We start from the raw sequence: 44,404 nt of genomic DNA on the forward strand, positions 1-44,404 counted from the left end.
TCACCCAGCATAGAGGCGGTTAAAATAGAGCTGATCTTTCCGGTACATTATTCCAAAGCAGTGCTTGAAAAACCATTGCTGCCATTTTTTATGCTTCACATGGTTCTGGAAGGCACCACTGAGTTGCCATCCGAGGCCCTGGATGATTTTTTTGACTTCCACGGATCCGAAGTAGAAGTGATTTCAGGTTATGAAAGACAGGGTCTTAGTTTGCTGACCACCCGGAAACATCTGGAAAAGGTATTGCCGGTATTCCGGTCCCTGTTTACAAGTGCTACATTTCCTGAAAAATCCCTGGCCAGGAAAAAATCACAGAAAAAATTGAGTATAGGTATACAGCGGGAGCAAACTTCCGCCCGCGCCAACCAATTGATCAGAGCCGCACTTGCAGGAAAAAGCCACCCTTTTGGCTACCAGGCCACAGAAAATGACGTGGACGCCATTAGTAGGGAAGATCTGTTGGAATATTACAGTTTCGGATTTTTATCCCGACCTCAACTATTTGTGACGGGAAATTTGCCAGAGGATTCTATCTCCACCATAGCAAAATCGTTTGAGGACCTACCACTTATAGTACCAAAGAATGATTATTTTCCCGTGTCAAGGACTGCCCGGCACAGGGAAGTGGAAAAGAAAGACGGAGCCCTGCAGTCCAGCATCAGAATGGGCAAATGGATGGTACCAATGGCTCATCCGGATTTTCCGGCTCTATCGGTATTCAATACCTTTCTGGGGGGATATTTTGGCAGCCGCCTTATCAAAAACATCAGGGAGGAAAAAGGCTATACATACGGAATAAATAGCTTTCTGAGCAACCTGTACGGATCAAATTATTGGATGGTAGCCGCCGAGGTGAAGGGTGGCCATGGGGCCGAGGTGATAGAGGAGGTTTACCGGGAAATCGAACTTCTAACCCGAAAACCGATACCGGAGGAAGAAATAGAAATTGTCCGCAATTATCTCTCCGGAGCCCTGTTGGCCAATTTCAGCAGTCCTTTTGATTTGATGGGGCATTTTCAGCAGGTGCATTTTCAGGGACTGGATCTCAGCCATTTCTCCAGACAATTGGATTTTATTAAAAATTTCGAAGAAAAGGACTTGAAGGCCACCGCTGGCAAATATTTTGAAGCAGGCGAAATGCAGGAAATAATCGCCGGAATGGTTTAATTTAAGCCAATTGTTTTTCCCTCCACCAGGTATACCAGCCGGAAAGATCCAGCCTGACCTGCTGCCATAGGCGGAACGCAAAGTAGCCCGGTGCTGGTGGCGGTAGCTTGCTGTAAAGGTCCAGAAAATTCCCCGCCACATCAAAGTTTGCCGATGCAAGTGCATGTTTGGCCTCATGGAGTAGCCTGAATTTCAGCGCTTCCAATTCTGTATTGTCAGCTACCATAAGGTAGATTTTTTCGCATACTCTGAAGGTAGAAGGTAAGAGCACAGAATGCTTCGCCTGATACTGTTGTCTGGAAAGCGAACCCGGCAATTCTCTCTTGTACACCCCAATCTCATCGCCGTAAACAAAATGGTATCTTCTTGAAAGTCTGATCAGTATGTCAAAATCTTCATAGGCAAGTTCTTCATCATAACCGCCCTCCTTCAAAAAGGACCTGGTATCCATGACGAGGGTTGCTGTACTGAGTACATAGCGCTGTACTACCGCAGCAAATACGTCTCCCTCAGGAACCTTTCCGGTATAGATATCCGGATAGAAGGCCTTTTGTGATCCGTCAGGAAACAACAAAGTGGCATTGCTGAAATAAACCTTTGCGGAGGAATTTGTCAAACAAGCGACAGCACGGGCAAGGTGATTGGGATGGAGGTAGTCGTCAGCCGCCAGGTCAACGAGATAATCCCCCCGGACAGATGATACGGCGGCATTGAAAGCTTTGCAATAATTGACTGCCCGGTCATAGAAATGGTACTTCAGCGGAAGCTTTTTCCCATTTCTTTCTATCCATTTCTGAATCTGCGTTCTGGAATCATCCCAGCTTCCATTATCGATCACAAAAACCTCCACTTTTTCATAGGTTTGTGCCAGAATACTGTCCAGAGCCTGGGTGATATACCCCGCCTGATTGTAACAGGTACAAATCACACTGACCAGCGGAAAATTTGGAACTTTCATTTTCTATGGTTGCGGAAGACAAAAGGTTATTTGAAATGCCTAAATTAGCAAATATCCAGTATTCCTCAGAATATGAAGCATAAATAGCGGAATGAACGATACCTTTAACACGATTAAATCAGCAGCTACAGGACTACACAGGGAAAAGGGAAGTAGGTTTTTGTCTTTTATATATCCGGTAGAAGACGAAGCTGCGGTGCAGGAAATGCTTCTTCGGCTAAAGAAAACCTATTACGATGCCAGCCACCATTGTTATGCTTACATATTGGGTAAACACATGGATGTATACCGTGCCAATGATGACGGCGAGCCCCACCACAGTGCGGGTGATCCGATTTTGGGACAACTGCGATCCAATGCGCTTACCAACTGCCTGATCGTAGTGGTCCGGTACTTTGGCGGGACCAAACTGGGAAAAGGTGGTCTGGTACAGGCCTACAAGACTGCGGCTGCAGCAGCCATTTCCGCTGGGGAAATAATTACCAGCACCCTGACAAAAGCAATTGTTATTAGCTTTGAATATGAGGCTATGGGAACGGTAATGCCCCTACTCAATCGCGACGAGTTTAAAATCGTTAACCAGGACTTTGCTGAGGGCTGCCGGATTACATTGGAATGCCGGGAAAACCTTTATCCCGACCTGAAAAGTATTTTGGAAGGTATTCCAGCCGTCGTAATACTCACATAGAAAAGATCTCGTCCAGGTAACCTTCGCTGTACAGTTTCAGGAAGATTTCCAGGCAGGCCCAGGCATCTGTGGCCGCATACAATAGCTGCTTTTCTGTCAGCGCCGGTGCTTCCCAGTTGGAAACCTGCTCGGATTTGGAGATCCTTATTCCCAACACCATGGCACTGAGATTCCTCACCCCTACATTGAGAAAACCCACCCGCTTTAGCTCCTCGTTGAGATCAAAAAATGCGTCGGGCGAAAAACCCGGTGAAATCTTTTTCAGTGCCTTGATATCATCGCGCACGGCAGCGCCAACCTTAACAATGCGTGCACTTTCCAAAACGGCTTTTGCTTCCTCCGGAAAACCCATTTCATTCAATCTGATCAGGTATGCGGTTTTTTTGGTAGCGAGCTGCAGCAGCGCCACATCATGACTTACGCCCCTCCTGAACGCCGGGCGGGTTTCGGTATCAAAGCCCACAAACGATTGAGAAAGCAAATCCTTCTCCATGCGCCTAAGCGATTTTTGATCATTGACAAGGACTATTTCGCCGTCAAAAGCGCCCAATTCCATCCCATTAACTTCCTGTTTACTGATTTTCAAAGGTATCATGCCAAAATTTCTTCTTGCTTGATGTTTTCCATTTCTTCCTCCGAATATTTATTGATGCCCCAATTCATATACCCAAACAAAATGGTCATAAAGGGACTGATGATATTGAAAAAACAATATGGAGCATAAGTCAGGGTAGCCACCCCAAGTACCGAGGCCTGCGTAGCACCGCAGGTATTCCATGGGATGAGTACTGACGTCACTGTAGCGCTATCTTCGAGGGTGCGACTGAGATTTTCACCTTTCAGTCCTCTTTTTCTATAAATATCTGAATACATCCGGCCCGGCACAAGAATGGCCAAATACTGATCTGAGGTAGTGACATTAAAGAAAACGCCGGTTCCGGCTGTAGCGGCTATCAATGAACCCACATCATTTACCTTGCTGATTACGGCCTCAGCGATGACTTTAAGCATTCCACTTACCTCCATGATGCCGCCAAATACCATGGCACAAATAATCAGCCATACCGTATAAAGCATCCCCGCCATGCCCCCAGTCACCAATAGTTCATTAACGATCTCATTGGAAGTTACGATTGCCGTATCTCCGAATAGGGAACCCATTACAACTGTAAATGTCTGGAGTGCCACTCCACCTTCTATCCCGGAAGAAAGTTGTCTGATCACCTCTCCCTGAAAAATCACCGCAAAAACAGCCCCAAGCAAGGCACCCGCCAGAAGCGTCGGAATCGCGGGCACTTTTTTCATGATCAGTACCAGCACCAGCACCGGGACGATAAACAGCCATCCGTTGATGTTAAAACTAGCCGCTATCACCCGGGATATCTCCTCCACCTGTCCTATCGTGCCTGCAGGTTTGCCCCAAAATCCGATAATACCAAAGATCACCAGGGTAATAGAAATGGAAGGCACGGTCGTTTTGACCATGTGCCTGATATGCGTAAAAAGGTCAGTTCCGGCCATGGCCGGAGCCAGGTTGGTGGTATCGGAAAGTGGAGACATCTTATCCCCAAAATAGGCTCCGGAGATAATGGCTCCACCGATGATTCCTTCCCCAAAGCCCAGTGCCTTGCCTATTCCCAGTAAGGCTACTCCCACAGTAGCTACCGTAGTCCAACTGCTTCCCGTAGAAACAGAAACGACACCACAAACCACGCAGGCGGCAAACAGAAAGATCGTAGGATTCAATACTTTAAGGCCATAGTATATCATGGCAGGAACGATGCCGCTGATCATCCAGCTACCTGCCAGCGAACCGATCAAAAGCAAAATCAAAATGGAGGACATGGCCGAAGAAATACTTTTTACCATGCCGTCCTGTACGCTATCCCATTTTACGCCCAGCCGGAATACTGCCACCAGGCCGGCAACACCAGAAGCGATCACCAATACCAATTGATTCGAACCTAACAAACCGTCGGTTCCAAAGACATTGATATTAATGGCCAGAAGGACAATCAGGAAAATGATCGGAAACAGAGCTTCCCCTATGGAAGGTTTTCTTGGAGATCTATTCATGCAGAAATCTTGAAGGCAAAGAAAAGTTTAAAGTTAAAAAAAAATATGAATTAACCAGCTTCGTCTCTGTCTTGCATTTATGAGCCCTGCTGATAAAAAAAGTATTCAAATAAAATTAAAAGGGGAAGTAATTTGCATTGTTAGTATTTTTTTTATTAACTTATTACGAATTATCACATTTATTCGGTCCATGAGAAGAATTGATAATCTGTTAACGGAATATGGTATCAGCCACCGGCACCCGACCAACAAAATCATCCATTGGATTTGTGTGCCTGCTATTTTTTTCAGTATAGTTGGCCTGATCTACAGTATCCCTGCCGGCCCCATGCTCGAATTTGATCCCTTTATCGGCGATTTTGCCAATTGGGCCACTCTGGTACTGCTATTGGTTTTCTTTTATTATTATTCGCTGTCTCCCCCATTGGCTCTGGGCATGTTGTTGTTCTCTGCCAGTTGCCTGGCACTGGCCAATCTACTCAGTTTGATTTTGCCATTCCCTTTCTGGATATTCTGCCTGCTTGTTTTTCTGCTGGCATGGGTGCTGCAATTTTACGGGCATAAGATTGAAGGCAAAAAACCCTCTTTTTTCAAAGATCTCCAGTTTTTATTGATTGGGCCTGCCTGGTTGATGCACTTCATTTACAAAAGGTTAGGTCTCGCTTATTAAATTTTGCCGGAACCCCGCCATCCCCCCAAACAGCCTGCAATTTGGGATCCGCTTATTATTTCTATGATTTATTGACTATCTTGTTAACCGTTAAATTGCAAAAAACGACCTAATGAGCCCTTTTATACTCGCAGCAGCTGAAATACCTCTCTTGTCAGATATCGTGGTAATCTTTGGACTGGCCACGCTGGTAATTCTGCTATTCATGCGGCTGAAGTTGCCCACCATAATAGGGTATTTGCTTACCGGCGCCATAGCCGGACCCTACGGGCTTTCCCTGGTGGATGCCTCCACGGCTGTTGAGGTACTCTCAGAGATCGGTGTGATCCTGCTGCTGTTTGTCATCGGCATGGAATTTTCCCTCAAAAGTCTGATGGCTATCAAAAAGGCGGTATTTATTGGAGGTAGCCTACAGGTAGTTTTAACCATAGCAGTAACCACTATTATTACCTATTTTTTTGGGTACAACTGGAACATTGCCGTCTTTTTCGGCTTTCTTTTTGCCCTGAGTAGTACGGCCATAGTGCTCAAACTGCTTCAGGAAAGCGGGCAGATCAATACGCTGTCGGGCCGCACCACTCTGGCCATATTGATTTTTCAGGACATCATCATCGTTCCGCTGGTTTTGTTTACCCCTATGCTGGCAGGAGAATCAGATAATATACTGCTTTCCCTGTTGTACATGGCCCTCAAGGGAGGTTTGGTGATCATCCTGACCATTCTGGGTGCCAAATACCTGATCCCACAGTTGCTGTACAAGGTAGCCAAGTCAAAAAATGAAGAACTTTTTCTCCTAAGTATTATTGTGACTTGCTTTGCGGTCGCATATGTCACCTCTCTGCTCGGCCTTTCTTTGGGTTTGGGTGCCTTTCTGGCGGGACTGATCATCAGCGAATCCGAATACAGCCATCATGCGACAGGCAAAATTTTGCCTTTCAGGGAAATTTTCCTCAGTTTCTTTTTCGTTTCCGTTGGGATGCTCTTCGACATCACGTTTCTGGTAGACCATATCCTGACCATTCTGGCGCTGGTACTGTTGACCTTTGTGATTAAATTTCTTGTCGTTTCCCTTTCCGTTAAAGCCATCGGCAGCAATTTCAAAGAATCCTTTATCGTGGGATTTTCCATCTTCCAGGTGGGTGAATTCTCTCTGCTGCTGGCCAAGGAGGGTTTAAAGTATGAGCTGCTGGACAATATCACTTACCAGTATTTCCTGGCCATTTCCATTCTTACCATGATCATCACTCCATTTGTGCTGAAAAGGCGGGAAGACCTGGCATGCAGGGTGCTCAATATACCCGTACCCAAAAATTTCAAGGCCAGATTTGGTGACAAAATCGACCTACCCAGTGGGGAGATAGAAACTGACCAACTCAGCGATCATCTGGTTATCATCGGGTTTGGCCTCAATGGCCGCAACCTCGCCAAAGCAGCAAAGCGGGCCAACATCCCCTACGTGATCATAGAAATGAATCCCGAAACGGTAAAAGTAGAAGCTGCCAAGGGAGAGCCCATCATGTACGGAGATGCAGCCAATTCTGTCGTACTGGAGCATGTCAATATCCACAAGGCCAGGGTAGTGGTCATCGCCATCTCCAACCATGAATCTACCAAGGGTATCATCATCAATATTCGGGATGCGACTCAGAATGCCTTTATCATCGTACGGACCCGCTATGTAAATGAGATAGAAGCCATGCTGAAATTAGGCGCAGATGAGGTAATCCCGGAGGAATTTGAAACCTCAATAGAGATATTTACCCGGGTGCTCAACAAATACCTGGTGCCTAAGGGAGAAATTGAGGATTTCACCCATGATGTGCGGTTTCACAATTACGAGGTCTTCCGGACATTGACCAGCGACAACGGCAACACCATCACGCTGGATGTTCCTGAAATCAACTTTGCCGGCATAAAGGTAGAAAAAGACCATGGCGCGTTGATAGGAAAAGCCATCAAAGACATCAATCTCAGGGAACAGGTAGGCATCAACATGGTGGCCATCAAACGGGAAGGGAAGACAAAAACCGAAATCACAGGAAATACCAAAATCAAACTCGGAGATATCGTGTATGTGGTGGGCCGCCCTGAAGCCCTGGAAAAGTTTGAAAAGGAAGTCAGTATCTGAAGATTTTCGATTGATATACCTGACAACCCTGAAAAAACCAGCATATCAAAGGGAGGGCGCTGTCCTGATCTTTCCGGAAGGGATTTCTCACTTTTATCGTTGTGATTCCTAGGCTACCATTCGGGCTAAAGCCCAAAAAACCCGTAGAAATCAGCTCTCTACGGGTTGCTCAACGATAGTACTTGCTACTTAAAGGATCAACATGGCATCGCCATAGCTGAAAAATTTGTAATTCTCTTTGATGCCTTCCTGATAAGCTTTCATGATCAGATCATAGCCTCCAAAAGCCGAAGCCGTCATGAGCAAAGTAGATTCAGGCAGGTGAAAATTGGTGATCAGCGCATTGGCAATCTTAAATTCATAAGGAGGAATGATAAACTTATCCGTCCAGCCGCTGCTTGCTTTCAAGCGTCCGTTTGCGGTAACAGACGATTCAATTGTCTTCAGGGAGGTAGTACCTACAGACACCACTTTTTTCTTGTTGTCCAATGCTTTGTTGACCAACTCTACCGTGCTTTGAGGGATGTCGTAATTCTCAGAATCCATTTTATGCTTGGTCAGGTCCTCTACATCTACTTGTCTGAAAGTGCCAAGTCCGATGTGCAGGGTAATGGGACAAACCTCCACACCCTTGATCTCAAGCCTTTTAAGCAGGTGCTGCGTAAAGTGCAAGCCTGCAGTAGGGGCAGCAACAGCCCCCACATGCTGAGCAAATATGGTCTGATATCGTTCCCGGTCAGCATCAACCACATCTCTTTCGATAAATTCCTTTAATAAAGGTGTTTCTCCCAGCGTGTCTATGGTTTTGTAAAATTCCTCATCAGTGCCATCAAACAGAAACCGAATGGTACGGCCACGGGAGGTGGTGTTGTCGATGACTTCAGCTACCAGATCGCTGTCTCCAAAATATAGCTTGTTGCCAACCCGGATTTTCCTGGCAGGATCCACCAACACATCCCACAGCCTGAGGTCCTGATTCAATTCTCTCAAAAGGAAGACCTCAATTTTGGCCCCTGTTTTCTCCTTATTGCCATATAGCCGGGCAGGAAAAACCTTGGTATTATTGGTAACAAATACGTCTCCTTCACCAAAATATTCGATGATATCTTTAAAAACCCGGTGTTCTATTTTACCTGTATCCCTGTGAACCACCATCAATCTGGATTCGTCCCGGTTTTCAGGCGGGTACAGGGAAACAAGCTTTTTGGGAATTTCAAATTTGAAATCTGATAACTTCATATGAATATATTTTGGAAATAAAGCGTAAACGTAATTATCGTAAAAAATGCAAAGATAATAAGAATTTACCCTTATTCTACCTATATTGTCAAATTGTTTTAAATATTCTGACAATTGATGATACTTAGGCTACTTTGGGAGAGTTTTCGGTTTGCTATGCAGGCCCTGAAATCCAATCTCACCCGTACCATTCTTTCGTTACTTGGAGTCACCGTCGGGATATTTGCCATCATTGCAGTATTCACCCTGGTGGATTCACTCGAACGAAACATCAAGGATAGCCTGACTTTTCTGGGGAGTAATGTGATACGGGTAGACAGGTTTCCTTTTTCCTCAGGTCCGCAGGAGTACCCCTGGTGGAGATATTTCCGGCGTCCTCCCGGCACATATTCTGAATTCACCTTTCTGGAAGACCGGCTAAGCTCTGCCGCAGGAGTCACCATTTTCGCCAATACCCGCACTACTGTCAAGGCCGGAAGCAATGCCTATGAAATGGCCAATCTGGATGGTGTGGTGTACAACCACACCAAGGTGTACGATATTCCTATCCAGGAGGGGCGCTTTTTCACAGAAATGGAAATCAAAGCTTCAAGAAATGTGGCCATAATCGGCGTTAAGATCGCCAATGCCTTGTTTCCCGCCCAGCCACCGGTAGGCAAGGAATTTAAGATCAAGGGTCTGAAATTCACGGTGATCGGAGTGCTTGAAGAAGAAGGCGAAGGACTTTTTGACACGCCCTCAAAAGATGAGGCGCTGATGGTCCCATATGGGGCATTTAACAAGCTTTTTTATGTGGGAAAAAATGGCATTGAACCTACAATAGCTGCCAAAGGAAGAGACGATGACCAGGGATTGGTTGCGCTGGAAAATGAGATGACTGGGCTGTTAAGGGCCAAACGAGGACTAAAGCCGACCGAGGAAAATAATTTTGCCCTGAACAAGTCAGAATTTATTCAGGATGCGGTAGGTTCTATCTTCACCGTTATCTCTCTGGCAGGCTGGGTGATTGGCGGCTTCTCGATTCTGATTGGCGGTTTCGGCATCGCCAACATCATGTTTGTGTCCGTAAAGGAACGAACGGGCATCATTGGCATCCAAAAGTCACTCGGGGCAAAAAATTATTTCATCCTTACGCAGTTTTTGTTTGAAGCCACCTTTCTGAGCCTGATTGGAGGCTTTGCCGGATTACTGATTGTTTTTGGCGCGACATTCATTTCCCTGGGCAATCTGGAAATTATCCTGAGTTTCAAAAACATTCTTCTGGGCATCGGCCTGTCTTCCGCCATAGGCATAGCATCAGGGATAATTCCCGCTTCCATGGCTGCGAAGATGGACCCCGTAGAAGCCATCCGAACCACCTGAATCGGCACCCTAGCTGCCGGGGATTTTATTCCAAATCTTTTACTTCTTTTTTAGCCTTTGCTTTACCTTTCTCTTTGCTGTCCTTGATCAAGCCAGCCTGTTCCTTGATTTTCAATTCCAGCTCTTCCATCAGTTCAGGATTGTCCAGAAGCAGGGTTTTGACGGCATCCCTTCCCTGTCCCAGCTTGTTGCCGTCATAGGAAAACCAGGATCCTGCCTTTTTGACAATATCAAACTCTACTCCCAAATCTATGATCTCACCAACCTTGGAAATGCCTTCTCCATACATAATGTCAAACTCCACCACCTTGAAAGGAGGTGAAACCTTGTTTTTGACCACCTTCACCTTGGTCCTGTTTCCGAGGATATTGTCCGCGCCCTCTTTGATCTGGCCGATCCGGCGTATATCCAGCCTTACAGAGGCATAAAACTTGAGGGCATTGCCTCCTGTAGTGGTTTCGGGGTTACCAAACATCACGCCTATCTTTTCCCGAAGCTGATTGACAAAAATACAGGCACAACCGGTTTTGTTGATGGCTCCGGTTAGCTTCCTCAGGGCCTGGGACATCAACCGGGCCTGCAGACCCATTTTAGAATCACCCATTTCCCCTTCCAGCTCCCCTTTGGGCACCAATGCGGCTACGGAATCGATCACAATGATATCGATCGCTCCGGAACGGATCAGGTGTTCCGCTATTTCCAGTGCCTGCTCACCGTTGTCAGGCTGGGAAATCAGCAGGTTTTCGATATCTATGCCTAACTTTTCCGCATAGGATTTGTCAAAAGCGTGCTCTGCATCAATAAAAGCCGCCAAACCTCCTGCTTTTTGGGCTTCTGCGATACAGTGCATGGAAAGCGTGGTTTTTCCGGAGGATTCAGGTCCGTAGATTTCGATAACCCTGCCTCTGGGTACCCCTCCGATCCCGAGGGCCATATCCAGGCCAAGCGATCCCGTGGAAATGGCGGGGACATCCAGCACCACATTATCGCTCAATTTCATTACGGTGCCCTTTCCGTAAGTTTTCTCCAGTTTATCCAGCGTCAGCTGAAGGGCCTTTAGTTTTTCAGTATTTGCACTCATGGTTTCTATTCGAATCTTTCAATTGATAATGTGAAAGTAAACATTCGCCAGTTCATTACCAACTGCGGATAACCATTGTTTTTGTATTTCGTTATACTAATCTCGGATAGTTTACCCCTGTTTGTTGATAGTCAAAATGGTATGGACTTTGATCGTAACCCATTAAAAAAATAAATGAACCTGTACCTACAATCCTTATTTTTAGCTGTACTGATGCTGCTGCAGGCACCCGAAGATAAAATACCGGCAGCGAGGAAAAACCAGGCCTTCACCACCGGAGAAGAGCTCACGTTCAATGTCAGCTACTTTTTTATCAATGCTGCCGAAGCGAAAATGGTAATTTCAGACCAGGTTCACCATATCGATGGCCGGCCGGCCTATAAAATTGATGTTTTCGGACGAACGCTGAGCATATTCAAACTCTTTTACGTCAAAGATAATTGGGGAAGTTATATCGATACGGCACAGATTGTACCCTTCAGATCATACCGACACATTGAGGAAGGCAACTACAGAAAACACGAAGTAATCGACTTTGACCATCAGGAGCAATCTGCAGTAGTAAAATTGTACGACAGGGAAAATAAAAACCTGACCAAGGTAGAGCGTTTTGATGTGCCCAGAAATGTACAGGACATCGTAAGTGGCTACTACCTGCTGAGAACGATGGACCTTCGGGGGTTAAAAAAAGGGGAAGAGATTTCCATCAAAGGTTTTTTTGACAAGAAAAATTATAACCTAAAATTAACATACGAGGGCATGGACGAAGTTTCTACCGAAATCGGCGATTTCAACACCCATATCTTTAGCCCTACCTTGCCCAGTAATAAACTGTTCAGGGGTAAAAAACCAGTCAAAATATGGATCACTGCAGATGAAAACCGTATTCCTGTGAAAATCAAAGCCAGTATGATGGTAGGCTCCATCAACATGGACATCGTCTCTGCAAAAGGCCTGCTTAACAATAACTTGACGCAAAATTAAATATAAGGTAACAGGTACTGGATTTTTACAAAATATTCTTTGGGATCATCCCAAAACTTTTCCGGATGTAAGTCTGATTTTTTTTATTATCCCTACCTTTGGCTGAAAAATTACATTACTGTTGTTTTTACGTTACAAAGCAATGAGTGAGAAACAGAAATTAAAGGTATTGGTAGTAGATGACGAAGAGGACATCATCGAAATACTCAGGTACAATCTGGAGAAAGAAGGCTACGAGGTCAGTACTGCCGATAACGGCGTCAAAGCCGTCAAAAAAGCAATTTCCTTCCAGCCAGATATCATCTTGCTGGACATCATGATGCCCAACCAGGACGGCGTGGAAACATGCCGGCAAATCAGGGAGGTGCCCGAGCTGAAAAACACTTTTATCATTTTTTTGACAGCACGTTCCGAAGAGTACTCCGAGGTGGCAGCCTTCGACGTGGGCGCAGACGATTATATACACAAACCCATCAAGCCCCGGGCATTGATAAGCCGTATTGCAGCGCTTTTTCGCCGGGAAAATAAAAAAGAAACCGACGCTAACCATATCGCTGTCAGAGACCTGATCATCGACAGGAGCAGTTACACGATCAGTAAGGACGGTCAGACCATTATTTTGCCAAAGAAGGAATTCGAATTGCTTTACTTCCTCGCCAAAAATCCCAATATGGTCTTTAGCCGGGATGAATTGTTGAAAAATATTTGGGGAGCGGATGTTTTTGTGCTGGCCAGAACCGTGGATGTGCATATCAGAAAGGTCCGGGAAAAAATTGGCGATGATTATATTTTTACGGTCAAGGGAGTAGGCTATAAATTTAACTTATAAGAAACATGGTCAGTACCTCCAGGGGAATCGCTTTGCTACTGTCTTCATCTATAGCCTTGTTGCTGGTAGCATTTCTATCCCTTATGGACGAAACCGGAGGACTGGTTTTGCTGGTTACCGCAACCCTTTCATTTTCTATCAGCTACCTGCTGATTCATCTCAGCCTGGAATTTCTGGTGTTCAGGGAAATCAGCAACATCTATAATGTGTTGGAAAAAATACAGAAAAAAGATGTTACCATCAAGGCTACCAAAAAAATGAAAGCCTCCCTCCCTCCGCTGAGAAGCCTGCAGGCCAATATCAACGCTTATGCAGCGGCCAAAAACAGGGAGATAGAAACCCTACAAAAAAACGAGACTTTCAGGAAGGAGTTTATCGCAGATATTTCTCATGAATTGAAAACCCCGATCTTTGCCGCGCAGGGCTATATCCATACCCTGCTGGACGGAGCGATGGAAGACCATTCGGTGAGGGACAAATTTCTGAAACGGGCCGCCAAAAGCCTGAACAACCTGGAAAACCTGGTGCAGGACCTGATCACCATCAACCAGATAGAAAGTGGCTTTATCCGCTTTCATCCGATCAATTTTGATCTAAGAGAGTCCATTCTGGAAGTCATCGAACAGTTGGAAGGGAAGGCCCAGAAGCGGGGGATCAAAATAGATTTTCAGTATGATGCGGACAGCTCTTATATCAGCTACGCCGACCGGGATAAAATTTATCGGGTACTTCAAAATCTGGTGTCCAATGCCATCAAATACAACAAGGAAGAAGGGAAAGTAACCATACAATTGAGTCACAATAAAAACCACCTGAGCATTAAGATCAAGGATCAGGGAGCAGGCATCCATCCGGACGATTTGAAACGCATCTTTGAGCGGTTTTACCGGGTAGAAAAAAGCCGGTCCAGAGAAAAGGGCGGCACCGGTCTGGGCCTGGCCATTGTCAAACATATCCTGGAAGGGCATAAAAGCAAAATTTCGGTCAGTTCCATTGTAGGGAAAGGTTCGGTTTTTAGCTTTGACCTGCCGGCAGGAAATAAAGAAGTACCTCCGGGATAGAAAGATTAAACCTACGCAAGTCCGAATAGAGTGGGAACCTGTCGATTTGCGCTATTCATTAAAGACCTGAGATTGGGTTTTGAGTGTCAAAAAACCGATTAAATCGTGATTGCAAGAATTAAATGTTTTTATAAATGCAGAAATTGGGATGACGATAGGTTATTTTAAATATTTGCGAATATAAATTTGCTCGTATTACCAGGATTATGGCTTAAAATCAGCCTTTTTCCTTCTATTCTCTGTACTTTTTCCTTGATGAAAAAGTACCAAAAAATCAAGACAAAAAAATCCTTCACGCCGCAAACCTCCTGCGCACCCCGGTTTTTTGTCGGGCCTGCGCTCTTTGCGTAATTTAAATATAAATCTTCATTTTTTATTGGACTCTACTTTTTTAAAAAGTGGTTTTATCCACGTCATCATAAGACTTAAAATTATTCAAAACGCAAGAAGCATGATGATGATTATTTTTAATATATTGATTTTCAACGATTTGATAAACCCGTCATTGGTAAGCCTTTTAGGTTGGATTAGGAGCTGGTAAAGGGTATGGCAGCATCGTCTGGCTATAGATTCCCACGGCTTTCACCGCTCAAAACCCTCTCCAAGCCTCGGAATAACGGTTTTCCCCCGAAATTCGGTCGAACTCAATTCATCAATGGTTTTTGTAGCGTCTTCTCTCTCCACTACTCCTTTACATAAAACAGCTTGCCTACCCGATCGATATGATCCAGCAAGTCGGTATTTTTAATTTTATGCCGAATGGATAAATCAATATGGTAGGGTAGCAGCAGCTCATCCAATTCGGTGTCAATTTGGTTAAGCAAGGTAAGCGTGAGTAGCCTTCCTTCCAGAGTGCGGTCAATGTCAGAACCCTTGCGAAAATTACCTTTGGCACGGGAACCATAAAGAATGGCCTTTTCGATCTCAGGGTACCGGGAAAATACCGATTGTATTCCTTCAATGGACATCGCAGACAAGCCTGTATCAGAAAAGCTTAGCGTAATCATCGTTTCTCTAAATCTATTTCCTCCATTTTGGCCATGAAATCAGCAAAGTCTTTGAAATATTGCGCTGCGATTTTTTGGGCTATCTCAGCAGCAATCTCCTCATTATAGGTATGACTGCTCCTATTTCGGCTTTTTATCATATCCATCCAAATCTCTTCATTCTCAATTAACCCGTTTTTGAAGGCTTCCCGGGTGGCATCTCTAGGTCCACGGATTTCGGGATTCCCCTGGTAGAAAAAGAAATCTTTCATCACCAGCCAGGCAAGCTCGTGGGTGTATTCAAAGGATTGTATGAGGCCTTGTTTTTCTAATTGGCTCAATTCCCGCGTATTGGCAAGTCGTACCGCCGCTTCAAGCTGTTTTAATGCTTTTCTGTAATTTGAAAACCGTTGTTTCCAGCGTACGTCATTTTCCATGGTACCTATTCACTAATAGCAATCTAATGGACCTCAGATTTTTTTTTGTAGCCCTTTCAAAGCACCTAAAGGTTATTGTTCCATGGGACAATAACTCAACCCGAAATTGAAGCAGGTAAATTAATCATTTCGGATGGGGAAACAAACGGCAGCCAGGCCTTTTCCCTGTTTTTTGCAGGAAAATTAAATTATCATACCTTATCCTTTTAGCAGTCAAGTGCCTTTTTCGCAGCAGAAAACCAACTGAAATCCTGCCCCTTTATTCACTTTTGATTTTTTTATACCCGCTAATTTCGGAACTTCGGGCCGAAATAAGGGAGGCATGAAAAAAATAGACTTTACATCACTGATATTGCTGGAAACGGAGGACTACATCATCGTGAACAAACCTCCTTACTTTGCTACCCTGGAAGACCGGCATGAGGCGCAAAACATGCTTGCCCTGGGAAAGGAGTATTGGGAGGATTTGCAGGTCTGTCACCGGCTGGATAAGGAAACCTCCGGTTGCCTGGTCTTTGCCAAAAACCCGGAAGCTTACCGGCATATTGCCCTGCAATTCGAAAACCGTACCGTAGAAAAAGTATACCATGCAGTAGCCGAGGGCATTCACAACTTTGATGGGGTGCTGGTAGACCGCAACCTGACGGCCAGCAACAAGGGGATCGCCCGCATTGCAGCACAGGGAAAACCAGCGCAAACCCTTTTCAAAACCCAGAAAACCTATTTTTCCCACAGCCTGATCGCCTGCAAGCCGATCACCGGCCGGCTGCATCAGATCCGGGTACACCTGGCCTATCTGGGTGCCCCCATTTGCGGGGATACGCTGTATGGCGGCAAGCCCCTCTACCTGTCCCAGCTTAAGCGAAAGTTTAACCTGAAAAAAGACACCGAGGAACGGCCGATCATGCAGCGGGTTTCCTTACATGCGCAGTCCATCAGCTTTCAGGACCTGGCCGGTGAGCCCATTACCGCAGAAGCCCCCTACCCCAAAGATTTTGCCGTATTGATCAATCAGTTGGAGAAGACGAGTAGGTAGCAGCGGAATCAGGTTGGAAAAGATCGGATTTAATTCTTAATTTGTTTGATTAAGCGATTGAAAGACACACTATATACGCCCCACCGCAATCGTCCTCGCAGCTCGATAAAAAAGGCATTCACATCAAGGAAATGAATGTCAAATACCTGCTACCCATTTTCATTTCTCCAGATCAAATTGTACGACCTTATACCTCAATTGACTTTCATCAAAATCAGGATGAAATTCATTGTTAATCGAGACATACAATCCTTCCTTTCCTACAAAATGATTGGCATGTCCATATACCTCGTATGCATCAAAAGGGTGATGCCCAAGCACCTGCAGCTCCTTATCAAAGACCGTGATCCCCGTATAGGGTCTGGACCAGTTGAGGTTGCTGAGGTCCTCAGCGGATAAATCCTCTCCCGGCTCGAATCCAGGAAAGAAAAAGCGGTAAAAAACATCCCTGTAGGGATCAAATAGCAAGGTACCGTAGCGATCGTGGATTAAACGGGCCATATCCGCTTCTGCAGCACTGGAAGGAAGGGAATTGATAACCTGAAAGCTGCTGATTCCCGGAGAGGAGACCGGTTTCCGCATGACTATTTCTCCTGAATGCATATCAAAAACCTGAATTTCATCGTGGTATATGGGTGCCAGATATAGTTTATCTTCCCGTTTCGCCCAGGAAAAGTCTGCCCTTCGTTTCCCGTATTGCCAATAATCCGGTGGATAATAAACCTCGTGCCAGCGCAGGGAATCGGCATCCATATCATAACTGTATATCAGGGGGTGGTCAAAGATCGCTTCAGCATTCATTTTGTGGTGATCCGTAAAATGGGGCTGGGCACCAAAAATCATGTTCTGATGCTGAAAAAGAGGCCTTTTTTGATTCGCTTCCAGCAGAGGGATGCTCAATCGTTCATCTTCAATCTCCTTTTTGAACAAAAGCCCTCCATCGAAATTCATCAGGCCTATTGCCGGAGGAGAAAAGGTAAAGAAGATGGAATCTTTGGAAATGAGCGTCCCGCCGGTGGAACCACGTAAATTACCCGGTCCTTCCATGGGAACATCAATTTCATGAAGCAGTTTACCCTTGGGGAATTCAAAAAATTGAAGGCTCTTTTTGATGCCATTAAAAAGGAAAAATACGTTCGCAGAATCTGATTCTACCAATTGAATGGTTCCTGGGTTGGTAAAAACCGAATCCGATATATCCATGGTAAATACCTCTGAGTGGCTTATCCGAATATTGCTGGTATCTGTTTTACAGCCTGGAAAAAAAATCAAGAAGAGCATGGCGCTTACCAAGCCGTGAAAGTTTTGCCAATTCAATTCTCTTTCCCATTTTTTTTGCTTGTTCCAATGCATAAAAAATAATATGGGGAAAATAATACAAAAGAAAAATAGATTTCTATTATTTTTATTGTTTTAGTTAAACTAGGACTAATGGGTTTACTGATTAAAACAAAAAGGATTAACCCTCTCTGGGAGAAGTAAAAAACATTAACCTCCTATCCATTTTGGTAAGCCAATGAGGCAAATGAATTTGCGGTTTTACTTTACCTCAAATTCCGAAAAACGTGCTCTGTTGAGCAGATAAGGCCATTGTAGTTGCTACAAAAACAGTTTTAACCCAATTATTCAAAGTGAGGTGAAAAATTAATAAGGATTGCCCGTTCACAGTCCAATTAGGCTAAATTCGTAACAACTGCATTGCTGTTTTGTGGAAAATGAGTTACTTGATAATTAGACCTGGCAGGTTTTGGAAACCTGACAGGTCTGGAAAAGGACAAGCCTTCTCCGGCGGCCCTATTCTTGTGAAAATAAGGCAGTAAACTTTAGATTCCTTTGCAATTAATGGAATTTACTTCTATCTTTGTGTCCCTTTTTGAGGGTGAAATGTATTTAACAAGCTAATAATTAAACATTTACACACAGTGAATACTTTAAGCTATAAGACCATATCAGCAAATGATGCCACGGTGGATAAAAATTGGGTGGTAGTGGATGCCCAATCTCAGGTGCTGGGTAGATTTGCGAGCGAAGTGGCGAAAATGTTGAGAGGGAAGCACAAGCCAAACTTTACCCCTCATGTGGATTGTGGTGATAATGTGATTGTCATCAATGCCGAAAAAATCAGACTTACCGGAAGGAAGTGGAACGAAAAAGTATATGTGCGCCATACGGGCTATCCCGGAGGACAACGTATCGCTACTCCCAAGATTCTGATGGAAAAGGCTCCCAGAACCCTGGTAGAAAAGGCTGTAAAAGGCATGCTGCCCAAGAACAGGCTGGGTAGAAAAATGTACACCAACCTGTATGTGTATGCCGGTTCGGAACATCCCCACAGTGCTCAGAAACCAAAAGAAGTAAAACTTTAATGCTAGCCCGTAAATGGAAGTAATTAACAAAATCGGAAGAAGAAAAGAATCTGTAGCCAGGATTTACCTCAAGGCCGGAAATGGCAACATCACCGTAAACAAAAGGGCATTGGAAACCTATTTCCCTTTTGAGTTGCACCAGATCGTGGTGAAACAGCCTTTGGCATTGGTCAATGAAGACGGTGCCTATGATATCAGCATCAATGTAGATGGCGGCGGTATCAGTGGTCAGGCAGAAGCGATTCGCATGGCCATTTCCAGGGCCTTGTGTGATATCAACGAAGAGCACAGAACTCCCCTGAAAAAGGAAGGATTTCTTACCCGTGACTCCAGAATGGTGGAACGTAAGAAAGCTGGTCGTAGAAAAGCAAGAAGAAGATTCCAGTTCTCCAAGCGTTAATTCTGGAATTTCTTTCCCAATCGAAATATCAAATCAATATTTATAAATGGCCAATATAGAATATAAAGACTTACTGGATGCTGGTGTTCACTTCGGACACTTAACAAGAAAGTGGGATCCTAAAATGGCACCCTATATCTTCATGGAGAAGAATGGGATCCATATCATCGATCTAAACAAAACGCTCGTTTGCCTTGAAGAAGCATCCAACGCAATCAAGCAGATCGTACGCTCAGGCAAGAAAGTAATGTTTGTAGCGACAAAAAAACAAGCCAAGGACCTGGTAGCAGAGGAAGCCAGAAGGCTGAAAATGCCTTATGTTACTGAAAGGTGGCTGGGCGGCATGATGACCAATTTTGCCACCATCCGAAAGTCCCTGAAGAAAATGTCTACCATAGACAAAATGTCAAAAGACGATTCTTACAGCAACCTGGCAAAAAAAGAGCGGTTGATGATCAGCCGTCAGCGGGAAAAACTGGAAAATGTATTGGGAGGTATTGCTGACCTTACCCGTCTTCCTGCGGCTCTTTTTATCGTAGATATCAAAAGAGAACACATCGCCCTTTCTGAAGCTAAAAAACTAGGTATTCCTGTTTTTGCGTTGGTAGATACCAATTCCAACCCCAACGAGGTGGATTTCCCTATCCCTGCCAACGATGATGCCTTTAAATCCATTTCATTGCTGGTGAAAGCATTTGGCGCTGCCATAGAAGAAGGTTTGTCCGAACGCAAAAAAGACAAGGACGAAGCCAAGCTTTCTGAAGAAGAGGAAGCAAAAAAAGCAGCCGACGCTGAAACCAACGAATAATCCACATTGACATCGTATTTACAATTATTGGACACTGGCGCAGGCCATGTGTTCAATTTTTGTTTTACTGTCAGCACCTAATTTTCTATCAACAAAAAACATAAACCAATGGCGATTACTGCACAAGAGGTAAATAAATTGAGACAAAAGACCGGCGCAGGTATGATGGACTGTAAGAAAGCCCTTACCGAAGCGGACGGAGATTTTGAAAAAGCTATTGATATCCTGAGAAAAAAAGGACAGAAAGTATCCGCTTCCCGCGCAGACAGGGAAACCAAAGAAGGTGTGGTGGTTACGCATGTCAGCGAGGACAGCAAAACCGGAACCCTGATCTCTCTGACTTGTGAAACAGACTTCGTGGCCAAAAATGAAGAATTTTCCGCTTTCGCCAATGCGATTTTGGAAAAGGCCGTTGCGGCCAATGCCTCCAGCATTGATGAAGTAATGGCGTTACCCTTCGAGGGCATTACCATCGGTGAAAAAATCACCGAAATGACCGGCAAAATCGGGGAAAAAATTGAAGTTTCCCATCTGGAAAAAGTCTCCGGAGAGGTAGTGGAACCCTATGTCCATTCCAATGGCAAATTGGGGGTACTAGTAGCGCTCACCAATACTGGTGGAGCAGACGTCTCTGATGCGGCTAAAGATGTGGCCATGCAAATTGCTGCTATGAGTCCTGTAGCCGTGGACAAGGACGGTGTGGATGCTTCAGTAGTGGAAAGGGAAATTGAAGTAGGTAAAGACCAGGCCAGACAGGAAGGCAAACCCGAAGCCATGCTGGAAAAAATTGCGCTGGGCAAATTGAACAAATTCTACAAGGAAAACACTTTGCTGAGCCAGGCCTTTGTAAAGGACAGTAGCCAGACCATTGCACAATACCTGGACAGCGTAAACAAGGGATTGACGGTAGCTGATTTCAAGCGGGTTTCTATCGGATAATTTATCTTGTTAAAATATATGGTAACAAAAAACCTGACCCGTATCGGTCAGGTTTTTTTTGACTTTTTTCTCAGGGCCATGTCTCGAATTAGGCTCCTTAATGGGAAAAGTCCGGTGTCTGAAAAGGAAAACGAATCCCCTTCAAAAAAATCCCAGCGGGTTTAATAAAGGGAATCAAAAATAATACAAAAAAATCCCCCTTGCCCCCTTAAAAGGGGGATTTTGTCCTGGTGCGATTTCATGTGTATGCGCTGACCTGCTGGTTTTGGTAGCTGAAGGTTAGCTTAAGAATCCATTTCCAACCCTTACCAAAATTCTTTGCGTGCTTTGTGCCTCCTTCGTGACTATTTTTTTCAATCTCTGGTCCTAAATGTGAAAAAAAATCCCCCTTGCCCCCTTGAAAGGGGGATTTGTACCAGGGCGATTTTATAAGGCTTTTCTGACTGACGATATTCCTGGCGGGATGATCATGGTAGTACCCCTAACCTCACTACACAAATTCTTTGTGGGCTTTGTGAATCCTTCGTGTGCTTTGTGACTAATTTTTTATATCAATCCGGCGGCCTGAACCATTTTGAGGTGATCAAAGGCCAGGTCTGGTAATTCAGCAATCGGAAACCAAATGGCCTCACTACTGTCCGATCCTGCCCTCGGGCTAAGCTGTTCCTTTAGGGAAAAGTAAAAGGACACGCTTACCATCCAGCCACGTGGATCCCTCCCTTTTTCGGCGAAAACTCCCAGCATTTTTTCCCCGGTCAGATCCAGGTTGGTTTCCTCTTTCAGCTCTCTTCTGCAGGCATCAGCGGGCAGCTCGAACTCCTCCACAAAACCTCCGGGAAGGGCCCATTGACCCTTAAAAGGTTCATTCTTTCGTCTGATCAACAATATCCGGTTTTCCAGTACATCATGGACGACGGCATCGGTACTCAGGGCAGGTCGGGGATAGTCGTATTCGTACATTTTACGCCAGCTGATTTGGTGAATAATAGTCCAAAAGTCGCGCAATTTTTGCTCTTAAAAAAATGGTGCCTTGATTTCTCTCAAATAGCACAAACCTCCATAGCGTCCAACGGAATCGAAAACTACCTTTCCGTTAAAAGGAAAGGTAGTCTTTATTTCAAAATTTATGATGCTGTTTCCAGATCAATTTGAATGATGTACGGCTTTGGCGTTCCATCGGAGGGCTGTCCGAGATCTTCACCATCGGTGTCGGTTCCTTCGTAGGTATATACATCACAGCCGCTGGTGTCAGTCATGGTGACTACAAAATCAAAGCTTACCGACTCGTCGTCCGCCAATACCAATTGAAATTCCGTATTGCCCTCCAGGCTTTCTTCTGCTGCCTCCATGGACTCAATAAAAGGTACCTCTTCAGACGTTTCTTCCAGTGTTACCGTAAGCTCAACCCAATCGTTGCCATCCTGATAAAAAAGCGCAAAGTCTGCCAATTCGAAATCTGAATCTTCATCCAGCAAGTTATTATCATCCATATCGGTGACGATCAGGCGCAATGGCTCCAGCGTTTGATCGGTACAGGGTTCCTCATCCTCATTGCAACTCACCAAATTTAAAATAAGCAAGCCCGAACCTAATAAAAGCGTAATTTTTTTAAGCGTAGTAATCATTTTCTTGATTTTTTTATGGTTAACTAAAACAAATGAGCGCTCATTGTCCTCCATACGAGACAAGGTCCCGGAATGCTACAGCCCTACCACGAAAAATTTCTTTTTATTCCCTGTACTTAAAAAAAACACCACTGACTGAGGTCATTACCGTCACCAAAAAAAACAACAGGCTAAAGGCTACCGCCACATTCTGGTTGATACCCACATATTCGTGGGCCAATACAAATACCAATTCCCTTGCTCCCACACCGCCTATGGTCAGCGGCAGGACAGAGACGGTGCTGGAAACCAGAAACACAAAAAGGTAAGGAATAAACTGCTGTCCTACACCCAAGCTCATCAGGATAAAAAAGGCACTGAAGAGTTGCAATACCTGGTTGAGAAAGGAATATCCGGTGCTGGATGGAATGGAGCCCATAAATGGCCTGAAAAACAAATACATGACCAGATAAAAACCAAATGGCAGCAATACCAGGCCAAGCCATCCCAACCAATAAAAAGGAAGAAAGAACTCCAGTCGGATATTGACAAAAAGCATTAAGGCAAACATCAGCCAAAGCAATACCGCCAGGCCATTTCCCCTGTCCAGCACGACACAGTTGATCAACTGCTTTACCGGCGTTTGGTGCAACTTGTTGAGCAAATATACTTTATAGCCATCTCCGCCAATCCCACCCGGTAGAAACAGGTTGTAAAACATGCCTATGGCATAGAGCTTCAGGTTCTTTGTTTCTGTAATTTGCAGTCCAATGTCTTTAAAATAAATATTGAGCCGAATCGCACTGAATACTTTAGATGCAATGAAAAAAAGCCATGCCAGCAGCAGCCAGCCCGGGTGCGCTGATTGGATGACCTTCCAGGTGGCTTTGGTATCGATTTTATTGAAAACCAGATACAAGGCGGCTCCCGTCAGCAGAACCTTGAGTAAAAATTTAATCCTCTTTTTTACCAATTTGATGAATGGCTTTCAGGGTGTAGGTTTTTTTATCCTGTGACTCAAAATAGGTTCTGACGATGATTTCAGCGACAATTCCCGTAGTGATCAACTGAATGCCTCCCAGCACCAGAATGGAGCCTACCAAGAGTATCGGCCGGCCCCCTATATCTTCTCCCATCAGCTTCTCCACCAGTAGATAAAAATTGACCAACACACCTAAAGCCAGAGACAATAAGCCCAGCGTACCAAAAATATGGATAGGACGCTGAAAATACTTTTGGAAAAAAAGCATCAGGATCAGGTCCGCAATTACTTTAAAGGTGCGGCTCAAACCATACTTGGAAGTACCATGGATGCGCGGATGATGTCTGACATCCACTTCTGTCATCCTTGCCCCCTCCTGCCTGGCGAGCACTGGGATAAAACGATGCAGCTCACCATATAAGCCCATATTTTGGGCAATATTTGCTTTATAAATCCTCAGGCTGCAGCCATAATCCGAGAGGTATACTCTTGTCGTGGTGCGGATCAGCCAGTTGGCTATCTTGCTGGGCAACTTCCTCAGTACAAAATCGTCCTGCCGGTTGGCCCTTCTCCCCGCCACGACGTCCCAGTCCCCTTTTTTGGCCAGATCCAGCATCATGGGGATATCACCGGGGTCGTTCTGCAGGTCTCCGTCCATGGTCACAATATACTGTCCCAGGGAATGGTCTATACCGGCGGCCAGCGCAGTGGTTTGTCCATAATTCTTATTGAAAACCAAAATCCGGGTTTTTTCATTTGCCAATATTTTCATCTTTTCTACAGACCGATCTGTAGAACCATCATCTACCAGAATCAACTCATAGGAAATGGGAGCAAGGGAAGTGTAAATGGCTTCGAGTAGGGGTGGGATATTCCCTTCTTCATTAAAAATAGTTACTACTACAGAAATCTCAGGCTGGCCCATATTTTAAAATTTAGGCGAAAATACGTCTTTTTGCAAGTTACAACAAACGGGACAGCCAAAACCTTCCTTCCAAACTGGTTTGTGGGCAGCCCAGAGGTAGGCCTGCAAGTTTGTCCGGAGGATAAAATTCCCTATATTAACTGTGAATTTAAAATCAACTTTTCATCTCATTTGATCAAACCAAAAATATAAACCTGATGAACTTAAAATCCCGCAGAAATGCCCTGAAAACCCTGGCGCTGGGCGGCAGTCTGGCCCTGGTAAATCCCTATGAAATCCTGGCCCGCAAAAAAAAGCAGAAAATCGGTGTGGCCCTGGTCGGCCTGGGCTATTACAGTACTGATTTGCTGGCACCGGCCCTGCAGCAAACCGAGCATTGCTACCTGGCCGGGATAGTTACCGGCACGCCATCCAAAGCAACAGCCTGGCAGGAGAAATATAAGATTCCTGAAAAAAACATCTACAACTACCAGAATTTTGACAGCATAGCAGACAATCCGGACATTGATGTGGTTTATGTAGTCCTGCCACCCTCCATGCACGCAGAATATACCATCCGGGCGGCCGAAGCAGGAAAACATGTCTGGTGCGAAAAACCGATGGCTGTTACCAGCCGGGAATGCCAGAACATGATCAATGCCTGTAAGAAAAACAAGGTGCAATTGACCATCGGCTACCGGCTACAGCACGAACCCAATACCCAGGAATACCGCTCAATCATCCGGCAAAATAAGCTGGGTGCGGTAGAACACGTGGATTGTGCTGCCGGCTACACGGAAAACAGAACCGATCACTGGAAACAAAAGAAAGAAATGGGAGGTGGTGTCATCTATGACATGGGTGTATATTCCATACAGGGAGCCCGCATGGGTACCAATATGGAGCCCCTGGCAGTGGTATCTGCTAAAGCCATTTCTACCCGTCCGGAAATTTACAAGGATGGCCTTGCAGATGTGGTAGAGGCCAGGCTGGAATTTCCGGGCGAGGTATTCGCTGATATCAAAACCAGCTTCGCAGAAAACATCAATTACCTGACTGTGGAGTGCGAGGAAGGCGATATCGAAATGAAACCCTACTCCGCTTATGCTGGAGTGAAGGGAGAAAGCCCTCTGGGTGAGATCAACCATCCCTATCAGGTGCCCTGGCAGCAGGCCAAACAGATGGACGACGATGCCCTGGCCATTCTTGAAAACAAGCCACCACTGGTTCCCGGAGAGGAAGGGCTGAGAGACATACAGATCGTAGAGGCCATTCTCAAGTCCGCTGAAACCGGCAAACGGGTGAAAATTTAATTTATTCATTTGCTTTTGGGAAGAAAAGCCTTCCCAAAAGCCTACTTTTTTTAATTTTGCGCATCTCAATTTTTACGCCATGCACCTACCTGAAAAATGGACCAACGGCTATCTGCTTCCAACATTGGCTTTTCTGATGCTGGTTGGCCCCTTTGCGCTCGATTTTCACCTGCATTATCCAGATGAAATGTACTATACCGATGCAGCCATCCGGATGATGCAAAACGGTGATTACCTCACTACCTACCTTGGCGATGGGATGCTGCGCTTCAAAAAACCGATACTCCCTTACTGGTTCGTACTTGCCGGCTTCAACATTTTTGGTGTTTCGGCATTGGGTTCCCGTATATTTTTTCTGCTTGCCGGAGCAGCCATCATTCCTCTGGTGTACCAGATAGCCAGGTTGATCAGTGATCACAAAAAACTCCCGGTATGGTCGGCCTGGATAGCAGCTACGCATCCGGTGCTCATTTTCAGCAGCACCCGGTCCATTCCGGACATACTGCTGGCACTATTTATGACCTGTGCGGCGCTGGGGGTCACCGGCTTAATTCGATATGGGGAAACGGCCCCAAAAAAATACCATTGGCTGCTGTACCTGGGACTGGGTCTGGCATTCGAGGTCAAGGGGCTTCCGGCCGCTGCGCTGGGATTGATTGCTATCGCTTATGTGTGGATCAACCCCTGGAGACCTGTCCCCTTAAAGCGGCTATTGTACCTCCCTGCCATGCTGAGTGGTGTAGGGATCGCCCTATTCTGGTTTGTGGCCATGTATCTTAAATTTGGGCCGGTTTACCTGAATTCATTTTTTGAAGACCAGGTCGGCATGCGTGTGGGAAGCCGGGTCTGGCTGATTGTACGCCACCTGGTATTCGCATTGGTGCTGATGATGGGTTTATTTTTCCCCTGGTTCTTGATGGGGGTCAAAAGAATTGGTAAAAACTCAATGGCTGTCTTTCGGGAAAACCGGGCCTTTATTGGATTTATATTGGTCTGGGTGCTGTCGATCGTATTTATGACCGCCCTGGTATCCAAATTTTACGAAAGGTATCTGCTCCCTGTCACTCCACTGGCCGCCGTTAGCCTGGCCTGGATCCTGCTAAAAAAATGGCCTGATGCAAGCCCGAAGCGCTGGACAGCCTGGTTTTGGATGTTTATTGGACTCAATGTGTTGCTACTGTTGGTGGCCCTGTTTGCCAATATTGGGTTGGGTAGTCCTGTATGGGTTTTTGTTCAGTGGTGTGCAGGACTGCTGATGAGCCTGATGCTGATCAGCGGACTTCGGAAAGGCCTGCCTCCACTGCTACTGCAAGGCTTGTCCATTCTATTGATTTTCTTTAACCTTTCTCTGGTCTCGCATCCCCTGTCCATACCCCACCAGGGCCGGCAAATGCAGGCCTTTCTTGACGATCATCCAATACCCCCTGACAGTCACATTGCCTTTTTGGGGCATGTTCACTATGCCAGTAAAATTAGAATCGGGCTGGGGAAAGCCTATCAGGTAAAATCCTTCAAGCGCCTGGAAGATATTCCGGATGCTTATTCATTTATCATTTGTGACCAGAAAAACAGCGAAAATCTGCCGGCAGATGCTTACCACATCCAACTTGCCAGCCTGAACTGGGATCCCAAATATGTGGACAAAATGATAGGCGCCATTCTTAACGGATCTACTGAGGCGGAAAAATTGAAGTGGGGAAAAAAATATTACTGGGCGGAAAAAATTAAGCAGGACGAGAGTTCAAACCAGTAGTATGTCAGGGACATTGTAAAAAAAGCTGCCCGAAGGCAGCTTTTTAAATTCCTGATGGTTTTACTGTTTAGCGAGCACAAGTTTCTCTTTGTACTTTTTAATTTGTCTTCTCAATGCCTCAATGGCGTCATCTGCTGCAGCTTCAAAAGAATCGTTTTGGCTTTTTGCAAAAAGTTGTTTACCAGGTACATTCAGTTTGATTTCCACGATTTTGTTCTCACTTTTATCATTTTTGTCCAGTCTCATAAAAACCTCCCCGTCAATAATCTGATCATAATAGGTATCCAGCTTATCGGCCTTCTTCTGGATAAAGTTGATCAATTTCTGATCGGCGTCGAAATGAATTGAATGCATTTGTAATTTCATAGTAATCAATTTTTAAAAGTTTGACTTTTATTTACGCTTTAGGATGTGCCTGTTCGTACACAGCCTTCAGTTTCTCTATAGAATTATGGGTATAAACCTGTGTAGCAGCCAGACTTGCATGACCCAAAAGATCTTTAACGGCATTGAGGTCTGCTCCTTTATTGAGCAAATGGGTGGCAAAAGTATGTCGCATCAAATGGGGACTTTTTTTGGTTGTCTGTACAAAAATTTCAAGGTATTTTCTGACAATCCGGTAAATCATCATAGGATAAGCTGCTTCCTTGTTTAATTTAACGATAAAATAATCATTTCCGTCTACTAATGAAAATGTTTCTTTAAATACTTTTTGATAAGAAATAATATTCTTTTGAAGCCTCGGAGAAATGGGAATGATTCGGTATTTCTTGCCTTTTCCCAATACTTTTAGCTGGCTTTGAGCAAGGTCTATTTCCTTCCACTGCAATCCGATCAGTTCCGATAGCCGCATTCCGCTGAGGTACAATATCTCCAATATCATACGGTCCCGCTGCCCCTCAAATCCCGCTTCAAAATTGGCTTCATCGAGCAAATCTCCCATCTCTTTTTCAGGTACAAAGGAGGGGAGCTGCCTGCCTTTCTTCAGGGATTGGATCTTAAATGTAGGATCTCTGCTGATGACCTCAGATTTCAATAAAAATTTGTAAAAAGACCTCAACGTTGCCATCTTTCGGTTTACGGTGGCTGCGGAATGCCCTTCCTCTATCAGGTCTACCATCCAGGCCCGAATCTCCGAATGTCCGGCGTCCTCGGCTTGTGCTATTCCAAAAGCCGTTTGTAGAAAGTCCAAAAAAGTCTCCAGGTCTCTGCGGTAGGCCAAAACGGTATGGGAACTGGCCCTCTTTTCGTTTTCCAGGAAGCTTATAAATGAAAAAAGCATATCAGTGAATTTACACACCAATATGCTCAATAGTTTTATGAAAAAGAAAGGATTTCTTATTTTCCTTCCTGCTCCTGCATTCTCTGTTTGTAGGCGGCTTTAATCACTTCCGTCCTCCGCGTAATGGATGGTTTCTCGAAATGCTGCCTGCTTCTCAATTCACGGATGACTCCGGTTTTATCAAACTTCTTTTTGAAACGCTTCAGCGCTTTTTCGATTGATTCGTTCTCTTTAACGTTTACTACGATCATATAATACACCTCCTTTCAGCATGCAAAGGTAGAAAAAGTAAATGATAATAAAAAAGATTCAGCACTATTAACTTTTCCTCACATTTTAACCCGTTTTTTTCCCTGCATGTGGATTAAATTTTATCTTTGGTCATGGAAAAAATTTTAATTACGGGGGGAGCCGGATACATCGGTTCCCATACCGCAGTAGCTTTGTATGCGGCCGGTTACCAACCCATCATCATAGATGATTTTTCGAATTCTGAAAAGAAAGTACTCCAGGGGCTAAGAAAAATTACCGGAAAGGAAACACCCTGTTATACGGGTGACTGCAACAATCCGGAGCTGATGGAGAAAATTTTTACCGAAAACAAGCTGTCGGGCGTAATCCATTTTGCGGCATTTAAAGCGGTAGGAGAAAGCACGCAGCAGCCCCTGAAATATTATAAAAACAACATCAATTCCCTGCTGGTGCTTCTGGAGACCATGGCAAAGCATGGAGTAGCCAATCTGGTTTTTTCCTCCTCCTGCACCGTATACGGTCAGCCAGACACCCTCCCTGTTAAGGAGAGCACGCCCAGGAAAGATGCCGAAAGCCCCTATGGCAACACCAAAAAAATCTGTGAGGACATATTGGCAGACCAGGTAAAAAGCAAAGCAGCACTTTCAGCCATCGCTTTGAGGTATTTCAATCCGATAGGAGCCCACGAATCTTCACAGCTGGGAGAGCTGCCCATAGGGGTGCCTGCCAATCTGGTACCCTTTGTCACCCAAACCGGTGCGGGTATACGCAAAGAATTGACCGTTTTCGGGAATGACTACGATACCCCTGACGGAACCTGTGTGAGAGATTATATCCACGTAATGGATCTCGCTGAAGCGCATGTGAAAGCCATCACCTATCTGAAAGGCCGGAAAGCACCGTTTTATGATTGGTATAATGTGGGAACAGGTAAGGGCAATACCGTCATGGAGGTGATCGAAACCTTTGAAAAAGTGAGCGGAAAAAACCTTCACTATACGATAGGTCCAAGACGACCCGGCGATGTGGTAAAGGTCTGGGCCGACACAGAAAAAATCAATCGGGAACTGAATTGGACCGCCCGCTTTACACTGGAGGATGCCCTCAGAGATAGCTGGAACTGGCAATTGAGTCTGAGGGAAAATTCCCCATCCTAAAATTAAGAAAACCATGCAGTCATTTGTTTGCAGAATACTATGTATTTTCGGATTGGTTTCCATGCTCTCCTCTTTTCAGTTAAAACCGGAGCCCGTGGACCTCGTTTATCCATTACTGGATGCTGCCAACTCCCGTTGGTTTTATTTCAGTGCTGCTACCCGACCATTCGGCATGGTCAACCTCAGTCCCGACCATGAAATAGACGGTGCATGGAACAGCGGTTACCGATATGAAGCAGATACCATCAAAGGCTTTAGCCATATCCATGCCTGGCAGCTCTCCGGCGTTTCCCTGATGCCGGTAAGTTATTCCGAAGCACCGGAAAAGCTCATCGCAGACTACTATTCTCCCTACAGCCACGACAAGGAAATGGTGAGGGCGGGATACCATCAGGTGTTTTTGGACCGGTATGGCATTGAAGCAGAGCTTACGGCCAGTCATCGGGTAGGCATGCACCGGTATCGGTTTCCAACCGGACAAGAAGCGGGTGTTTTGTTTCACCTTGGCGGTATGCTGGGACCCAGTGAGATGGCAAATGGACAGCTAAAGCAAACCGGGAAAAGAACTCTTGAAGGACAGGTTACGAATACCCCTACATCCAGAAGACCCAAGCCCGTAACCGTTCATTTCCAGGTAGCTTTCGACAGAGATATTATCCACTGGATTTCCTCCGATAGTCTCCCCCACATTATTGTAGGTTTGGGCGAAACCAGGGGCGAGCCGGTACAGATGAAAGTGAGCCTTTCTTATACCAGTCCTGAAAATGCAGCCCAGAATATGGTGGCTGAAATTCCGCACTGGAATTTTGACCAGGTAATGACCGAAACAAGGGAAGTTTGGAGTGAATTGCTAAGCAGGATTGAAATATCGGGCAATACTGTCGATCAGCGACGGCGGTTTTATACCGATCTGTGGAAAGCGCTGCAGGGTCGCAGGACCATAAGCGATGTCAACGGCGCCTACCCGGACAATACCGGTGATACTTTCCGCATTGGGCAACTCCCCCTGGATGATACCGGGCAGCCATTGTTCAGACATTTCAATTCGGATTCGTTCTGGGGTGCACAATGGACAATCGCCGTACTTTGGTCTTTGGTTTATCCGGATATTGCAGAAGAGTTTGCCAATAGTTTTGTCCAATATTACAAAGATGGAGGCTTGATCCCGCGGGGACCCTCAGGTGGCAATTATACTCATGTGATGACGGGCGCTTCCTCCACCCCGTTTTTTGTCGGTTTGTATCAGAAGGGGGTCCGGGGGTTTGATGTGGACCTTGCTTATGAGGGCTTGAAGAAAAATCATCTCCCCGGCGGGATGATGAGCAAATCCGGTTACGAACACCGGACAGCCAGTGGTGGCAATGTGGAAGACTACATGGACAAAGGGTATGTGCCCTACCCCAATCCCAAAGGCCGTTTTGGTGGCCATGAGCAAGGAGCCGGGCAGACGCTGGAATACAGCTATCAGGACTGGACCCTGGCGCAGCTGTCCAGGGCTTTGGGCAGGAAGGAAGATGAGGCCATGTTTTTGAGTCGCTCGCAAAATTATAAAAACGTGTATGACGCCAATTCCGGCTGGATGCGACCCAAAAACGATAAAGGACAGTGGTTGGAGCCATTTGACCCCTATGACTATGGAAAGGGCTTTGTGGAGGCTAATGGCGCGCAATTTACCTGGTTCGTACCTCATGACATTCCCGGATTGGCACAGTTAATGGGTGGCAAGGAAAAAGCAGCAGCCAGACTCAACAGGCAGTTTGAAGAGGCAGAAAAACTGGGATTCACTTCCGGAACTTCCCATGCGGTAGAAACCCACCCCGAATACCGTCGGATCCCGGTCAACTATGGCAACCAACCTTCCATGCAGATGGCCTATGTATTCAACCATTTGGAACGGCCGGACCTGACCCAGTACTGGAGCAGAAAAGTACTGGAAAGGGCCTTTTCTGCCTTGACACCGCACCTGGGATACAATGGCGATGAAGATCAGGGCTTGATGGGTTCATTGGCGGTATTGATGAAGCTGGGGTTGTTTCAAATGAATGCCGGTACAGAAGAAAACCCCATTTACGAATTTGGAAGCCCTATTTTCGATAAAGCTGTAATAAAATTGCATCCGCACTACTACCCCGGAGGCACCTTTACCATCCAGGCAGAAAATAACGGAGAAAACCACTATTACATTCAAAATAAAACCTTCAACGGCACAGAGTTAAATGAAATGGGGATCCGGCACGATGCATTGGTAGGTGGGGGGATTTTGAAACTAGAAATGGGAAGCAGGCCCCAAAAGATACCATCAAAATAAGCCTAGGAAAACATCTAAATCTGTCAAGTGGTAAATGCTTTGGGCCTGCCGCATATACCCTTGGAGTAGATTAAAAAACCACAAATAATCATTTTGCATAAAAGTACAGGTCATGAGGGTATAACTCGCATCTAATAATGTCACTCGGGGCAGTGAAAATTGGTTTTTGCCCGGAACCAGGCCGTCCACATGATGATTTTTGGTTCGTCCCCTCAGGGCTAATGTAATAACAATCGATTGCAGGTCACTAAATACCGCTTGCTTGATAAATAAGGATTTAGCGGAATAATTACTCCGGTGTCAGGACTTTTTCGTAGCGGTACAATACTGGTTCCACACGTAGCTTTTTCTCACTGAGGGTAAAGTAAGCCTGCCCGCTTGGCGTAAATGCTATCGCTTCCCCCTGGGGTTCTGGCTCGTAGGGCAGTAATTTGGGTTGTTGCTTTAAGGTCTCTTCAAGCGATTCTCCCGGCTCACGATTCCAGTAATAAACTACCCAGTAATTTTTGATCAGAATCTGCCGCCCATCGGCAGAAATATCTCCGCCCACGGAAAGCGTAATCGGCATATCCATTACCCTCTCCAGGGTCACCTTATTCCCATCGACCAAATCGGGTGCTGCTGCCTTGTAAAGTGTATTACTGGCATCTCTTTTGGTCAAAACATACAGGTGTCCTGTCAAGGGATCGATAAACATTGTTTCTGCATCTTTGCTGCCATCAGGGTATTTCAATACTATTTTTTCCGGTACAACCAACAATTTCTCCTCGGGGTCAAGGGCCTCCGGTTCAGGGATCCTATAAATGATCAGTTCGGAATACCGACTGAAATTATCACCAATATCACCGATATACAGGTAAGACTCTCCGGCGTCAGGCCCCGGCCCGATAGCCAGGTCTTCCCAGTCTCTGTTACGGACACCGTCAAGTCGAATGGAGCCAAGATAATTCCCGAGGGTATCCAAGGCATAGATTTCTGCTGCTCCATCACTGTCATTGTGTACAAATATATGTCCCGGATATTTTTGAGAAACTACCATGCCACTGGTCTCGTCGATGAAATCTTCTTCTATCCGACTAATTTTTTGGGGTCCGGAAAAAATGGTATACTCCACCTGAGGATTGATCCTCATGTCATACTTTTTTTGCAGCTTTTCTGAAAGCAAAAAAGGTATGATGGAAAATAGAAACAACAACTTCAGAAGCATCTCAATAAAAAAACCCATACTTGCTTAATATTTCATCCACCTACCGGAGAAGAGTCCGGTAATCATAAAAAGATTTACACTATATAGCCAAATTACAAATATACAGTAATGTATTTTGAATCAACGTAAACGTTTTTGATTTGTTTCGAACGCCTCATTACTCTTTGCTGTCCGGAGCAAATGCCAGACAGCTACTGTATACCGAAAACAAATATTATTCCGTAAAATGGAAAAAGGAGGCATTACTGCCTCCCCTTTTTTAATCTCTCATAAAAGAATTATGATTAATCCGCCTTCTCCTTTCGGGTCACACGGATATCCAGCGCATCTCCGCTGCCCGGATAATCAGCAATGATCACATCACCGTCCGAAAGCTCACCCTTCAGTATCTCTTCCGCAAGGGCATCTTCCAGGTATTTCTGGATCGCCCGATTCAGCGGCCTGGCTCCATACTGCTTGTCATATCCCTTTTCAGAAAGGAAATCTTTAGCTTCATTAGTCAGCTCGATCACGTAACCCAAATCGGTAATTCGCGCGAATAATTTTTTCAGGTTGATGTCGATGATCTGATGGATATGCTCCTTAGACAGGGAGTTAAATATCACCACATCGTCCAGTCTATTTAGAAACTCAGGGCTGAAGGCTTTTTTCAGCGCATTTTGGATGGTAGATTTCATCACCTCATCCATATTTTCTTCCTTGGCTTTGGAGGCGAATCCTATGCCCGCACCGAAATCCTTGAGATCCCTGACACCAATATTGGACGTCATGATGATGATGGTATTTCTGAAGTCAACCCTGCGGCCGAGACCATCTGTGAGCACACCGTCATCCAGTACCTGCAAGAGTATATTGAATACATCCGGATGTGCTTTTTCTATCTCATCCAACAATACTACTGAGTAGGGCTTTCTCCTCACTTTTTCCGTCAACTGACCGCCTTCCTCATACCCCACGTAGCCGGGAGGTGCTCCTACAAGGCGGGAGACTGAGAATTTCTCCATGTATTCAGACATGTCAATCCTGATCAGAGAATCTTCCTTATCAAAAAGGTATATGGCCAGCATTTTGGCCAACTCTGTTTTACCAACACCCGTGGGCCCCAGGAAAACAAAGGAACCTATAGGCTTTTTGGGGTCTTTTAACCCTACCCTGGTCCGCTGTATTGCCTTGGTTAGCTTCTTGATTGCCTCATCCTGGCCTACTACTTTACCCTTAAGCTCTTCGCCCATGTTCAGCAACTTGGCGCCTTCATTCTGGGCAATTCTCCTTGCCGGTATACCGGTCATCATGGCGATTACTTCTGCCACATTATCTTCCTCTACGGTATATCTTCTCGTCTTGCTGTCCTCTTCCCATTTGGCTTTGGCATTTTCAAGTTGTTCGAGCAGTTTCTTTTCCTTATCTCTCAATTGGGCAGCTTCCTCGTATTTCTGGCTTTTGACCACACGGTTTTTCTCTACCTTGATCTTTTCTACCTCTTCTTCCAGCTTAAGGATATTCTCAGGTACATGTATGTTGTTGATGTGCACCCTCGCTCCGGCCTCGTCCAGGATATCTATGGCCTTGTCGGGCAGAAACCGGTCAGAAATGTACCTGTCAGAAAGGTTGACACAGGCCTGAATCGCTTCCGGTGTATAATTCACATTATGATGGTCTTCATACTTGTCTTTGATATTTTCAAGGATTTGTACCGTCTCCTCAGGAGAGGTAGCATCCACCATCACCATCTGAAACCTTCTCGCAAGTGCCCCATCTTTCTCAATATACTGCCTGTATTCATCCAGGGTAGTGGCACCAATACATTGGATTTCTCCCCGTGCAAGGGCCGGTTTAAACATATTGGAAGCATCCAGTGATCCGCTGGCCCCACCGGCACCAACAATGGTATGGAGCTCATCAATGAAGAGGATAACATTGGGCGACTTTTCCAATTCGTTCATCACCGCCTTCATGCGTTCTTCAAACTGCCCGCGGTATTTGGTTCCGGCCACCAACGAAGCCAGATCCAGGGTCACCACACGTTTGTTAAATAACACTCTGGAAACTTTCTTCTGGATAATTCTCAGGGCAAGGCCCTCAGCGATGGCTGTCTTACCTACCCCGGGCTCTCCGATAAGAATGGGATTATTTTTCTTTCTTCTGGAAAGAATCTGAGCCACCCGCTCAATTTCTTTTTCTCTGCCGATGATCGGATCCAGCTTGTCCTCTTCTGCCATGCGGGTCAGATCTCTGCCGAAGTTATCCAGCACCGGTGTTCTGGATTTCTCCGTCCCGCTTTTGGATGTTCCGGAAGAGCTTCCGGATGATCCGAATAGTTTTGAACCCTCCTCGTCGGAATCGTCAGCCTCCGTGCCGGAGCGTGGAGACTGGTCGGTCTGAAACTCTAACATTTCTTTGACAGAATCATAGGTAGCATCAAACTTTTGCAAAATCTGAGTAGCAATATTGTCCTCATCTCTCAAAATAGAAAGCAACAAGTGTTCTGTACCAATCAACTGGCTTTTAAATATTTTCGCTTCCAGATAGGTAATCTTCAGCACTTTCTCTGACTGTCTGGTCAGAGGTATGTTGGCCAGGTTCTTCACATTGTGGTTTGCGGTGCCTTTTACTGCCCGTTCCACAGAATTTCTCAATTCATCCAAAGGAACGCCTAGCTTTTTAAGAATGGAAACAGCCACCCCCTCACCTTCTCGGATCATTCCTAACAAGAGGTGTTCTGTACCGATGTAATCATGACCCAGACGCAACGCTTCTTCGCGGCTGAGGGAGATCACCTCTTTAACTCTGTTTGAAAATTTTGCTTCCATTATATCCTTTGTTATGGTATTATTTCGAATATTTGATTAATGTTATCAAATTTGGTTTAAAAACACAATACTTTTACATATTGTTCAATTACTTTTTTCTGATCGGTTTAAAATGGTTTCTGCCATAGGTCCTTCACAGAAAAGCAAATCTACAATGGACAAGTTAGGAACAAAGTTTGCGCCAAATATTTGCTGATATTCATGAGGATAGTAAATTTTATCCCTGTCCATCAGTCTTTTGGGATGAATCAAGCCCCTGATGTCCTTCGACGCTTCATTCTTATCATATTTTTCACAAACCCGCAATCTGACATCCCAGCCCAGAGATTTAAGACAAACTGTCAGTAATTCCCGATTGAGGTCTATAAGGAACGCCTGCTTTTGTAAATATACGTGCTCCAGGTCAGAATAAAAATACTCAAAGAACGGCGCTTTTCCGTAGGCACTCTGAATGCCTCTCAGGTGCACATTCAACCATTTTTGCTGATAATCTATTTTCAACTCTTTGATTTGCAGTCTTTTTCTGATTCCAAACACCGGCACGCTCAAAACTTCCTTTTTGTTTGCCAGTAAGACTTCAGCCTTATTGGCATATGATTGTCGTATAACTGGCTCGGATGCAGGAATCACTATCTCTTTGCATGCTTTTATGGCGACAAAATACGACAATGGTGGCAAATAGAGTGAATCAGAAATCACCGCCGGAAAGGTACTGTTCATATTCTTCCGTTTGCGGAAAGTTAGTCCCGATAAATTCTTCTGGCAAATGAAAAACAGATTTCTTCAAATGATTTCGTTGATTTCTCCCAGCCCCTCTCTCAAGACTTCTATCTGATCGGCTGTACAGTCTACGACCGTGGAGGCTACATTGTTGCCATATCCCCCGTCAATTACGACATCCACCAGATCTTTAAATTTCTCATAGATCAGTTCGGGATCTGTACTGTATTCGATCACGTCATCTTCGTCTCTGATGGATGTTGTGAGAATAGGCTGGCCCAGCTCCTTTACCAACGTACGTGGTATATTGTGGTCAGGAACCCGGATTCCTACTGTCTTTTTCTTGCTGTTCAGCATTTTGGGCACCTTGTTATTGGCATCCAGAATAAAGGTAAATGGACCCGGCAAGGCTTTCTTCATCATTTTAAATACCGGCGTACTCAGCGCCCTGGTGTATTCAGAAATATTGCTAAGGTCATAGCAGATAAACGAAAAATTCTGCTTTTTGGGTTTAACTCCCTTGATCAAACTTATTCTTTCTATGGCTTTCTGGTTAAAAATATCACAACCCATCCCATAAATGGTATCCGTGGGATAGATGATCACACCTCCTTGCTTCAAGACCTCAACTACCTGCTGTATCCTTCTTGGATCAGGATTTTCGGGGTATATTTTGATAAATGCCGCAGCCATATTCAAATTTAAGCGAAGATGTTTTTTTTAGAATAACTATTTTTAAATTAAATCATTTAATCGACAAAAAGAAAGCGGCATCTCTTTTTTCAGCCGATTTTATTTTTTCTTAAAAACCAAGTACCTGATTAAATAGTATATTTGTGCAGCGGTGAGGGTTTGCGCAGAGGGCCGCAGATTGAAAAATCAAGAGATTGAAATGAAATAAAAACAAATGTTGACAGATAAAAAAAAGAAATATTTACTGGTAGGACTGGTGGCGTTTTCCGTATTGCTCACCTCTCTGAGCTTTTATTTTTATCAGGCTTTTTTCTCTCCCAACACCTTGGTAGACCGGGAGGAGCCTGAGGTCCTCGACATCTACACGGGCAGCACTTTCCAGCAAGTATTGGACAGTTTGATCGCCAGAGATATCATCAATGAGGTGGTAACTTTCAGTTTTGTCGCCAAGGTCATGAAATACCAGGATGCGGTCAAGCCCGGACGCTACACCATACAGCCAAAAATGTCTAACCGGGAGTTGGTGGCTCTGCTCCGTTCGGGGCGACAAAGTCCGGTCAATATTACGTTTAACAATATCCGACTACCAGAAGAGCTGGCAGAAAAAATAACGGACAATCTTGAAATGGATGCAGGCTCCTTTCTGGCCCTGCTGGAAGACGAGGCGTTTACAGAGAAATATGGCTTTGATTCCACCAACATCATGGCGATGTTTATTCCCAATACCTATGAGGTATACTGGAACCTTGGTCCCATCGACCTGTTTGACAGGATGCACCGGGAATACGAAAAATTCTGGACTACGGAACGGATTGAAAAGGCCGAAAAGCTACAAATGGATCCGATGGAAGTAGCCACGCTGGCATCTATCGTACAGGCTGAAACAAACAAAGCCGACGAACGCCCGCTGGTAGCCGGCGTGTATATCAACCGGCTGGAAAGAAATATCCCGCTACAGGCCGACCCTACCTTACTGTATGCCCTGGGGGACTTCAGCATCCGTAGGGTGCTGAACGTACACAAAGAAGTGGAAAGCCCCTACAATACTTACAAGTATGCGGGTCTCCCTCCCGGCCCCATTAATTTGCCGGAAATCAGCTCCCTGGATGCAGTGTTGAATCATACCGATCACAATTACCTGTATTTTTGTGCCAAGGCAGATTTTTCGGGTTACCATGCTTTTGCCACCAATCTCCGGGACCACATGATCAATGCCCGGAAATATCAGAATGCTTTAAACGCCTCAAAGATTTACAGATAATGTTTACACACGAACACCAGCTCCGGGTAAGGTATGCAGAAACAGATCAGATGGGGTATGTGTACTATGGCAATTACGCAGCATACTATGAAGTGGCCAGAGTGGAAGCACTGCGCAATATTGGATTTTCCTATAAGGAAATGGAGGCAAACGGTATCATGATGCCGGTACTGGAAAACCACAGCCGGTTTTTGCTTCCGGGAAAATACGATGAATTGCTGACCATCAGAGTAATTCTCAAAGATATGCCCGGTGTACGCATTCGGTTTCACTATGAGATCTATTCTGAAGACGGTGAACTAATACATACGGGAGAGACCCTGCTTACCTTTCTGAAAACAGACAACCACAAGCCCTGCAGGCCTCCCCAGAAGTTTATGGCACTTATCCGTCCGTATTTTGAACCATCAGCCAAGGCGTCAATGTGAAAACCCGGATCAATCGTCTTAAAGTGAGGTTACACGAGCAGGCCTTGCGTTTAAAGCCCATTCACTTCGGTAACCCCGATCAAAACCTGTATGATGTGGGGAAAATTTTTCTGCACCATATACAAAAAGACGATGTGTTCGAAAGGGCCAGCGCCATGGCTTTTAACTTCACAGTGGCCATGTTTCCCTTGTTGCTGTTTTTATTAAATACGATTCCTTTCATACAATTTTTTATCCCGGAGGTAACCACGGCAAATATCCTGATATTTGTACGTGATATATTGCCCGACAACATCTATAATGAAGCAGCGCCTACGATCATGGATATCGTCAGTAAGCCGAGGCAAAGCTTGTTGTCTCTGGGTTTTTTTCTGGCTCTTTACCTTTCTACCAATGGAGTAATTTCCATGATGAATGCTTTTAATGCCGTATACAGGACGCGGGAAAACCGCGGTTTTCTCCGTACACGTCTGGTAGCGGTCAGTATTGTAGTGGTTTTGGTCCTGAGTATATGCGGGGCGGTATTGGTGATGCTGGTCGGCAGCAACCTGCTGTACCGTTTTTCTGAATTTGAATTTGTGAGCAACTCCATATACTATTATTCTCTGGCTTCATTTCGATTCTTTGTGCTCTTGTTGCTCTTCATCATCGCAACAGCCTATATATTTCGGTTTGCACCTGCGGTCCATGACAAGTGGAAGTTTTTCTCTACGGGATCCGTGGTTGCCGGCACACTGATTACCCTGGGGTTTTTTCTTTTCACCTTTTACCTGAACAATTTCTCTACCTATAACAAACTGTATGGGTCAATCGGCACGATGATAGCGGTGATGCTATGGTTATGGATCACTTCGATATTGGTTTTGGTAGGGTTTGAGATCAATGTGAGTCTGGATAAGGCCCGAGACAGGAAAGCACGCAAAAAGCAGCTGATTCAGAAACAATAAATTATACCACATCAAATATTTTTAGGGCGATTAGATTTGAATTAATTGGAAATAGGTCTACCTTTGCAGACCGAAACACATAAATAATGGACTTCAGTAGCAGTGATTTATTTTTCGCCGTTACTGAAAGGAAAAAGAGGAGTGGCAGAGTGGTCGATTGCGGCGGTCTTGAAAACCGTTGAACCGCGAGGTTCCGGGGGTTCGAATCCCTCCTCCTCTGCTGGATGAAATCCTAACTAATTGTAAATCAATAGGTTAGGGTTTTATTTTTTTAATCAGGGGCGAATTCAGGGGCGAAATATCGGGTTTTTTGTCCTGTTCGTATAAGATGATTAAGGTATTAAACTTTTTTTTGATCGTATGTGATTTTCCTAAAATAGGTATTTGCTGTAGTTTGCATCCTCTCCCCTGTCCATTTCGATCTCCAAAATGAATATTCCTCTCGTTTACAAATGGGTAAAATGGCGTTTGACCCATCCTCGCCCCCCGGTCCCCTGGAGGGGAAGGCCACGTACAGAGACATTGGGTGTAAAAAAAGGTTTATTGGAAATGAGTCTTTTTCAATTAGCAAAAAACTAGATTTCCTAATTTGCCACTCCCGTCTTTACCTGCCTAAAACACGAATTAGAACCTACTTCAAACCATTGACTTTTAATATTTTAACAAGCTTTTTTTCACCTAAAAAACTTTCATTCTACGTCAAAAATTAGTAACTTAAGGAATCGTTTTAAACAGCAAAACTATGGGATTCCTGATTAAACTTTTCGTCGTCTCCTTTATTTGCGTGGTAGCCATGTTCGGTGCTTTGGGCAGCGAAAACGAATGGCCGGGTCTGATAGTGGCCATTACGGTGTGGGTTTGGTTTATCTATTCCCTATCTAAACCCAACGAATACAATTCCGACAGAAAGATCAGGGAACTGGAGCGCAGAAACGAGGAGCTTATGAGGAAACTGGAACAAAGAGGTCGCTAATAATCGGGTCCAGTAATATTTTTCTTTCAACACCCCAAAAGCGGCAATACCATCAAAGGTCCAGTTTCAAGCCTGCCATTTCCAATTCCTTGATATGCATACCGGCAAGGATCAAGTCGTCTCCTTCGATGGCTTGCAGGATTTTTTTAATCAGCTCATTTAACTTTTTACCTTTTTCCAACCTTTCAAATGGAAAGGGATCCAGGTTCTGGTCTATCAGCTGGTTGATCTTCCTATCTATCTGGGCTTGCTTGTTTTTTAATTGCATTACGATCAGGGAGATATATTTCACTGTTTATTATATTAACATGTTTGGGTTAATAATTTAAACGAAATATTGTAAATCCCTGACTATTTATTGAGAAATCCTATATTTACCTTTTTTCACCTGCAACCATTTTCCACTATGGATTACTAATATCGGACTAGATACTTTTGCATAGAGTGGCCGAATAGGATCTAGGTCGACCGAGGAGGTTAGCTAGTCCTATCCGGGAAGACGGAATGCATGGGTGTCCTTGGGGAGGGGAAAAGTGTTTGGGTTTTTGTAGGAACGGACAAAATTCAAACTTTTTTCCCCGGGGAAATTGAGGCTGTGACCGAAAATTTAAGTTTTGGTAAATAATCCCAGTCATTTTTGGCAGAATTAAACTATCTTTAAGAATGAACAAATTTATTCTAGTCCTTTTTCTTTTTGCACTAGGTTCTTGTCAAAAGAACCCTGAGGAAGATAACTACAGAATTATTAAGGAGGAGGATTTCGAAATAATTTCCATTACTTCAGAAAAGTATTATTTCGAGGAAATCATCAATCCTTCTAATATTGGTTTAGTTGGTAGAAAAGTTCTGATTTCTGAAGCATGGAGAGTTCCAGAGGAACATCCTCGAATTCATATTATCGATTCTAAGAATTGGACTTATGATAAACCAAAGGGAAAATTTGGAGAAGGTCCTTTAGAGGTGATTGATGCCAGCTTGTTTTTTAAAGGAAAAAATGCGGATACTTTTTGGGCCTATTCGATGAACAGGAGGAAATTAGTTGAATATTCGATGTCAGATTCTACACTTCTAGGTAAAAGTGAATGGAAAATGACGGAGCCTATGATGGATCTTTGGTTTTTTACCCAGGCTACTGACAGTAGTTATCTGGGAATATCGAGAGAGGATAAAAATCGGATTTTGGAATTTGATAAAGCTGGAAATAAAATCGGAGGGTATGGAAATTGGGAGAAGGTAAAGGATCAACCTGATCTTAATGATTACCAACTGTCGGAATTAAACAGCAGTTTTTTTAAAGGTAACTCAGATGAAGGTCTTTTTATTAGAGTTGGACTTAGAAGGGATAGACTTGAAATTTTCGACAATCGAGACAAATCGTTTATGATCATAGATGGACCTGATATGGAATTGCCCCCGTTTGAACTAGTTGGAGCTGATGGCAAGGAGCATTTGTACCTTGGTCCAGATCCTCGTTACCACTACAGAGACGCTGTTGTCACTGAAAAATATATTTTTGCATTATATGCAGGTGTAAGACATTCTGAATTTAACAAAACAGCGATTATGGCGGAGCAGATTTGGGTTTTTGATCATAAGGGAAAGCCTCGTTGGAAGTTAATGCTGGATAGATCAATCATCAATTTTGTAGTGAATGAAGAATCCAATGAAATCTATGGACTGACTACTGACGAAGATCCTGGAATTGCGGTTTATAATATTCCAAAGGAGTTGTTGTAGAATATGAAAATATTTATAAACTGAAACATCTTTAAAAGGTGATGAAAAAATAAGCCAATGACTTAAGCTTTTTATATTACCGGTCAGAGTTTTGCTACTTTACCGCTTTTCATGCCCTGCAAGCTTTCCCCAAACGTAATTACAATTCTCATTTGTCTCAGTGCCAGGAAACAAAAAAAAGCCTGTTAAGGCTTTTTATCACGTTTTCAATCTTCTAGCTTTTCCCCTTTCGGAGCAACTTCCTTTTTGCTGATATAGGCCGTATGGTTTTTTCCATATTGGTCCTGCTCTTTGAGGGCAGCGACTTCAAATACCAGGTATTCTTTGCCGCCGTAGTCGACCATGTGGTCTTTGGAAAATGCGATATTTTTGATCTGCCGCAGCCACCCTTGGCGGGTGGACCACTACGACCATCTTTGCAACAATAACTATTTACAGTATATTATTATTCCTTATTCGCGTTTAAAACAAATTTAGGCAATGTGGCACCGAAATTTAAAAACAACTAACTAATTAGGGTCTGCTGAAAAACTCAAAAAAGACCAGTTTATAAAACCAGGCCAGATAGCTCTCTGGGCTGGTTTTGTATTTTCTGGATCTCCAGAATCTGCCTTATGGCGTTTCTGAGCATGTTTTTTAAATCTTTCCACGCTGAAAAACTCAGACATGGGAGTGCCATCCCGGCCAATTTGACCAGGTTGAGCACTAGGATAATTGAAGCGATCCACGATTGGCTGGTGTTTTTGAGCCTTGCCCTGATCCGGTTCATTCCGTATCCGTTTTTTGCCTGACCAAACTTGCCTTCTATCGGGTTCCTTTCCCCAGGTCTTACGTGGTTTTCCACTGCCTTGGCCGAAG

At 44.7% G+C, this 44,404-nt stretch carries 44 protein-coding genes and 1 tRNA gene (1 of these 45 only partly in view); 23 read left to right on the plus strand and 22 right to left on the minus strand.

The window, feature by feature from the left end:
- On the plus strand, nucleotides 1–1,167 hold the 3' portion of the coding sequence (locus BUB19_RS16875; protein ID WP_073095943.1) for a M16 family metallopeptidase. The gene continues 111 nt to the left of window position 1, outside the view; only the last 1,167 of its 1,278 coding nucleotides appear in the window; its start codon lies off the left edge, out of view; its stop codon occupies nucleotides 1,165–1,167.
- Between the two features lies 1 nt (nucleotide 1,168).
- Here the strand turns inward: BUB19_RS16875 and BUB19_RS16880 are convergent, their stop codons facing one another.
- Nucleotides 1,169–2,125, minus strand: coding sequence for a glycosyltransferase family 2 protein (locus BUB19_RS16880; protein WP_073095948.1), 957 nt, complete (start codon nucleotides 2,123–2,125; stop codon nucleotides 1,169–1,171).
- A 91-nt stretch (nucleotides 2,126–2,216) separates the two neighbouring features.
- Between BUB19_RS16880 and BUB19_RS16885 the strand changes: the two genes are divergently transcribed.
- A complete protein-coding gene (locus BUB19_RS16885; RefSeq protein ID WP_073095949.1) occupies nucleotides 2,217–2,813 on the plus strand; it encodes an IMPACT family protein in 597 nt (198 codons plus the stop codon).
- On the opposite strand, the gene BUB19_RS16890 is transcribed toward BUB19_RS16885, so the two are convergent.
- Entirely contained in the window at nucleotides 2,806–3,408 is a 603-nt protein-coding gene (locus BUB19_RS16890) for a 3'-5' exonuclease (protein ID WP_073095950.1), read from the minus strand. The genes BUB19_RS16885 and BUB19_RS16890 overlap by 8 nt on opposite strands.
- Complete coding sequence (gene nhaC, locus BUB19_RS16895; protein WP_073095951.1) at nucleotides 3,405–4,889, minus strand: Na+/H+ antiporter NhaC; 1,485 nt, start codon at nucleotides 4,887–4,889, stop codon at nucleotides 3,405–3,407. Before nhaC ends, BUB19_RS16890 begins: the two co-directional genes overlap by 4 nt.
- A 190-nt stretch (nucleotides 4,890–5,079) precedes the next feature.
- Here nhaC and BUB19_RS16900 point away from each other — a divergent pair, with 190 nt between their 5' ends.
- Together BUB19_RS16900 and BUB19_RS16905 are read left to right on the plus strand one after the other, a co-directional pair.
- Complete coding sequence (locus BUB19_RS16900; protein WP_073095952.1) at nucleotides 5,080–5,559, plus strand: Mpo1 family 2-hydroxy fatty acid dioxygenase; 480 nt, start codon at nucleotides 5,080–5,082, stop codon at nucleotides 5,557–5,559.
- Between the two features lie 112 nt (nucleotides 5,560–5,671).
- On the plus strand, nucleotides 5,672–7,687 hold the full coding sequence (locus tag BUB19_RS16905) for a monovalent cation:proton antiporter family protein (protein WP_073095953.1): 2,016 nt from the start codon (nucleotides 5,672–5,674) through the stop codon (nucleotides 7,685–7,687).
- A gap of 189 nt (nucleotides 7,688–7,876) precedes the next feature.
- Here the strand turns inward: BUB19_RS16905 and queA are convergent, their stop codons facing one another.
- Entirely contained in the window at nucleotides 7,877–8,926 is a 1,050-nt protein-coding gene (gene queA, locus BUB19_RS16910) for a tRNA preQ1(34) S-adenosylmethionine ribosyltransferase-isomerase QueA (RefSeq protein WP_073095954.1), read from the minus strand.
- Between the two features lie 117 nt (nucleotides 8,927–9,043).
- On the opposite strand from queA, the gene BUB19_RS16915 reads away from it, so the two are divergent.
- A complete protein-coding gene (locus BUB19_RS16915) occupies nucleotides 9,044–10,288 on the plus strand; it encodes an ABC transporter permease (protein ID WP_394333885.1) in 1,245 nt (414 codons plus the stop codon).
- A 25-nt stretch (nucleotides 10,289–10,313) separates the two neighbouring features.
- Here the strand turns inward: BUB19_RS16915 and recA are convergent, their stop codons facing one another.
- Nucleotides 10,314–11,369: a recombinase RecA gene (gene recA, locus BUB19_RS16920; protein WP_073095957.1), complete on the minus strand. Its 1,056-nt coding sequence runs from the start codon at nucleotides 11,367–11,369 to the stop codon at nucleotides 10,314–10,316.
- A 174-nt stretch (nucleotides 11,370–11,543) separates the two neighbouring features.
- On the opposite strand from recA, the gene BUB19_RS16925 reads away from it, so the two are divergent.
- The 3 genes from BUB19_RS16925 to BUB19_RS16935 all read left to right on the plus strand — a co-directional run bounded on the left by BUB19_RS16925 (nucleotide 11,544) and on the right by BUB19_RS16935 (nucleotide 14,243).
- Entirely contained in the window at nucleotides 11,544–12,353 is an 810-nt protein-coding gene (locus tag BUB19_RS16925; protein ID WP_073095959.1) for a DUF3108 domain-containing protein, read from the plus strand.
- 142 nt (nucleotides 12,354–12,495) lie between these two features.
- On the plus strand, nucleotides 12,496–13,182 hold the full coding sequence (locus BUB19_RS16930; protein ID WP_073095961.1) for a response regulator transcription factor: 687 nt from the start codon (nucleotides 12,496–12,498) through the stop codon (nucleotides 13,180–13,182).
- Nucleotides 13,183–13,187: 5 nt separating this feature from the next.
- Complete coding sequence (locus BUB19_RS16935; RefSeq protein WP_073095962.1) at nucleotides 13,188–14,243, plus strand: sensor histidine kinase; 1,056 nt, start codon at nucleotides 13,188–13,190, stop codon at nucleotides 14,241–14,243.
- Nucleotides 14,244–14,926: 683 nt separating this feature from the next.
- Here the strand turns inward: BUB19_RS16935 and BUB19_RS16940 are convergent.
- Nucleotides 14,927–15,250: a nucleotidyltransferase domain-containing protein gene (locus BUB19_RS16940; RefSeq protein ID WP_073095963.1), complete on the minus strand. Its 324-nt coding sequence runs from the start codon at nucleotides 15,248–15,250 to the stop codon at nucleotides 14,927–14,929.
- Complete coding sequence (locus BUB19_RS16945; protein WP_073095964.1) at nucleotides 15,247–15,666, minus strand: nucleotidyltransferase substrate binding protein; 420 nt, start codon at nucleotides 15,664–15,666, stop codon at nucleotides 15,247–15,249. Before BUB19_RS16945 ends, BUB19_RS16940 begins: the two co-directional genes overlap by 4 nt.
- A gap of 322 nt (nucleotides 15,667–15,988) precedes the next feature.
- Between BUB19_RS16945 and BUB19_RS16950 the strand changes: the two genes are divergently transcribed.
- Nucleotides 15,989–16,702 (plus strand): RluA family pseudouridine synthase, encoded by a 714-nt coding sequence (locus BUB19_RS16950; RefSeq protein ID WP_073095965.1) that lies wholly within the window; start codon nucleotides 15,989–15,991, stop codon nucleotides 16,700–16,702.
- Nucleotides 16,703–16,861: 159 nt separating this feature from the next.
- Here the strand turns inward: BUB19_RS16950 and BUB19_RS16955 are convergent, their stop codons facing one another.
- Nucleotides 16,862–18,055, minus strand: coding sequence for a DUF4221 family protein (locus tag BUB19_RS16955; protein WP_084097404.1), 1,194 nt, complete (start codon nucleotides 18,053–18,055; stop codon nucleotides 16,862–16,864).
- A gap of 569 nt (nucleotides 18,056–18,624) precedes the next feature.
- On the opposite strand from BUB19_RS16955, the gene rplM reads away from it, so the two are divergent.
- The 4 genes from rplM to tsf all read left to right on the plus strand — a co-directional run bounded on the left by rplM (nucleotide 18,625) and on the right by tsf (nucleotide 21,215).
- Nucleotides 18,625–19,068 (plus strand): 50S ribosomal protein L13, encoded by a 444-nt coding sequence (gene rplM / locus BUB19_RS16960; RefSeq protein ID WP_073095966.1) that lies wholly within the window; start codon nucleotides 18,625–18,627, stop codon nucleotides 19,066–19,068.
- A gap of 13 nt (nucleotides 19,069–19,081) precedes the next feature.
- Nucleotides 19,082–19,468, plus strand: coding sequence for a 30S ribosomal protein S9 (gene rpsI, locus BUB19_RS16965; RefSeq protein ID WP_073095967.1), 387 nt, complete (start codon nucleotides 19,082–19,084; stop codon nucleotides 19,466–19,468).
- A gap of 46 nt (nucleotides 19,469–19,514) precedes the next feature.
- Nucleotides 19,515–20,276, plus strand: a complete 762-nt coding sequence (rpsB, locus tag BUB19_RS16970) for a 30S ribosomal protein S2 (RefSeq protein WP_073095968.1) — start codon at nucleotides 19,515–19,517, stop codon at nucleotides 20,274–20,276.
- Nucleotides 20,277–20,384: 108 nt separating this feature from the next.
- A complete protein-coding gene (gene tsf / locus BUB19_RS16975) occupies nucleotides 20,385–21,215 on the plus strand; it encodes a translation elongation factor Ts (protein ID WP_073095969.1) in 831 nt (276 codons plus the stop codon).
- A gap of 546 nt (nucleotides 21,216–21,761) precedes the next feature.
- Here the strand turns inward: tsf and BUB19_RS16980 are convergent.
- The 4 genes from BUB19_RS16980 to BUB19_RS16995 all read right to left on the minus strand — a co-directional run bounded on the left by BUB19_RS16980 (nucleotide 21,762) and on the right by BUB19_RS16995 (nucleotide 24,726).
- The gene (locus BUB19_RS16980; protein WP_073095971.1) at nucleotides 21,762–22,175 is read right to left on the minus strand and encodes an NUDIX domain-containing protein; all 414 of its coding nucleotides are present in this window, start codon (nucleotides 22,173–22,175) and stop codon (nucleotides 21,762–21,764) included.
- A gap of 164 nt (nucleotides 22,176–22,339) precedes the next feature.
- On the minus strand, nucleotides 22,340–22,840 hold the full coding sequence (locus BUB19_RS16985) for a hypothetical protein (RefSeq protein WP_143156074.1): 501 nt from the start codon (nucleotides 22,838–22,840) through the stop codon (nucleotides 22,340–22,342).
- A 103-nt stretch (nucleotides 22,841–22,943) separates the two neighbouring features.
- A complete protein-coding gene (locus tag BUB19_RS16990; protein ID WP_073095981.1) occupies nucleotides 22,944–23,792 on the minus strand; it encodes a lysylphosphatidylglycerol synthase transmembrane domain-containing protein in 849 nt (282 codons plus the stop codon).
- Complete coding sequence (locus BUB19_RS16995; protein ID WP_073095982.1) at nucleotides 23,773–24,726, minus strand: glycosyltransferase family 2 protein; 954 nt, start codon at nucleotides 24,724–24,726, stop codon at nucleotides 23,773–23,775. The genes BUB19_RS16990 and BUB19_RS16995 overlap by 20 nt, the downstream gene beginning before the upstream one ends.
- A 197-nt stretch (nucleotides 24,727–24,923) precedes the next feature.
- Between BUB19_RS16995 and BUB19_RS17000 the strand changes: the two genes are divergently transcribed.
- Together BUB19_RS17000 and BUB19_RS17005 are read left to right on the plus strand one after the other, a co-directional pair.
- A complete protein-coding gene (locus BUB19_RS17000) occupies nucleotides 24,924–26,018 on the plus strand; it encodes a Gfo/Idh/MocA family protein (RefSeq protein WP_073095983.1) in 1,095 nt (364 codons plus the stop codon).
- A 79-nt stretch (nucleotides 26,019–26,097) separates the two neighbouring features.
- On the plus strand, nucleotides 26,098–27,771 hold the full coding sequence (locus BUB19_RS17005; RefSeq protein ID WP_073095985.1) for an ArnT family glycosyltransferase: 1,674 nt from the start codon (nucleotides 26,098–26,100) through the stop codon (nucleotides 27,769–27,771).
- A 60-nt stretch (nucleotides 27,772–27,831) separates the two neighbouring features.
- On the opposite strand, the gene hpf is transcribed toward BUB19_RS17005, so the two are convergent.
- Genes hpf through rpsU form a run of 3 tightly spaced genes read right to left on the minus strand, consistent with a single transcriptional unit; the run spans nucleotide 27,832 to nucleotide 29,304 of the window.
- Entirely contained in the window at nucleotides 27,832–28,137 is a 306-nt protein-coding gene (gene hpf, locus BUB19_RS17010) for a ribosome hibernation-promoting factor, HPF/YfiA family (protein ID WP_073095986.1), read from the minus strand.
- Between the two features lie 31 nt (nucleotides 28,138–28,168).
- Nucleotides 28,169–29,053 (minus strand): tyrosine-type recombinase/integrase, encoded by an 885-nt coding sequence (locus BUB19_RS17015; protein WP_073095988.1) that lies wholly within the window; start codon nucleotides 29,051–29,053, stop codon nucleotides 28,169–28,171.
- Between the two features lie 56 nt (nucleotides 29,054–29,109).
- Nucleotides 29,110–29,304 (minus strand): 30S ribosomal protein S21, encoded by a 195-nt coding sequence (rpsU, locus tag BUB19_RS17020; protein WP_073095989.1) that lies wholly within the window; start codon nucleotides 29,302–29,304, stop codon nucleotides 29,110–29,112.
- A gap of 132 nt (nucleotides 29,305–29,436) precedes the next feature.
- Between rpsU and galE the strand changes: the two genes are divergently transcribed.
- Together galE and BUB19_RS17030 are read left to right on the plus strand one after the other, a co-directional pair.
- On the plus strand, nucleotides 29,437–30,462 hold the full coding sequence (gene galE, locus BUB19_RS17025) for a UDP-glucose 4-epimerase GalE (protein ID WP_073095991.1): 1,026 nt from the start codon (nucleotides 29,437–29,439) through the stop codon (nucleotides 30,460–30,462).
- Nucleotides 30,463–30,475: 13 nt separating this feature from the next.
- On the plus strand, nucleotides 30,476–32,770 hold the full coding sequence (locus tag BUB19_RS17030) for a GH92 family glycosyl hydrolase (protein WP_073095993.1): 2,295 nt from the start codon (nucleotides 30,476–30,478) through the stop codon (nucleotides 32,768–32,770).
- 289 nt (nucleotides 32,771–33,059) lie between these two features.
- Here the strand turns inward: BUB19_RS17030 and BUB19_RS17035 are convergent, their stop codons facing one another.
- The 4 genes from BUB19_RS17035 to BUB19_RS17050 form a co-directional block, all read right to left on the minus strand.
- Nucleotides 33,060–33,995: a hypothetical protein gene (locus BUB19_RS17035; protein WP_073095995.1), complete on the minus strand. Its 936-nt coding sequence runs from the start codon at nucleotides 33,993–33,995 to the stop codon at nucleotides 33,060–33,062.
- Between the two features lie 266 nt (nucleotides 33,996–34,261).
- Nucleotides 34,262–36,787 carry an ATP-dependent Clp protease ATP-binding subunit gene (locus BUB19_RS17040; RefSeq protein WP_073095997.1) on the minus strand — a complete coding sequence of 842 codons (2,526 nt, stop codon included), beginning with the start codon at nucleotides 36,785–36,787 and terminating at the stop codon, nucleotides 34,262–34,264.
- Nucleotides 36,788–36,871: 84 nt separating this feature from the next.
- The gene (locus BUB19_RS17045) at nucleotides 36,872–37,507 is read right to left on the minus strand and encodes a WbqC family protein (RefSeq protein WP_073095999.1); all 636 of its coding nucleotides are present in this window, start codon (nucleotides 37,505–37,507) and stop codon (nucleotides 36,872–36,874) included.
- 63 nt (nucleotides 37,508–37,570) lie between these two features.
- Nucleotides 37,571–38,200, minus strand: a complete 630-nt coding sequence (locus BUB19_RS17050) for an L-threonylcarbamoyladenylate synthase (RefSeq protein WP_073096001.1) — start codon at nucleotides 38,198–38,200, stop codon at nucleotides 37,571–37,573.
- A gap of 214 nt (nucleotides 38,201–38,414) precedes the next feature.
- Here BUB19_RS17050 and mltG point away from each other — a divergent pair, with 214 nt between their 5' ends.
- From mltG to BUB19_RS17080, 5 genes are all read left to right on the plus strand, one after another.
- On the plus strand, nucleotides 38,415–39,461 hold the full coding sequence (gene mltG / locus BUB19_RS17055) for an endolytic transglycosylase MltG (RefSeq protein ID WP_073096003.1): 1,047 nt from the start codon (nucleotides 38,415–38,417) through the stop codon (nucleotides 39,459–39,461).
- A complete protein-coding gene (locus BUB19_RS17060) occupies nucleotides 39,461–39,889 on the plus strand; it encodes an acyl-CoA thioesterase (protein WP_073096005.1) in 429 nt (142 codons plus the stop codon). The genes mltG and BUB19_RS17060 overlap by 1 nt, the downstream gene beginning before the upstream one ends.
- Before the next feature lie 23 nt (nucleotides 39,890–39,912).
- Nucleotides 39,913–40,836 carry a YihY/virulence factor BrkB family protein gene (locus BUB19_RS17065; protein WP_245802885.1) on the plus strand — a complete coding sequence of 308 codons (924 nt, stop codon included), beginning with the start codon at nucleotides 39,913–39,915 and terminating at the stop codon, nucleotides 40,834–40,836.
- A 135-nt stretch (nucleotides 40,837–40,971) separates the two neighbouring features.
- A tRNA-Ser gene (locus BUB19_RS17070) sits at nucleotides 40,972–41,056 on the plus strand.
- Nucleotides 41,057–41,578: 522 nt separating this feature from the next.
- Complete coding sequence (locus BUB19_RS17080) at nucleotides 41,579–41,809, plus strand: hypothetical protein (protein ID WP_073096008.1); 231 nt, start codon at nucleotides 41,579–41,581, stop codon at nucleotides 41,807–41,809.
- Between the two features lie 52 nt (nucleotides 41,810–41,861).
- Here BUB19_RS17080 and BUB19_RS17085 read toward each other — a convergent pair whose 3' ends face one another.
- Nucleotides 41,862–42,101 carry a hypothetical protein gene (locus BUB19_RS17085; protein ID WP_084097406.1) on the minus strand — a complete coding sequence of 80 codons (240 nt, stop codon included), beginning with the start codon at nucleotides 42,099–42,101 and terminating at the stop codon, nucleotides 41,862–41,864.
- A 371-nt stretch (nucleotides 42,102–42,472) separates the two neighbouring features.
- On the opposite strand from BUB19_RS17085, the gene BUB19_RS17090 reads away from it, so the two are divergent.
- The gene (locus BUB19_RS17090) at nucleotides 42,473–43,546 is read left to right on the plus strand and encodes a BF3164 family lipoprotein (protein ID WP_073096010.1); all 1,074 of its coding nucleotides are present in this window, start codon (nucleotides 42,473–42,475) and stop codon (nucleotides 43,544–43,546) included.
- 206 nt (nucleotides 43,547–43,752) lie between these two features.
- Here the strand turns inward: BUB19_RS17090 and BUB19_RS24225 are convergent, their stop codons facing one another.
- Nucleotides 43,753–43,890 (minus strand): hypothetical protein, encoded by a 138-nt coding sequence (locus tag BUB19_RS24225; RefSeq protein WP_178371520.1) that lies wholly within the window; start codon nucleotides 43,888–43,890, stop codon nucleotides 43,753–43,755.
- Nucleotides 43,891–44,093: 203 nt separating this feature from the next.
- On the minus strand, nucleotides 44,094–44,404 hold a 311-nt coding region (locus BUB19_RS24785), incomplete at its 5' end, for a transposase (protein ID WP_394333874.1).

This window comes from Cyclobacterium lianum, assembly GCF_900143075.1.
GTDB classification, from domain to species: domain Bacteria; phylum Bacteroidota; class Bacteroidia; order Cytophagales; family Cyclobacteriaceae; genus Cyclobacterium; species Cyclobacterium lianum.

Bases quoted from the DNA above. Each gene is read 5' to 3' on its own strand.
- BUB19_RS16880 (WP_073095948.1), bottom strand. From the start codon at position 2,125: ATGAAAGTTCCAAATTTTCCGCTGGTCAGTGTGATTTGTACCTGTTAC.
- rpsI (WP_073095967.1), top strand. From the start codon at position 19,082: ATGGAAGTAATTAACAAAATCGGAAGAAGAAAAGAATCTGTAGCCAGG.
- rpsU (WP_073095989.1), bottom strand. From the start codon at position 29,304: ATGATCGTAGTAAACGTTAAAGAGAACGAATCAATCGAAAAAGCGCTG.
- BUB19_RS24225 (WP_178371520.1), bottom strand. From the start codon at position 43,890: ATGGTCGACTACGGCGGCAAAGAATACCTGGTATTTGAAGTCGCTGCC.
- BUB19_RS16985 (WP_143156074.1), bottom strand. From the start codon at position 22,840: ATGATTACTACGCTTAAAAAAATTACGCTTTTATTAGGTTCGGGCTTG.
- BUB19_RS16955 (WP_084097404.1), bottom strand. From the start codon at position 18,055: ATGCATTGGAACAAGCAAAAAAAATGGGAAAGAGAATTGAATTGGCAA.
- BUB19_RS16905 (WP_073095953.1), top strand. From the start codon at position 5,672: ATGAGCCCTTTTATACTCGCAGCAGCTGAAATACCTCTCTTGTCAGAT.
- BUB19_RS17015 (WP_073095988.1), bottom strand. From the start codon at position 29,053: ATGCTTTTTTCATTTATAAGCTTCCTGGAAAACGAAAAGAGGGCCAGT.
- BUB19_RS17060 (WP_073096005.1), top strand. From the start codon at position 39,461: ATGTTTACACACGAACACCAGCTCCGGGTAAGGTATGCAGAAACAGAT.
- galE (WP_073095991.1), top strand. From the start codon at position 29,437: ATGGAAAAAATTTTAATTACGGGGGGAGCCGGATACATCGGTTCCCAT.
- BUB19_RS16935 (WP_073095962.1), top strand. From the start codon at position 13,188: ATGGTCAGTACCTCCAGGGGAATCGCTTTGCTACTGTCTTCATCTATA.
- BUB19_RS17045 (WP_073095999.1), bottom strand. From the start codon at position 37,507: ATGAACAGTACCTTTCCGGCGGTGATTTCTGATTCACTCTATTTGCCA.
- BUB19_RS17080 (WP_073096008.1), top strand. From the start codon at position 41,579: ATGGGATTCCTGATTAAACTTTTCGTCGTCTCCTTTATTTGCGTGGTA.
- BUB19_RS16930 (WP_073095961.1), top strand. From the start codon at position 12,496: ATGAGTGAGAAACAGAAATTAAAGGTATTGGTAGTAGATGACGAAGAG.
- BUB19_RS16940 (WP_073095963.1), bottom strand. From the start codon at position 15,250: ATGATTACGCTAAGCTTTTCTGATACAGGCTTGTCTGCGATGTCCATT.
- BUB19_RS16900 (WP_073095952.1), top strand. From the start codon at position 5,080: ATGAGAAGAATTGATAATCTGTTAACGGAATATGGTATCAGCCACCGG.
- mltG (WP_073096003.1), top strand. From the start codon at position 38,415: ATGTTGACAGATAAAAAAAAGAAATATTTACTGGTAGGACTGGTGGCG.
- BUB19_RS16995 (WP_073095982.1), bottom strand. From the start codon at position 24,726: ATGGGCCAGCCTGAGATTTCTGTAGTAGTAACTATTTTTAATGAAGAA.
- BUB19_RS16980 (WP_073095971.1), bottom strand. From the start codon at position 22,175: ATGTACGAATACGACTATCCCCGACCTGCCCTGAGTACCGATGCCGTC.
- tsf (WP_073095969.1), top strand. From the start codon at position 20,385: ATGGCGATTACTGCACAAGAGGTAAATAAATTGAGACAAAAGACCGGC.
- recA (WP_073095957.1), bottom strand. From the start codon at position 11,369: ATGAGTGCAAATACTGAAAAACTAAAGGCCCTTCAGCTGACGCTGGAT.
- BUB19_RS16925 (WP_073095959.1), top strand. From the start codon at position 11,544: ATGAACCTGTACCTACAATCCTTATTTTTAGCTGTACTGATGCTGCTG.
- nhaC (WP_073095951.1), bottom strand. From the start codon at position 4,889: ATGAATAGATCTCCAAGAAAACCTTCCATAGGGGAAGCTCTGTTTCCG.
- BUB19_RS16945 (WP_073095964.1), bottom strand. From the start codon at position 15,666: ATGGAAAATGACGTACGCTGGAAACAACGGTTTTCAAATTACAGAAAA.
- queA (WP_073095954.1), bottom strand. From the start codon at position 8,926: ATGAAGTTATCAGATTTCAAATTTGAAATTCCCAAAAAGCTTGTTTCC.
- BUB19_RS16950 (WP_073095965.1), top strand. From the start codon at position 15,989: ATGAAAAAAATAGACTTTACATCACTGATATTGCTGGAAACGGAGGAC.
- BUB19_RS17035 (WP_073095995.1), bottom strand. From the start codon at position 33,995: ATGGGTTTTTTTATTGAGATGCTTCTGAAGTTGTTGTTTCTATTTTCC.
- BUB19_RS17005 (WP_073095985.1), top strand. From the start codon at position 26,098: ATGCACCTACCTGAAAAATGGACCAACGGCTATCTGCTTCCAACATTG.
- BUB19_RS16885 (WP_073095949.1), top strand. From the start codon at position 2,217: ATGAACGATACCTTTAACACGATTAAATCAGCAGCTACAGGACTACAC.
- rpsB (WP_073095968.1), top strand. From the start codon at position 19,515: ATGGCCAATATAGAATATAAAGACTTACTGGATGCTGGTGTTCACTTC.
- BUB19_RS17030 (WP_073095993.1), top strand. From the start codon at position 30,476: ATGCAGTCATTTGTTTGCAGAATACTATGTATTTTCGGATTGGTTTCC.
- BUB19_RS17000 (WP_073095983.1), top strand. From the start codon at position 24,924: ATGAACTTAAAATCCCGCAGAAATGCCCTGAAAACCCTGGCGCTGGGC.
- BUB19_RS16915 (WP_394333885.1), top strand. From the start codon at position 9,044: ATGATACTTAGGCTACTTTGGGAGAGTTTTCGGTTTGCTATGCAGGCC.
- hpf (WP_073095986.1), bottom strand. From the start codon at position 28,137: ATGAAATTACAAATGCATTCAATTCATTTCGACGCCGATCAGAAATTG.
- BUB19_RS17090 (WP_073096010.1), top strand. From the start codon at position 42,473: ATGAACAAATTTATTCTAGTCCTTTTTCTTTTTGCACTAGGTTCTTGT.
- BUB19_RS17040 (WP_073095997.1), bottom strand. From the start codon at position 36,787: ATGGAAGCAAAATTTTCAAACAGAGTTAAAGAGGTGATCTCCCTCAGC.
- BUB19_RS17050 (WP_073096001.1), bottom strand. From the start codon at position 38,200: ATGGCTGCGGCATTTATCAAAATATACCCCGAAAATCCTGATCCAAGA.
- BUB19_RS16890 (WP_073095950.1), bottom strand. From the start codon at position 3,408: ATGATACCTTTGAAAATCAGTAAACAGGAAGTTAATGGGATGGAATTG.